Here is a 41896-nt window from a genome sequence, read left to right on the forward strand (position 1 = left end):
CCCGGGCGGGGGCTTCGGGGGTGTGGTGAAGGGCGCGGCGGGCGCGTCCGGCGTGGAGGCGGCGGAGGCCGAGGGCGCGGTCGTGCGGTCGGCGCCCTGCGGATCGGCGCACGCGGTCAGGGGCAGCAGGAGGAGCGCGGCGAGGCCGGCCGTCGTGCGGGTGGCGCGTGGGGAGAGGGGCACGGTGGTGGGACGTTCCAGCAGGTCGCGCGGTTCCCGTCCCGACCCGGCAAAGGGCGACGCCCGGGCAGTTGACCTGCCCGGGCGTCGCTGGATGGTGCGGGATCACTGGTCAGCTGATCCGGATCTTCATCGAGGTGCCGTCCTGCTCCAGAACCTTGATCTTGACACCGGTCGCGGGGAGCTTGACGCCGTGGTTCGGCAGCTCCTCGTAGAAGTACTTCTTGGTGTCGTCGAACAGCGGCTGCGCAGCCTCGCCGCGGATGTACTGCGGCTGGCTGTTGAGGTGCAGGGTGAACGAGTCGGCCTTCTTGAGGCTGAACGGCGCGTCGTAGACCTGGACGCGGGCCCGCCACGGCTGACCGGTCAGGTTGTAGATCGGCTCCGGGTGCGCGTCGATGTACAGGTTGCGACCCTCACCCGGGTGACCACCCGGGTTGGACGGCGACGCCGGGGCGGTGTTGTTGTCCGACCAGCGGGTGTTCCAGTACGAGATGAGCAGACCCTCCTGGTACGCGTAGTGGTCCACCCAGTCCGGGCGGGTGTTCGCGTAGCCGAAGAAGTACGGGCCGGTCTTCAGGTACTTGTCGTACGAGACGTACGACCGGTTGCCGGCGATGTAGTAGTTGTCGAACAGCCGGGTGTAGGTCGCCCCGACCACCTGGAACTTGTCGAGGGTCCAACCGGCGTCGGTCTCGGCGCCGTCGCTGAACACCGTCTGACCGTCGGCGGTCACGGTGATCGCGTCACCGAAGAAGCCGCCCTCGGAGACACCACCGTCGGTCACGTAGTGCAGGCGAACCTGCGCCACCTTCCCGGCGACCGAGGTCAGCGGGATGTTGATGTCCGCCCAGGCACCGTTGCTGGTGCCGTCGAGGGCCGGGCGGCCCGCGCCGTCCACGCCGATCGGCTGGCCGTTGACCGTGCCGTTCAGGTCGGCCCAGGTCTTGCCGCCGTCCGTCGAGGCCTCGAAGTAGAGGAAGTCGTAGTTGTCCTCGATGCTGTACTTGCCCTTGAGCGACAGCGCCGCCGAGGACTTACCGGTGAGGTCGAACGTCCTCGTCATCTTGCTGTCGAGGTTGTCGTCGTTACCGGAGAAGTACTGCTTCGAACCCTCGAACGGTGCGCCGTAGTTGAAGGTGTACTCCCGCTGGGGCAGGACCACCACGGCGGCCTGTGCCTTCTCCGAGTTGTACTCCTGCGGCCCGAGGTCCACCTTCTTGTCCTGGCCCGCGACCACGACCTTGTAGTCGAGCCAGCCGAGCTGGAGCTTGTTCCAGGCGCCGAGGTCGCCGCCCCGGTCGCCGACGGCCGGGTCGTTCTTGGCGCCGAGCCGGCTCTGGGCCATCAGGGTCCAGTGCTCGTTGTTGTTGTCGGCGGGTCCGTAGTCGTCCGGCAGGCCCAGGTCGTGGCCGTACTCGTGGTAGAAGACGCTGCGGCCACCGTTTTCCGGCTGGATCGTGTAGTCGCGGATCCAGACGCCGGTGTTGCCGATCTGGGTGCCACCGTTGCGGTTGTTCGGCGGGCCCACGGGCGAGCTGTTGAACGCCGACCAGCGGTGACTCCAGATGGCGTCCTCACCCTGCTGAGGGTCACCGTCGGCCTGGTCGCCGCCGGAGTGGACGATCTGGAAGTGGTCGATGTAGCCGTCCGACTCGTTGAAGTCGCCGTCACCGTCGAAGTCGAACCGGTCCCACTGGTCGAACGACTTCATCTCGGTGGCGATCTGCGCGTCCGTCCGGCCCTTGGCCTTCTGGTCGGCGACCCACTGGTTGGCGGCGTCGGCGACCAGGTTCCAGGTGTTCGAGCAGACGTTGTCGGCGCAGACGGCCCGGTCGTCCCGCGGGTCCACCGGCTGGCCGGGCAGCGGGTCGGCGATCGGGTCGTCGGACCGACCGTAGCGAGCCTCGTTGTACTTGACCTTGACCCAGTCGGTCACCTCACCGTCGACCGTGTAGCGACCCGAGGACTGCGCCTCGTAGTACTGCTTCAGCGACTCGTCGCCCGGGTTGGTGCCGAAGTAGATCTGGCGGAAGTGCTCCGGGCTGAAGTCCGGCTGCCAGATCGTGGAGTTGTCCACGGCCCGGTTGGGCTCGGGGATCTTGTTGTGCAGCGGCCCCTGGAAGGTCGTCGGCCCGGCGATGTCCGGGTTCATGTCCTTGTCCGGGTAGGACGGGTGCCGCTCGTCGCCGAACTCCGCCAGGATCACGAAGATCTTGTCGGTCCGCTCGCGCTTGAGCTCGACGTACTGGTCCCGCGTCTCACCGCGGGCGAAGGTCCGGGCGTTGGTGCCCGTGCCGTTCGTCTCGCCGACCTTGACGACCGTGCTGCCGTTGCGCTCGATCGGCTTGCTGCGACCGCTCAGCACGTCGCTGAGGCCCTGTTCACGCAGCTCGCGACGCTTGTCCTCGAGCTTGTCGGGGAGCTCATCCTTCAGCGCCTGCGGTTCGGCAGCGGCCGGTGCCGCTGCCGGCAGTTTGGGCTGAGGAGCCGCCGAGGCGGACGGGCCGAAAGCCAGGCCCGTTGCCGTCAGTGAGAGCCCGATCAGACCCACTGCGACTTTGCGCACGTGGTACCTCCGGTGTGAGGGAACCGGCCCAACGAGGGTGCGGACCGGCGGGAGATCGATCCCACTAGTGGGACCAATGGTGAACATAGACACTGCTGGGACGGGTGGGAAGATGCACGCGTCGATTTGTTGCAAGATTTTGTTGGGGACGCCTTTCGCCGTCACACACCGGCGCTTCATCTGCCAGGCTGGCAAGCGCGGGTCGTACGGGCGCCTTTGCAGCGACCAATTTCGATCAATTTGATCGGGCATACGACAGTGGGGCCGGAGGCGTCTCCGCCACCGGCCCCACCGTTACCGCTGTTGTCAGTTGCCGAACCGCGAAACCGTCACTTCTTCGCCGGGGTGACGAAGATCGTGGCGGACGAGTTGTCCCGCGCGGCCTTCTTGATGGTCAGCGAGACGCCGTAGTTCACGCCCTGGTCGCCCGGATTGCCGGTGCCCAGCACGATCGCGCCGCCGCTGAGCGTCACGCCGTAGAACTCCGGCGCCGGGCTACCGTCCGGGTGGGTGACCCGGGTGGTGTACGGCGCGTTGTTGCGCGACGGCACCACCACGGACGCGTCGTTGTCGCGGGCGTAGGGAGCACCGTCGCGCATCTCGATGCCGGGGTACCAGCCCTTGGCGTCGGTGAAGGACTTCACCGGCGCCTGCGCCTTGAACTTCGTGCAGTACGAGCTGTACGGCTCGTCCGCCGCCTCCAGGCACTCCGTGAAGGGGTACGTCTTCTGCAGCGTGAAGGCCGCGTTCGACGACTGCGGACGGCTGGGCAGGTTGTCCGTCACCGACGGGTCCTTCTCGGCCGCCGTGCCGGTGCGCCGGTACGGGTCGAAGTGCGAGTCCACGATGAGCAACCCACCCTTCGCACCGTAGCTGGGCAGCGCGGTCATCTGCCCGGTGACGTGGTTGACGTCGCCCAACGCGCTGTCCCGGTACCAGACCAGCATGCCCGGCGCGTTGTACGACATCCGGTCGACCTTCCACGCCTCGTGGGAGTAGATCGTGTCGTACGTGTACTTCAGGCCCTTGTCGAAGCCGTCGAAGTTGCGCCACTCCGCCAGGTAGAAGTGCGCGTGGTTTTCGGTGCCGCTGGAAACCGTCCAGCCCGCGCCGGTGGTGTCGACGAACGTGTCGACGGAGGTCGTCCAGCCGTTGGCGCCACCCTCGACGTCATCGCTCCAGGTGGTGGCGCGCCGCCGGTGACCGAGAAGTCGTCGACGAACCAGTTGCGCTCCTGGAACGCCTCGTCGGTGGCCTGGCGCAGCCGCAGCTGCACGGTTGTGCCGGCGTACGCCGACAGGTCGACGTAGTCGTGCCGCCAGCCGTTGGTGCTGCCGGTCAGGCCGTACTTCTTGCCGCCGAAGTCGTTCATCCGGCCGTTCGGGTCCGGGTAGCCGTCGGGCGTGGTGACCACGGCGCCGCCCTCGTCGTACACCTTCTGCTCGGTCCAGGACGCGCCGCCGTCGGTCGACAGTTCGACGAAGCCGTAGTCCCAGTCCTCCTCGATGATGTAGTTGTTCCACATCCAGAACTTCGCGTCCGCGGCCGCCGGCACGTCGACCGAGCGGCTGAGCTTGACGTCGGCCCACTCCTGGTCGTTGTTGCTGTGCCACATCTTCGTGCCGCTGTGCGGCGTGGCCAGCACGGTGACCTTGTCCGGCAGGTCGACCTTGATGCCGTCCTCGGAGTCGATCGGCGTACGCGAGGTCTGCCCGAGCTTCACCTCACGCGGGTTCGACCCGGGGCGGATGGTCAGCGGGTCGGCCCAGCCGAGCACCCACTTGTCCCAGATGCCCATGTGGGTCGGCAGCGCCTGGAAGATCTCGCCCGAGTGCGAGCCCGAGGCCATCAGGTCCCAGAAGTCCACGTCGGAGTCGGCGTTGCCGGAGGTGTCGTAGAGGTCCGGCAGGCCGAGGTCGTGACCGAACTCGTGGGCGAAGACGCCGACGCCGGCGTCCTCCGGCTGCACGATGTAGTTCGACACCTTCAGGTTGGTGCCCGGGATGCTGTAGCCACCCGGGACCGAGGAGGAGTGCGCCCAGACGGCGTACACACCCTCGTCACCGCCGCCGCGCGACTTGCCCTGCCCGGCGTGCACCAGCACGAGGTGGTCGATCACGCCGTCCGGCTCGTAGAGGTTGCCGTCACCGTCGCGGTCGGCCTGGTCCTCGATGTCGTAGTCGGCCCAGGGGAAGCTGGGGTCCTTCGCGGCGAGCGAGTCGATCGCGTCGGTCGCCAGCCGGCCCGCGCCGGCCGGGTTGTCCGGGTGGCCGTTCATCGACTGCTCGCGGCCGGGGACCCAGTTGCCGTCCTCGTCCTGCGTGCAGCGGTTGGCGGCGTACCAGCCCTCCGAGTGCGGCACCGTGATCCACGGGCTGGCCTGCCCGTCCACGGTGTACGCGTTCTTGGACATCTCCAGGTACATGTTGTGCATGGTGCGACCGGAGATGTCGACACCCTTCCGGCCGTCCGGGCCCTTCAGGTCCGTACGGACCCGCTCGGTGATGCCCTTCTTGCTGTAGAGCATCTTGTTGTAGTGCGACGGCGAGAAGTCCGGCACCCACATCGAGTTGTTGTCCTCGTGCGGCAGCGTCGCCGGGTTCGGGATGTTGTTGTGCTTCGGTCCGTTCTGCACGGTGCCCGGCACGCAGGTGCGGTCCTCGAACACCGTCTTCGGGACCATCACGTCCGTGAAGTCGTCGTTCGCCTTGTCGTTGAACTCGACCAGCAGCGTCAACAGCTTCGCCGTCTGCGTGGTCGGCGCCTGCTTGATTTTGCGGGGGTTCTTGCCGGTCTGGATCGACTTGGCTTCGATCTTGGCCAGCTGCTTGGCGGTGACCGGGTTGCCCCGCGCGTGCTTCTGGTCGAACTCGCGCGCGGCGTCCACGGCGGGCGTGTAGACGCCGCCCTTGCCCTTCACCTCGCGGCCGGTGGTGTCCGGCTGCACCTCGGGCTCGGCGTAGTTGATGTAGTACTCGTCGGCGCCGATCACCGCCCGGGGGGTGCCGGATGCCGACTGGGCCGCCGCGCTGCCACTCACGGTCAGTGAGGTGGCCGCGAGGGCGATGGCGGGTAACGCGACGAGTAGTCGTCGACGCGACCCCGGATGGGAGCTTCTGTTCATGCCACTCCGTTCTCGGCATGGGCGGAGGAAGTCGGCCGGTCCCGACGCGCGGTGAGGGCGCGCCGACACCACCCGACGCGCGTGAAACTAAATGAGAAACAAGCCAAACGGCGGGATCGTGATCGATGCGTTATCTGCGCAGGCAGCACGGATAACCCATGTCCGAGATCGGGTGGGAGCGCTTCCGGTCGTACCTCCACAAAAGACGACGGTGGGTGGCGGTCCGTCCGGACCGCCACCCACCGACGGGGTACGCCTGCCGTCAGTCCTCGTCGGACTTCGCGCCGCTCATCCCGGAGGAGATCAGCTCCATCACCGACGAGTCCTGCAACGTGGTCACGTCGCCCAGCGACCGGTTCTCCGCCACGTCCCGCAGCAACCGGCGCATGATCTTGCCTGAGCGGGTCTTCGGCAGCTCCGGCACCAGCATGATCTGCCGCGGCTTGGCGATCGGACCGAGCGTCTTCGACACGTGGTTGCGCAGGTCCGCGATGAGCTGCTCACCCGCCTCGCCGGCGATGTCCGTGCTGCCCCGCGGAATGGCGAACGCGACGATCGCCTGCCCGGTCGTCGGGTCGGTCGCGCCCACCACCGCCGCCTCGGCCACCGACGGATGCGACACCAGCGCCGACTCCACCTCCGTGGTGGAGATGTTGTGCCCGGACACCAACATCACGTCGTCCACCCGGCCGAGCAGCCAGATGTGCCCGTCGTCGTCCTTCTTCGCCCCGTCACCGGCGAAGTACATCCCCTCGAACCGTGACCAGTACGTCTCGATGAACCGGTTGTCGTCACCCCAGATGGTGCGCAGCATCGACGGCCACGGCTCGCGCAGCACCAGGTAACCGCCACCGCCGTTCGGCACCGACTGACCCTGGTCGTCCACCACGTCGGCCACGATGCCCGGCAGCGGGGCCATCGCCGAACCCGGCTTCGCCGCGGTCACCCCGGGCAGCGGCGAGATCATGATGGAGCCCGTCTCGGTCTGCCACCAGGTGTCCACGACGGGCAGCTCACCCCGACCGACGTGCTGCCGATACCACATCCACGCCTCCGGGTTGATCGGCTCACCGACGCTGCCCAGCAGACGCAGCGACGACAGGTCGAAGCCGGCCGGAATGTCCTCGCCCCACTTCATCATTGTCCGGATCAGGGTGGGAGCGGTGTAGAGGATGCTCACCCCGTACCTGTCGACGATCTCCCAGAACCGACCCTTGTGGGGAGTGTCCGGGGTGCCCTCGTACATCACCTGGGTGGCGCCGTTGGAGAGCGGGCCGTACACGATGTAGGAGTGCCCGGTGACCCAGCCGATGTCGGCGGTGCACCAGTAGACGTCCGTCTCCGGCTTCAGGTCGAAGACCGCGTGCGTCGTGTACGACGCCTGCGTGAGGTAGCCGCCGGTGGTGTGCAGGATGCCCTTCGGCCGGGCCGTCGTGCCGCTGGTGTACAGGATGAACAGCGGGTGCTCGGCGTCGAACGGCTGCGCGGTGTGCTCCGCCGACGCGGTCTCCACCGTCTCGTGCCACCAGAGGTCCTTCTCCGACCAGGCAACCTCCTCACCGGTGCGGCGAACCACCAGCACGTGCTCCACGGACGGGCAGTTCGCCACCGCCTCGTCCACGGTCGGCTTCAACGCCGACGGCTTGCCCCGTCGGTAACCACCGTCCGCCGTGATCACGACCTTGGCGCTGGCGTCCTGGATCCGGTTGCTCAGCGAGTCGGCGGAGAACCCGCCGAAGACCACACTGTGCGCCGCGCCGATCCGGGCACACGCCAGCATCGCCACCGCCGCCTCGGGAATCATCGGCAGGTAGATCGCCACCCGGTCGCCTGCGGTGACCCCCAGGTCGGTCAACGCGTTCGCCGCCCGGCAGGTCAGCTCGTGCAGGTCCGCGTACGTGATGGTCCGGGTGTCACCCGGCTCGCCCTCCCAGTGGATCGCGACCTTGTCGCCGCGGCCCGCCTCGACGTGCCGGTCCAGGCAGTTGTACGCCACGTTGAGCTGCCCACCGACGAACCACTTCGCGAACGGCGGGTTCGACCAGTCGAGCACCTCGTCCCACTTCTTCGACCACGCCAGCCGGTCGGCCTGCTTCGCCCAGAACGCGAGCCGGTCGGCATCGGCCTCGGCGTACGCGTCGACGGTGACGTTCGCGTGCGCGGCGAGCTCGGCCGGCGGGGGGAACTGGCGCGTCTCGTTCAGCAGATTGGCCAATGCCTCGCTCATGCCGTGACTCCTCGTCCTCAGGGTGACCTGCGTCTCGTGGGCACGAGGGTAGTCGTGGGCTTCCCGGCCGGCGACCGCCGCCCACTCCGTCGCGCCGAGTGGCCACCGCCACGCGCTCGACGGCCCGTCCCGCCCCGATCGCCCGTCCCGCCCGCTGTGCCCCGATCGCCCGTCGCGCCTTGATCGCCCGTCGCGCCTTGATCGACGCGGGTTCGGCGAAATCGCGGTATCCGGGTCGGTGGGACACACCGACGTCGCCGAACTCGTGTTGACCTTGCCGCGACGGTGCCGGCTGACCGGGTCCCCGCCGAGCGGGACGCCGGGCCGGACCGGTGGTCCGGGTCGCGCTGCCGCCGGGTGCGGCCCATCACGCCGGATCGGGTCGCTAGCGTGGCGGGGTGACCACCGATCCGCTCGCCCCGCTGCTCGCGCTCGCCGACATCACCGCCGCCGTCGAGCAGGCCCGCGAGCGCTTCGACCGGGCGCTCGGGCACCGTGCGCTACGCCGCAACGGCGGCCAGGTCGCGGCCGAGGTCAGCCTGCGCTCCGCGGTGGCCAGCGCCGCTCTCGAAGGGGCCGTGCACGAGCGTGAGGAGGTCCGGGCGGGCACCGTCACCGATCCGGTGCTCCAGGGGGCGCTGCGGGTCGCCGGGGCGCTGCCCGGGCTGAGCGAACTGTGGCCCAAGGCCCCCCGGCAGGCCCTCGCCAAGCTGCACGTACTCGCCGCCCGCGACCTCGTGCCGGAGGCCGAGCTGGGCCGTCCGGTGGCCGACCCGGTGGTCGCCGCCCGGCTGGACGGGCTCGCCGGCCTGGTGGCCGGCGGCACGAAGGTCTCCCCGCTGGTGCTCGCCGCCGTCGTGCACGGGGAACTGCTGAACCTGCGCCCGTTCGCCGGCCCGTCCGGCGTGGTGGCCCGCGGTGCCGCCCGCCTGGTGCTGCTCTCCAGCGGCCTCGACCCGCGCGGCCTGCTCGGCGTCGACGTCGGTCACCGCGAGCGGGAACCGGAGTACGTCGGCTCCGCCGGCGCGTTCGCCACCGGCACCCCCGACGGGTTGCGCTCCTGGCTGCGCCATTACATGGCAGCCGTCGAGGTCGGCACCGACCAGCTAACCGCCATCGGCGAAGAAATCCTCGCCGCCTGAACGGTGCCCGCCGCCCGAGGCGGCGCCCGCCCGCCGCCGAAAGCGTCGATCATGGAGTTGTGGTGGCTGACAAAAGGCGCGAAACCGGTGAAGGTGCCCACCACAATTCCATGATCGACCCGAGGGGGTGTGGGGCGTCAGGCTGTTGTTGTGGTGGCGCGGGTGCGACGGTGGCGGCCGTACCAGGCGATACCGATTGCCACGCCCACACCGACGCCCAGTGCCGCTGCGGCCACCGGGACGGCGGGCCGCTCCCGCAGCCGGCGGCCCAGCGGGATCGGGTGCCGAAACTCCAGCACCGGCCACGCGTTCTCCGAGGCCAGCTTGCGTAGCTGCCGATCCGGGTTGACCACGCTCGGGTGCCCCACGCACTCCAGCAGCGGGCGATCACTGTACGAGTCGGAGTAGGCGTACGAGTCGGCCAGGTCGTAGTCCCGGGCGGCGGCCAACTCGGTGACCGCCTCGACCTTGCTCGGACCTGCCGCGTAGAACTCGACCTCGCCGCTGTACCGGCCGTCGCGCACCGTCATGCGCGTGGCGATCACGTCGGTCACCCCGAGCAGCTCGCCGATCGGCCGGACCATCTCCTCGCCGGACGCGGAGACCAGCACGACGTCCCGACCGGCAGCCTGGTGCTCCTCGATCAGGGCGGCGGCCTCGGCGTACACGTAAGGGTTGATCAGCTCGTGCAGTGTCTCCGCGACGATCTGGCGGACCTGCTCCACCTGCCAGCCCTTGCAGAGCGCAGCCAGGTAGTCCCGTGTTCGGGCCATGGTCTGCTCGTCGGTGCCGCCCAGCCGGAACATCAGCTGCGCGTACGCCGACTTGACCACGTCACGCCGGGTGATCAGCCCGTCCCGGTAGAACGGCCGACCGAACGCCAGGGCGCTCGACTTGGCGATGACGGTCTTGTCCAGATCGAAGAAAGCGGCACTTCGGCCCACGGCGCGAAAGTCTAGCCGGATGGTCTATCGTCGGCGGGTGCCCGGGGTCACGCCACCCCTCAGACCTGCGGGCCGGCACCGCCATCTCCGCTCCGCGTGATCACGCTCACACTGCGCGAGGATATTTTCGCAGTGAGTGGAGACGGCACCACTCGACGTGACGGGCCCGCTCAGGCAGACTTGTCGGTACGACGAGCTTTCACATCCTCGAAAACTGACAGACCCTCGGCGGTTGCACCCCCCGTGACCGCTGAGTGGTTCGGCTCGACCCCCCCGGAGCCGAACCTTCGACGACCCCCGTCTCCCCCCGACGGGGGTCGTCCCTTTTCCGTGGGAGCGCGCCACCGCAGGCCACAGCTCGCTGTTCCGCCCGTCGCCGCCGATGGTCCGCGCCCGGGGCCAGCGGAGCAGGCCGGGCGGTGGCCCGCTCGCCAGGGGGCGGGTCGACGGCGCGGGGTGTCGAGACGGCACGCGCCTGCGCTATTCAGCTTCCGGCTGTTGCCAGGTGATGCCGAATACGCACTCGGCATCACCTGGCGACTTTGCCGGGATCGTGGCCCACACCCCTCGACCTCTACCGGAGCATCGGGATGGTCGGCGGGATCCGGACTTCTGATCGGGCCTACTGATTGAGAACCGCCGACTGGCCTGGCCTAGACGTCCCGCACGAGCCGCACGCAGCTGTAGGCGACATACCCGAAACATCCCAGGCAGTCTGGGTGGACCTGGATCCACTTGTTGCCTCCACCGCAGGCCGTGTAGGAGCCGCCAGAGACATTGGAGCAGGCTGAGGGGGCCCAGGTGCCGGAGCGGAGGATCCCATCGGTCGGGTGGTTCGTGCCTGCGCCCAGGCGGATGTTGATGTTGCCCATGCCGGCCTTGGGCGTTACCGAACAGGACGCTGCGGCCTGTTGAGCGGATCCGCTCGGTGCGGCGGCGTGCCCCGGCGAGGCCATCGCCAACAGGATTGTTGCGATGACCAGGACGACGGTTGTCGACCGCTTGATCCCCGTTAGGACGTGCATGCCTTTCCCCTTCGAGTTGTGATCGCGAATTTTCCCGGATTGACATCGTCTCATCTCGATACAACGCGGCATTAGGTAAATGTCACATCCGCGACAAGGGGTAGTTTTTGGCAGATCAATTTATTGTCGATCATTAGCCTGGCGGGCCCCGACGGCGACTCCCGGATGTGTCATGAAAGATGCGCGTCTTATGGGCGCAGCGCGCAGGACGCACGAGCGGGGCCAGGCTGCCAGGCAACAAGAAGGCGGCGCGAGAGCGGTTCCGCGCGGTAATCCTCGGTCCCGTCTCGACACAAGCCAGGGTGAGAGTCGCCGAGGCAATGGGGGTTCGGGTGGGTCCACCGGAGAAGCGGGACGAGGACTGGTTCACCAGTCTCTACGCCGCCGAGTACGCGCACATCGTGAGGTACGGCCTGCGTCGACTCGCTGACGGCGATGCCTCGGCGGAGCTCGCCCAGGAGGTGTTCGTCGTCGCCTGGCGGCGCCGCCGCGAGGTGCCGGACCGCAGCCTGCCCTGGCTGTACGGGGTGGCCCGGCGCCTGCTGGCGAACCAGTGGCGGTCCCGACGTGCCGCCCCGGACGTCCTGCCGATCACCGACGCCGACCTGGCGCGGGTGGCGCACCCGTCCGGTGCCGACTCCACCGTGGGGGTCGCCGACGTCCGGGCGGCCCTGGCGACCCTCAACGACGTGGATCAGGAGATCCTCCGGCTGATCGGTTGGGAGGAGCTGACGGTCTCCGAGGCGGCCCAGGTACTCGGCTGTACCCGCGCGACGGCGGCGGTGCGTCTGCATCGTGCCCGCCGCCGCCTCACCGAAGCGATGTCAGACCAGCCTGTCCGGCCCCAGCGTCCGGTGTTGGCGAGCATGCGAGAGGACCTGTGATGTTCGGAGCAGAGCGAACCCGAACCCTCCTCGGCCCGGTCGACCCGGCCCGGGACACCGCCGTGGCGCCACCCCTGGTTTCTGCGCGCGACCTGATCGACCGTGCCGGCACCGCGGGGTTGGCCGCCGGTCGTCGCCGCGTACGCCCGACCCGTCGGCTGGTCCTGACGGCCGGGACGTTGGCGGTCGCGGCCGGCGCCGTGGCGGTCTTCCAGCCGATCGACGGGGTCAACCCGGAGACGGGGGACCTGCACGAGGCCGCGCAAGGATCGGTGCTCGTGCCGGTCGCGTACCAGTTCGGCTCGGACGCGCCGGCGGCCGGCCCGCACCTGCGCGCCCTCGCCGGCAAGCTCGTCGACGCGGAGTACGACAACCGGGGCGGTCGCTACATGTATCACCACACCAAGCTGTGGGGCGACCCGGTGATGACCTCCGACGACGGCCGCTTTCACGTCGCCTTCGCCGACGAGACCAGGACCTGGCGAGCCGCCGACGGGACCGGGAACCAGACCAGCGTTCAACTGGAACCGCAGTACCCGGACCAGGAGTCCCGGGACTACTGGCGACGCAATCTCAGGAAAGGCCCCGTGGTCGGCGGGACCCCCGCACCCGCCACCATTCCGCTGCCGCCCGTGGAACTCACGCCACCGCGTGCTGATCGGTCGCAGTTACGCGAACTGTTGAAGACCGGGTACGGCGCGGGCGCGGTGAGCAAGGAGGTCAGCAGGATCTACGGGGACTTCGTGGTGCCGCGGCGGACTCGCGGCGAGATCCTGCGGGTCCTCGCCGACGTTCCCGGCTTCCGCTGGCGAGGGCAGGTGACCGACCGCGTTGGACGCAAGGGTGTCGCGGTCACCTTCGACGACCGCGAGCACGACGCGCAGTCTCTGCTGATCTTCGATCCACAGACGGGTGGGCTGCTCGCCCACGAGCAGTTGACGCTCGCACCCGTGCGGATGAGCTCGTACCAGGTGATCCTCGATACCGCCTGGACCGACCGGCTCGGCTGACCGCCGACAGCGGGGCCGCTCCCTCGGGAGCGGCCCCGCTGCGTTCCAGGCCGGCCGGAGCGTCGTCCGACATGCTCCGCGCATAGCAGATCAACTGTCCCGGCGGGCGTTGTCCACAGCCCGCGAAGTTGTCCACAGGCGGGGCGGTCGGGGCGGTTCCCGGGGCGGATTCCGAGCAGGGTCGGCGGCACAACCGAGCCCGACCGCTGGAGGCCGCGATGCCACCCCGTACCTCCGTTCCACCGCCGATCCGCCGGCTTCCGCTGCTCGTCACCGGTGACGACGACCTGCTCGACGACCTGCTTAGGCTCGCCGCCGCGGGCGGCACCGAGGTGGAACTCGCCGCCGATCCGGCGGCTGCCCGTACCCGCTGGCTTCCCGCGCCGCTGGTCCTGCTCGGTGCCGATCAGGCACAGCCGTGTCTGCGGGCGCGGCTGCCACATCGGCCCCGGCTGGTGCTGGTCGGCCGGGCCGGTCAGCTCGACCCGGGCTGGCAGGTCGCCGAGCTGATCGGGGCCGAGCATGTCGCCACGCTGCCGACTGCGGAGCCGTGGCTGGTGGATCGGTTCGCCGAGCAGGACCCCGGCCGCTCGGACGGCTCCGGCGCCCGGATCGTCGCGCTGCTCGGTGGGCGCGGCGGTGCCGGCGCGAGTGTGCTCGCCGGTGGGCTGGCCGTGACCGCCGCGCGGGCGCGGCTGCGCACCCTGCTGGTCGACGCCGATCCGCTCGGCGGTGGCCTCGACCTCGTACTCGGTTGGGAGCAGCTGGAAGGGCTGCGCTGGCCGTCGCTCAGCGGTGCCGACGGACGGGTCGATGCCCCGGCGCTGGTCCGGGCACTGCCCAGCCGGGGTGACCTGGTGGTGCTCTCCTGGGATCGCGGTGACCTGCTGGCGTTGCCCGCGTCGGCGATGGCGGCGACCGTCGACGCCGCTCGACGGGGCCGGGACTTCGTGGTGATAGACCTGCCCCGGCAGTTGGACGACGCGGCCGTGGTCGCGTTGCAGGCAGCTGATCAGGCGTACGTCGTCGTACCGGCGGAGCTGCGCGCCACCGCGGCTGCCGCCCGGGTGGTGGCCGCCGCCGCACCGCACTGCGCCGCGCTCTCGGTGGTGGTGCGCGGGCCCGCCCCGGGCCGGTTACGCGCCACCGAGGTGGCGCGGGCGCTCGGGCTTCCCCTCGCCGGCGACGCTGCGCCCCGAGCCGGGGCTGTGCCGAGGGCTGGAACGGGGCGAGGCGCCGGCCGCCGCCGGGAAGGGCCGCTGGCGGCGCTCTGCCAGCGGATCGTCGCCGACCTCACCGGCGTACCCGCGACAGGTGCGGCATGACGGGCCGGCCGGAGGACGCGACCCTCGCCGCCCGGGTGCGGCAGCGCATCGCCGGTGCCACCACCCCGGTCACGTCCGCGGCGATCGTCTCCGCCGTACGCGCGGAACCCGCCGCCGCCGTGCTCGGCGACACCGCCGTGCTGCGCATCGCGGACCGGGTGCACGACGACCTCGTCGGCGCCGGGCCGCTGGCACCGCTGCTGGCCGACCCGGAGGTGACCGACGTACTGGTCAACGGCGTCCGGGTGTGGGTCGATCGGGGAGCGGGACTGCATCAGGTCCCGGTGCCGATGGGCACGGTGGAGGATGTCCGCCGGTTGGCGCAGCGGCTGATCGCCACCGCCGGACGGCGGCTCGACGACGGCTCCCCGTACGCGGACGCCCGGCTCGCCGACGGCACCCGGCTGCACGCCGTGCTGCCGCCGGTGGCGACCGAGGGGCCCTACCTGTCGCTGCGCACCTTCCGGCACCGGCCGTTCAGCCTCGACGAGTTGGTGCGTCAGGGGACGGTCCCGCGACCGGTGGCACCCGTGCTCGCCGCCGTCGTCGCCGCCCGGCTGGCGTACCTGGTCACCGGTGGCACCGGGTCAGGAAAGACGACCCTGCTCAACACGCTGCTCGGTCTGGTGCCGGCGACCGAACGGATCGTGCTGGTGGAGGATGCCGCCGAGCTGCGTCCGGGGCATCCGCACGTGGTGGGGCTCCAGGCGCGTACCGCCAATGTGGAGGGCTCGGGCGTGGTCAACCTCGCTGACCTGGTCCGACAGGCGCTGCGGATGCGCCCGGACCGGTTGGTGGTCGGTGAGTGCCGGGGCGGCGAGGTGGTCGACCTGCTGGCCGCGCTCAACACCGGCCATGACGGGGGCGCCGGCACGCTGCACGCCAACACGCCGTCCGACGTACCGGCGCGGCTGGAGGCGCTCGGCATGCTGGGCGGGCTGCCTCGCGCCGCGCTGCACGCCCAGGTGATCGCCGCGTTGCAGGTCCTCTTCCAGGTACGACGTGGCGACCGGGGACGGGTCCTCGAGTCGATCTGCCTGCTGCTTCCGGAGGGGCCGGATCGGCTGGTCACCGTGGTGCCCGCGTGGGTGCGTGGTCGTGGCCTGGGGCAGGCCGCGCGTGCGCTGGGGGCGCTGTTGCGCGAGCGTGGCGTGGCGGTGCCGCCGATCCTCGGTGAGCCGTGGCCCGGATCGGCGGGTCCGGCATGACGGGCGGATCGATGCTGGTGTCGGTGTTGCTCCTGGGTGCCGCGGTCCTGGTGGCGTGGCCCGTACGGACCATCCGGGCCCGCCGCCGTCGGGTGCTGGCCGCCGGCCGTGGCGCCGCCGGTGGTGATCCGGACGAGGCCCTGGTGCAGTGGGTCAGGGACCTGGGTCGCACACTCGACGGGCCCGCTGACCCGTCAACCTCGGGTCGCCCGGCCGCCGTTTCGCAGCGCCCGCCGTCGGCAGCGGATTCCGGTGGCGGCCAGGCGCTGGCCGCCCGGCCCAGCCGGGACATCGGCGCCCCGGGCTGGTTGGGGGCGGCGGGCGGATCGCTGGGTTCCACGCGTCCGGCAGGCCCGGCACGTCCGCCGACCCGCCGGGATCCGCGCCGCCCGGCCGGCACCACCGGACCCGGGGCGGTGACCCTGGTCGCAGAACCGGTTGCCGGCATCCCCGTCGCCGGGTCGACGTCCGCCGCCGATGGTCGCCGGGCCGTGGACGCGGACGGTCAGGGCCGCAGCGCGGGTGCCCGGGCAACGGATCCTCGCGCCGATGTGGATCGCCGCGACCAAGGGTTTGCCGGCCCCGATGACTGGCCGCATGGCAGGTCGAGGACGGGTGTCGCGGTGCGCGGTGCGCGGCCGGCGCGCGTACTGCTGCTGGTCGGCCTGGTGGGAGCCGGTGTCGGTGCCGTGATCGCCGGCCCGGTCGCCGGGGTCGCAATGGGTGGGTACGGCACGCTGGTCGTGCGGGGCCTGTTGCGCCAGCGAGCGAACCGGCGCGCCGAGCGGGTCCGGCGGCGTGGGTTGGACCACCTCTGCGGTCTCGCCGCTGATCTGCGGGCGGGCCTGCCCGTGCCGCCGGTCATCGAGATCGCCTCCACCAGCGGGTCGGATCGGCTCCGCCAGCTGACCTCGGCTGCGGTGCGGCTGGCGGACCGGACGGGCGCGCCGTTGGCGGAACTCGTCGAGCGGATCGAGGCGGACGCGCGGGCAACCGACCGAGGGCTGGCCGCCGCCGCGGCGCAGGCGGCCGGCGCGCGGGCCACCGCCTGGCTGTTGGCGGCCCTGCCGGTCGGCGGGATCGGGCTCGGGTACGGGATCGGCGTTGATCCCGTGGCGGTGCTCCTGCACAGCACGGTCGGCGGGGTGTGCGCTGTCCTCGCGATCGCCCTGCAGGTCGTCGGCCTGCTCTGGGCGGAGCGGCTGGGAGCGACGCAGGGGCGGGCCGCCTGATGTCCCCGGTGGTGCTCGTGGCCATCGGTCTGGTGGTCGCCGCCCTGTTCACCGCGCCGCTGCGGCTGCGCGTGCCGACGATCCGGCGCAGGCCGGAGACCCGGCGCAGCCCGGCGTCCGAGCGCGGTCCGGAAAGCCAGGACCGGCCCGCGATCCGGCGCGGATCGGCGAGCGAGCGTCGGCCGGCGATTCAGCGCGGTCCGGAGAGCGAGCGCCGGCCGGCGCTCGAGCGTGAACCGGAAAGCCAACGCGGACCAGCCCGCTTCCGTCGACCGGACGCGATCCGGCTCGCCGCAGGCCTGGGCGGGCTCGCCGTCGCCGTGGTCGTCGAAGGGTGGTTCGGGCTGCTCGGCGGGGTCCTGGCCGCGTTGCTGCTGGACGTGCTGCTGCGGCGGATCGAGGCGCCGGCCGTCCGCGAACGTCGGCTTCGGGAGGCCGCCGACCTGCCGCTCGCCGCCGACCTGTTGGCCGCGGCGATGCGGGCGGGCGCCCCGGTGGACCGTTCGGTGCTGGCCGTCGCGGAGGCGCTGGACGGGCCGCTCACAGGGCGGTTGGCCCGGGTCGGCCGCACCCGTGCTGGCTCGGCGGCGGCCGGCGGAGGCGGTGGGCCGCGCTGGACGGGGTGCCGGGTGCGGAGCGGTTAGCGGCGGCCGCCTTGCGCTCGGCCAACAGTGGTGCCGCCCTGGCCGGTGCGCTGACCCGACTCGCTGACGACCTGCGTGCCGACCGGGCCACCGCCGCCGAGGCGTCGGCCCGCCGGGCGGGCGTGCTCATCGTGCTGCCGCTGGGGCTCTGCTTCCTGCCGGCGTTCATTCTCGCCGGCCTGGTGCCGGTGATCGTCGCCGTTCTCGGCGACGTGCTCTGACCCATCGAGAAGGGAAACAGCCATGCGCAAACTCATCGCCCGCCTGCGCGGTGACGCCGGAATGAACACGGCCGAGTACGCCGTCGGCACGCTCGCCGCGGTCGCGTTCGCCGGGATCCTGTTGAAGGTGTTGACCTCCGGCAACGTCCAGTCGGCGCTGACCGCCGTCATCGACCGGGCGCTGAAGTGATCGGGCGCCGGCAGGCCGACCGTGATCGGAGGTCCGGCACTTCTGGGCGGGCGGCTCATGGTGGTGGGCGGAGCTTCCGCACTGCCGCACGGGTCGCCGGCGGGGACCGGGGGTCGTTCACCGCCGAACTGGCGGCCGGCCTGCCGGCGCTGCTCCTGCTCCTGCTGGCCGGCCTGACCGCGGTGAACGCCGTCAGCACCCAGGCGAGCTGCCTGCACGCGGCCCGGGAGGCGGCGCTCGCCGCTCCCGGGGCGCGGACGGCAGCGCGGAAGGTGGGCGCTCGGGACCGCCGGGGGCGGAGGTATCGGTCTCGGTCGACGGCGACCGGGTGCAGGCGACGGTACGCGCGCCCGTCCGGACGCTGGGCGGCCGGCTACCGCGGATCACCGTGTCCGCCACCGCTGTCGCGGCAGTGGAACCGGGCGTCGGCGGAGGAGTTGGTAGTGCGACGAACTGATGGATGGCCGGCTGGCTTGGGCCACCGGCCGAACGCCGAGCGACTCGATGATGGTCGGCTGGCGGCGGAGCGAGGGGGCGCGACTGTCCTGCTGCTGGCGATCGGGCTGGTTCTCGTGCTGTTCGGGACGTTCGGCGCCGCCATCGCCGCAGCCGGGATGGCAGGTCAGCGGGCGGCGGTGGCGGCCGATCTCAGCGCGCTGGCCGGGGCCGCCCGGGCGCTCGACGGCGAAGCGGTGGCCTGTACGTCCGCTGTCGACATCGCCGGCCGCAACGGTGGTCGTCTGGTCGGGTGTCGCCTCGACGGGCTGGACGTGTTGGTGACCGTCGAGGTGGCGTTCACGCCACTACCCGGACTGTCCCGGGTCGCGGCGTCGACGGCCCGCGCCGGCCCACTGCGTGGCTGAGCGGGCGGCCGATCCCGCCAGGTCACCATGCGCACCACCCCGTCGCGGCGAACTACCCGACTCGAAGGCCACCCGAAGGGCAGCTCCGCGCTTCCGAGCGCGCTCGGTCACCCGGCGTGATCTCGCGAACGCGGGCAAGAACTACCAGGCGATTCTGCGCTACTACTACAGCGACGTGGTCATTCCTGACCCCACGCGCCAACCGCGCCGCCCACCGCTGATCTGCGGCGGGCGGCGCGTTCGCGGCTGAACGAGGCGAACGCCGGGCGGGTCAGCGTGCCTGGAGCGCGTCGAGCGCGACGGCCATCGCGATGACGAGGCGGCGGTCGAACTGCGGGTTCTGCACCTCGACGACGTACTTGTCGCGCAGGCCCCACTTCTTCACCACCGTGAAGGCCGGCTGGCCGTTGGCGGTGAAGTCGAAGTGGTACGGCAGCCAGGACAGCGAGTCGACGAACCGACGCAGCAGCGCCACCGGCAGGCTGCGCTCCTGACCCGTCACCTGGGGCAGGCCGGTCTGCTCGACGTGCCAGGTGGATCGGAGCAGCGACTGGGCGAAGTCCTTGCGGAACAGGCCGATCGGGTTGCCGGCCGCGTCGGTGACGTCGTACGTGGCGCCGATGTCGAGGCGCTGCCGGGCCTTGAAGCCGAGCAGAGGCTGCTGCTTGGAGTCGTCCGTGTAGATCGTGACCTGCTCCTTGAAGGCGAGCCGCTTCTGCTGCGCGAACGCCAACAGTTCACCCTCGGTGCCGTCCGGGGAGACCGCCCGGACCTCGTACTGGTTGACCATCATCCGCAGCCGCTGGCGGACGTGGAACTGGTGCTGGCTCTGCAAGTTGTCGAGCTGCATCTGATCTCCTCAAGGGGGATGGTGCGCCGGAGTCTCGCACAGCCCGACAACTATCGCGGGCCCGCGCCCCGGGCGCTCCCATCCCCGATCACCCCGGCCTGTCCCGGTCGATCCTCGCAGAGGTCAGCGGCCCTCTGCGGTCGCGACGCGTAGTGCCCAGCTGTTGAGGACCTGGTGGATGCCGCGCAGCCGTTCGTTGATCTGTTCCAGTCGTTCGGCCTGGGCCAGTGCGGCCAACGCGGATCCGAGCGCGATCTGCTGGTCGAGGGTGAGTTTTTCCTGGTCGATGGTGTAGAGCAGGTCGACGGTCTCGGCGATGGTGTCGGCCACGGCTCCTCCTCGGGGCGCGGGGTGAACGGCAGGACAGGCATCGATGGAAGCGCTCCCACACCATTGTGCCCCGTGCCGCCCCGAATCATGCAAGGAGTCGATCAGGCGGGCAGGTTCGCGAGCACCACGTCGAGTACCCGGATGGCGTCCGGCTTGGAGAGCGGATTGTTGCCGTTGCCGCACTTGGGTGACTGCACACACGACGGGCAGCCGGTCTCGCAGCCGCACTCCGCTATCGCGTCCCGGGTGGCCCGCAGCCACGCCGACGCCGTCCCGTACGCCCGCTCCGCGAAGCCCGCGCCGCCCGGATGCCCGTCGTAGACGAAGACGGTCGGCGCCTCCGTGTCCGGGTGCACGGCCGTGGAGAGCCCGCCGATGTCCCACCGGTCGCAGGTGGCCATCAGCGGCAGCAGGCCGATCGCGGCGTGTTCGGCGGCGTGCAGCGCGCCCGGCACGTCGGCCGGCTGGACCCCGGCTAGAGCCAACGACTGCGGCGACAGGGTGAACCACACCGCCACCGTGCGCAGCTCGCGGGTGGGCAGGTCGAGCGGCCGGGTGTCGATCACCTCACCGGTGGCGATCCGCCGTCGCTGGTACGACACCACCTGGCTGGTCACGTCCACCTCGCCGAGGAACATGCCGACCGGACCGGCATCCACGTAGGAGCGCACCGACACCACGGACAGGTCCGTCACGTCCCGCGCGTGCGTGGACCAGTCCGGCTCCTCGACGTGCACCAGCGCGCAGCCGTCGGCGAGGTCCAGGTCGTCCACCACGTACGAGACGCCCTGGTGCAGGTAGACGGCCCCGGGGTGGAGCAGGAAGTGCGACGAGCCGCCGTCGACCGTGCCGAGCAGCCGGCCGGTGGCCGACTCCACCACGCAGACCGGTGCGCCGCCCTCGCCGCGCAGGTCCACCTCGGGGCGTTCCCGGTGCCGCCAGTACCAGCCGGTGGGCCGCTGCCGCAGCGCCCCGGCCGCCACCAACTCGTCGATCGCCTCCTTCGCCCCGTCACCGAAGAGCGCCAGGTCGGCCGGGGTGAGGGGAGCCTCGACCGCGGCGCAGGCCAGCTGTGGGGCCAGCACGTACGGGTTGGCCGGGTCGAGCACCGTCGCCTCGACCGGTGCCCCGAAAATGGCCTCCGGGTGGTGCACCAGGTAGGTGTCGAGCGGGTCGTCCCGGGCCACCAGCACGGCGAGGGCCTCCTGCCCGGAGCGCCCGGCACGGCCCGCCTGCTGCCAGAGCGACGCCCGGGTGCCCGGATAGCCGCAGATCAGCACCGCGTCGAGGCCGATCAGGTCGACGCCCAGCTCCAGCGCGTTGGTGGAGGCCAGGCCGAGCAGATCGCCGTGCAGCAGTGCCCGCTCCAGCTCCCGCCGCTCCTCGCGCAGGTAGCCGCCCCGGTAGGCGGCGACCCGGTCGCCGAGCCCCGGCACCGCGTCGTCCAGTGCCCGTCGCGCGCTGGCCGCCACCACCTCGGCGCCCTTGCGGGACCGGACGAACGCGAGTGTGCGTACCCCCTCGGCGACCGTGTCGGCGAGCAGGTCCGCGGTCTCGCGCAGCGCCGACCGGCGGACCTGGACGAGGTCGGTCATGGCGTCGTGGTCGCCCGCCGCCTGCGGGGGCACCGAGGACGAGGCCGCGGAGTCGGGTGGCAGCAGCGGTGGCTCCCAGAGCGCGAAGGTGACCCCGCCGCGCGGTGAGGCGTCCTCGGTGACGGCCGTCACCGGCAGGCCGGTCAGTCGTCCCGCCGCGGTCGCGGGGTCGCCGGAGGTCGCCGAGGCGAGCACGAACACCGGGGTGGCCCCGAACCGGGCGCACTGCCGCCGCAGCCGGCGCAGCACGTGCGCCACGTGCGAGCCGAAGACGCCCCGGTAGGTGTGGCACTCGTCGATCACCACGTACGCGAGCCGGCGCAGGAATCCGGACCACTGGGCGTGCCCGGGCAGGATGCCGTGGTGCAGCATGTCCGGGTTGGTCAGCACGAACCGGGAGTGCCGGCGGATCCACTCCCGCTCGGTGCGCGGAGTGTCCCCGTCGTAGCAGGCCGGGCGTACCCCCTCCAGCTCCAGTCCGGCGACGGCCCGCAGCTGGTCGGCGGCGAGCGCCTTGGTCGGCGCCAGGTAGAGCACGGTGGCCCGGGGGTCGGCGAGCAGGGTCGCCAGCGCCGGGAGCTGGTACGCCATCGATTTGCCGGACGCGGTGCCGGTGGCGACCACCACGTGACCGCCGTCGTACGCCAGGTTGGCCGCCTCGGCCTGGTGCCGCCAGGGCGCGCCCACGCCACGACGGGCGAACGCTTCGCGCAGCTCCGGCGGCGCCCACGGCGGCCACGGCGCGGGCGCCCCGACGCGGGCCGGTACCCGTTCGACGTGGGTGACCGGGTCGCCGGCGTCCCGGGCGCGCAGCCGACGCAGCAGGTCGGTCGGCGTTGGCCCAGGGCCGGGACCTGCGGATACGGTGGCGCTGGCCGACGGCTTCAGGTCGTGCCGCGGCGACAGACGCGCGGAGCTGAAGTCGTCGGAGGTCACGCCCTGCACTCTCGCACTGGTGTTCGGAGATGAAAAGTCGGGCCGGGGGGTAAAGGGAAGCCTCCGCCGGCGACCGCAGGGTGTCCCGGCGGTAGTGGTTAGATGCCCAGAAGAGTTTACGGCTCTGGCGAGGAGGACCGATGGAGCTGTCACTGGCGACCCGCACTGTGGGTGAGCACACGGTGCTTGAGGTCGGCGGTGAGGTGGACGTCTACACCGCGCCCCGGCTCCGCGAACGGCTCCTCGAACTGATCGACGGTGGCGCCCGGCACGTGGTGGTCGACCTCGGTCGGGTGGACTTCCTCGACTCCACCGGGCTGGGCGTGCTGGTCGGTGCGCTCAAGCGGCTGCGTACGGCCGGCGGCTCGTTCGCCCTGGTCTGCGACAAGGAGCCGCTGCTCAAGATCTTCCGGATCACCGCGTTGGACCAGGTGTTCCCGCTGCATCCCACGGTCGATGCCGCGGTGGGCGCGGAGCCGACCGGTGCCAACGCGTGATGGCGACAGTCCGGCTCTCCTTCTCCCCGGCACCGGTGCACGTGCGCACCGCCCGGCTGGTCGGCGTCGCCGTCGCCCGGCGCGCCGGGGTCCGTGAGGACCTGCTGGACGAGGTGCGGCTGGCCATCGGTGAGGCGTGCACCCGGGCGGTCGCCCTGCACCGCCAGTACGGCCTGCCCGATCCGGTGCTGGTGGAAATGTCCGACGCCGGCTCGTACGCGGTGCGCGTGGTTGACCGGGCGCCGATCGAGGCCGGCATCGGGCTGACCGCGTTGCCGCCGGACGAGCTGGCCAACGAGTCGCTCACCGACGAGGCGCTGACCACCGGCGTCGGCTTCGCGTTGCTCGCCGGCTTCGTCGAGGACCTGCAGGTGCGTCCCGTCGACGAAGGTGTCGGCACCGAGGTGCGGATGGTGTGGCCGGTCGGCCGCTGACCCCGCAACCGCTGCACGAAGGCCGCATCCCCGTCGGGATGCGGTCTTCTTGTCATGGACCGATTCCTATATCAGATTTCGTTTCATAACACAGCGACGAAGATCATCGAGACACGGTGCCACCTGCGTGTGACCTCCAACACTGCGGAGGGCTACAGTACCCGGGTTGTCAGCAAGTGATCCATCCCGCAGCCAGCGGGTATGGGTGGTCATCGCTGGTCCGCTGGGGTGGGTTGGCGCGCTTGCGATTCCGCATCCAGGCGCTGGTCGGTGCGTCTCCACCCACCGGCGCGAGTGTTCGGTAACAGGAGGACACAGATGTCCGAGACCTTGGCCGCCGACGGTGGCGGGCTTTCCCTTACCGGAAGCAATGTCACGTACGTCGTCATCGCCGCGGTGATCGCGCTGGTGGCGCTCGTCTTCGCCGCCGCCCTCACAAAGGCGGTGCTGGCAGCCGGCAAGGGCACCACCAACATGCAGGAGATCTCGGGGGCGGTCCAGGAGGGCGCCTCCGCCTACCTGCTCCGCCAATTCCGCACCCTGGCGATCTTCGTCGTGATCGCCGTGGTGCTGCTCTTCCTGCTGCCGGTGCACGACACCGACGGCAGCGAGACGGCCGTGAAGATCGGCCGTTCGCTCTTCTTCGTGGTGGGCGCGCTGTTCAGCGCGTTCATCGGCGGAGCCGGCATGTGGTTGGCCACCCGCGCCAACCTGCGCGTCGCCGCCGCCGCCCGCGAACGGGAAGGTGGCCGCGAGGCCGCCATGAAGATCGCCTTCCGGACCGGCGGCGTGGTCGGCTTCCTCACGGTCGGCCTCGGTCTCTTCGGCGCGGCGCTGGTCGTCCTGGTCTACCGGGGCGACGCACCGACCGTGCTGGAGGGCTTCGGCTTCGGCGCCGCGCTGCTCGCGATGTTCATGCGGGTCGGCGGCGGCATCTTCACCAAGGCCGCCGACGTCGGCGCCGACCTGGTCGGCAAGGTCGAGCAGGGCATCCCCGAGGACGACCCGCGCAACGCCGCCACCATCGCCGACAACGTGGGCGACAACGTCGGTGACTGCGCCGGCATGGCCGCCGACCTGTTCGAGTCGTACGCGGTGACACTGGTCGCCGCGCTGATCCTCGGCCGGGCCGCGTTCGGCGAGGACGGTCTGGTCTTCCCGCTGATCATCTCCACCATCGGTGTGCTGATCGCGATCGTGGGTGTCTTCATCACCCGACTGCGGTCGTCCGACCGCAGCGGTCTCACCGCGATCAACCGGGCCTTCTACATCTCGGCGGTCCTCTCCGCGGTGCTGGTGGCGGTCGCCGCGTACGCCTACCTGCCGGCGACGTTCGCCGAGCTGGAGGGTGGCCTCACCGACGTGGACCGCAACCCGCGGCTGGTGGCCATCGGCGCGGTGGTGATCGGCATCGTGCTGGCCGCCGCGATCCAGGCGCTGACCGGCTACTTCACCGAGACCAACCGTCGTCCGGTGCAGGACATCGGCAAGAGCTCGCAGACCGGCGCGGCCACCGTCATCCTGGCCGGTATCAGCATCGGTCTGGAGTCGGCGGTCTACTCCGCGCTGCTCATCGGCGCGGGCGTCTTCGGCGCGTTCCTGCTGGGCGGCAGCTCCATCACGCTGTCGCTGTTCGCGGTGGCGCTGGCCGGTACCGGCCTGCTCACCACTGTCGGCGTCATCGTGGCCATGGACACCTTCGGGCCGATCTCCGACAACGCGCAGGGCATCGCCGAGATGTCCGGCGACATCGACGAGCACGGCGCCCGGACGCTCACCGAGCTGGACGCGGTCGGTAACACCACCAAGGCGATCACCAAGGGCATCGCGATCGCCACGGCGGTCCTCGCCGCCACCGCGCTGTTCGGCTCGTACACCGACACGCTGGGCACCGCGTACGCGGACGCTGGCGTGGGCGATGTCGGGAACGAGATCCTCAACTCGTTGAACGTCGCCAACCCGCGCAACCTGGTCGGCCTGATCATCGGCGCGGCGGTGGTCTTCCTCTTCTCCGGGCTGGCCATCAACGCGGTGTCCCGCTCGGCCGGCGCCGTGGTGATGGAGGTCCGCCGGCAGTTCCGTGAACTGCCCGGCATCATGGACCGCACCCAGCGCCCGGAGTACGGCAAGGTCGTGGACATCTGCACCCGGGACGCGCAGCGCGAGCTGATGACCCCCGGTCTGCTCGCCATCCTGGCGCCGATCGCGGTCGGCTTCGGTCTCGGGCCCGGCGCGCTCGCCGCGTACCTGGCCGGTGCGATCGGGGCCGGCACCCTGATGGCGGTCTTCCTGGCCAACTCCGGTGGCGCGTGGGACAACGCCAAGAAGCTGGTCGAGGACGGCGCGTACGGCGGCAAGGGCTCCGAGGCGCACGCCGCGACGGTCATCGGCGACACCGTCGGCGACCCGTTCAAGGACACCGCCGGCCCGGCGATCAACCCGCTGATCAAGGTGATGAACCTGGTCTCGCTGCTGATCGCGCCCGCCGTGGTGGCGTACAGCGTCGGCGACGACCGCAACGTCGGCCTGCGGGTCGGCATCGCGCTGGTCGCAACGCTGATCATCGTGGCGTCGGTGGTGTTCAGCAAGCGCAAGGGCATCGCGATGTCCGACTCCGACGCCGGCGGCAACACCGGCGCGGGCAGCACCGACCACCGGCCGGAGACGGTCAGCGCCTGACCGTCAACGGCTCCGGGGTCCCCCGGTCGACGTACGCGTCGGCCGGGGACCCCGGCCATCCGGACCGGTGCCACACCTGGCCAAAGGCCGTACGCTGCAACGCATGCGTACGTGCCGGGCGTCTGCCGCCGGAAAGTTCACGGTGGTCCTGGCCACGATCGTCGTCGTGCTCGCCGGCTGCGGAGGGAACCCCAGCCCGCGGGCCTGGGCGGCCACGGTCTGCGGCGCGCTCACCCCGTGGCGCTCCGAGATCAGCAAGTTGACCAGCAGCACCGACGAGCAGATGACCGCGCAGACCACGCCGGCGCAGGCCAAGGAGAACCTGGTGCGGCTCTTCGCCGGGGCGGAGCAGGCCAGCGAGACCGCGCGCCGCAAGGTGGAGCAGGCCGGCGTGCCGGAGACCGACAACGGCGAGGCGATCTCCGCCGGCTTCCGTAGCTCCCTGGAGAGGATGCGGGACGCGTACGGTCGCGCCCGGGACACCATCGACAAGCTGAGCACCAACGAGCCGGCCGCCTTCTACGACGGCGTGCGGGCCGCCGTCGAGACGCTCAACAAGGAGTACGACGCCGGCGCACTGGACACCAGCCAGCTCAACTCGGAGGAGCTGAAACAGGCCTTCGACGAGGTGCCGGAGTGTCGCTGAGCGGGCTCGGTGACACGCCGAAGGCGCAGCCGCCCCCGGCGCTGTTTCCCGCGCCCGAGCCCGACGCGCCCGCACCCGCGCGACGCCGCGCCGCCCCGCCCCAGTCCGACCCGCCGCGGAGCGGCCCGGTCCAGGCCGACGAGACCGGCCGGCAACTGGTCTTCTTCGGCGCGGACGCGGCCGAGCCGGCGGTCGCCGACCTGGCCGGACTGCTCGCCGGGCCGGGTGAGGTGGTGCGGATGGGCGGCACCGCGCGCCTCTCGGTGCGGGTGGACGCCGCCTGGCGGGTGCACGTGCTCGTCGCCGAACTGGGGCAGCGCGGGTTGGCGGCGAGTTGGGAGCCGACCGGGGACGAGCGACACGCCGTCCGTACGTCGTACACCCGGATCTTGAAACCGCTCGCGGCGGCGTGGCTGCACGGGCCGGCGAAACGCCCGCCGGCCACCTTTCACCTCACCGGCCGGCGGCTGCGGCTCTGGCTCGCGGCCGCCGGGACGCCGGAGCCGCCCGGCGGCTTCCTGCTGCGGCTCGGGGAGAGCGACCAGGAATGTTGGGAACCGGTGGGCGGAGCGCTCGCCGCCGCCGGGCTGGCCGGCACGCTGATCGGCCCGGACGAGGGCGGACCGGCGTACCGGATCACCGGCCGCCGCCGGTTGGCCCGGCTCGCCGAACTGGTCGGCGGGCCGCCGCGCGCCGCGCCGGCCGACGCATGGCCGAACCGGTCCTGAACGGGCATTCCGCCCCGGCCGGAGGCGGCATCGACCCGGCGGCGGGGTGTCCGGTGCCGGACAGTCCGCCGGGTTCATCCGGGCGGAAAACGGGCGGGCCGGACCTCGGCCGACGGTCCGCCATCATCACAGTGACCCGCTTCGAGCCCTACCCACGGTGTACGGTGGCGCCGTCCGGCAGTGCTGAGCGCGGCGGGGCGGGAGTTGACCGCCGCGCGGTGGCGGTTTGCCGCCCGCGAAACCCGAAACGCGGACGGCGCGTTACGTTGGACATCCGGACCGCCGGTGCGACGGCGGGGTCGAGAGCGGTCGCTGTCCGGGCGCCGGCAGGCCACGAGCAGGAGTGAGGTCGGGGAGAGACGTGCCGAGCAACGCTGGAACCACCCGTCTGGTCATCGTCGAGTCACCGGCGAAGGCCAAGACGATCTCGGGCTACCTCGGCCCGGGGTACGTCGTGGAGGCCAGCTTCGGTCACGTCCGCGACCTGCCGCGCAACGCCGCCGACGTGCCGGCCAAGTACAAGGGCGAGTCCTGGGCGCGACTCGGGGTGGACGTGGACAACGGTTTCCACGCCCTCTACGTCGTCTCCGCCGACCGTAAGCAGCAGATCAGCAAGCTGGTGAAGCTGGCCAAGGAGGTCGACGAGATCTTCCTGGCGACGGATGAGGACCGCGAGGGCGAGGCCATCGCCTGGCACCTGGTCGAGACGCTCAAGCCCAAGGTGCCGGTCAAGCGGATGGTCTTCCACGAGATCACCAAGCCGGCGATCCAGGCGGCGGTGGCCAACCCCCGCGAGATCGACCGCGACCTGGTCGACGCCCAGGAGGCCCGGCGGATCCTCGACCGGCTCTACGGCTACGAGGTCTCCCCGGTGCTGTGGAAGAAGGTCATGCCGAGGCTCTCGGCCGGCCGCGTCCAGTCCGTGGCGACCCGGATCGTGGTCGAGCGGGAGCGGCAGCGGATGGCCTTCCGCACCGCCGAGTACTGGGACATCCTGGCCACCCTCGCCGTGGCCAACGCCGGCGAGGGGCCGCGCACCTTCAACGCCACCCTGATCGCGTTGAACGGCGACCGGATCGCCACCGGTAAGGACTTCGAGCCCACCACGGGCCGCGTCCGGGCCGGTGCGGGTGTCGTCCACCTCGACGAGAGCGGGGCCCGGGGCCTGGCGGCCCGGCTCGACGGACGGCCGTTCACGGTCACCCGGGTCGAGGAGAAGCCCTACCGCCGCCGCCCGTACGCGCCGTTCATCACCTCCACCCTCCAGCAGGAGGCGGCCCGCAAGCTGCGCCTGTCCTCGCAGCAGACGATGCGCACCGCGCAGCGGCTCTACGAGAACGGCTACATCACCTATATGCGTACCGACTCGGTGAACCTGTCGGAGACCGCCATCTCGGCGGCCCGCCGACAGATTGTCGAGCTGTACGGCGAGCGCAGCGTGCCGCCGGAGCCGCGCCGCTACACCGGCAAGGTGAAGAACGCGCAGGAGGCGCACGAAGCGATCCGCCCGGCGGGGGACAACTTCCGCACCCCGGGCGAGGTGGCCAAGGAGTTGTCCGCCGAGGAGTTCAAGCTCTACGAGCTGATCTGGCGGCGGACCATCGCCTCGCAGATGACCGACGCGGTCGGCTCCAGCGTCTCGGTGCGCATCCGCGCGGTCTCCACCTCCCAGGAGGAGGCGGACTTCGGCGCGACCGGCAAGACCATCACCGATCCGGGCTTCCTGCGCGCGTACGTCGAGTCCAGCGACGACGAGAACGCCGAGGCCGAGGACGCCGAGCGCCGGCTGCCCACCCTCGTCAAGGACCAGCCGCTGACCGCCGACGAGCTGGCCGCGCAGGGCCACCACACCCAGCCGCCGTCGCGCTACACGGAGGCGTCGCTGGTCAAGGCCCTGGAAGAGCTGGGCATCGGCCGCCCCTCCACGTACGCGTCGATCATGCAGACGATCCAGGACCGGGGGTACGTCACCAAGCGCGGCCAGGCGATGATCCCGACCTTCCTGGCCTTCGCGGTGATCGGGCTGATGGAGCGGCACTACCCCCGCCTGATCGACTACGACTTCACGGCCACCATGGAGAACGAGCTGGACGAGATCGCCGGCGGTGACCACGCCGCGGTCGACTTCCTCACGGCGTTCTACTTCGGCAGCTCCAACGGTGCCGGCGACCAGGACATCGCCCGTTCCGGCGGGCTGAAGAAGCTGGTCACCGAGAACCTCAGCGACATCGACGCCCGCAGCGTCAACTCGATCCCTCTCTTCACCGACGACGAGGGCCGCGAGGTCGTCGTCCGGGTCGGCCGGTACGGGCCGTACCTTCAGCGCGAGCTGCCCGGCGGCGAACAGCCGGCACCGGCCGCGTCGGGCGAGGGCGAGGAGGGCGGCGCCCAGGGCGACCGGGCGCCGATTCCCGAGGGCCTGGCCCCGGACGAGCTGACCCCGGAGAAGGTGCACGAGCTGTTCCTCGGCGGCGGCGGTGAGCGCAAGCTCGGCGACGACCCCGCCACCGGCGAGCCGATCGTGCTCAAGTCCGGCCGGTTCGGCCCGTACGTGTCCAGCGGCGAGCGCAAGTCGTCGCTGCTGCGTACGCAGACACCGGACTCGCTGACCCTGGAGGAGGCGCTCAAGCTGCTCAGCCTGCCCCGGCTGGTCGGCGTCGCCCCGGACGGCGTCGAGGTGTTCGCCAACAACGGCCGCTACGGCCCGTACGTGAAGCGGGGCGAGGAGTTCCGATCGCTGGACTCCGAGGAGAAGATGTTCACGGTCACCCTGGACGAGGCGCTGGCCCTCCTGGCCGCCCCGAAGACCCGGGGTCGGCGTGCCGCCGCACCGCCGCTGCGTGAGATGGGTGCCGACCCGGCGACCGAGAAGCCGCTGGTGATCAAGGATGGCCGGTTCGGCCCGTACGTCACCGACGGTGAGTTCAACGCCTCGCTACGGCGCGGGCAGACCCCGGAGGCGCTGACCCTGGAGGAAGCCTCCGAGATGCTCGCCGAGAAGCGGGCCAAGGGTCCGGCGCCACGGAAGAAGGCGGCGGCGAAGAAGGCTCCGGCGAAGAAGGCCACGGCCGCCAAGAAGACGGCCGCCGCCAGCAAGTCCACGGCCGCGAAGAAGGCCACCACGGCCAAGGCGACGACCGCGGCCAAGAAGGCCCCGGCCAAGAAGGCTGCCCCCCGTAAGGCCGCCAGCAGCACGGAGTAGCCGCGCTCTGCGAGATCGTCGAGGAAAAGCGGCCCTTCCGGGGCCGCTTTTGCTTTGGGTGGATCCCGTCAGCACCCGGCGGGCACGAGTTCCACGTCGCCCCGGTTGGCGTAAAACGGACCGAATCGGGGTGCTTCGCATCACACTAGAGGCGGAAGATTCCTCGTTTTAATCGGTACGGTCGTACCGTATGGTCGTGCCGACGGCCGGGCGGACCCCGGCGGCACTCGGCCGGTGGCCCGGGAGACGACGACCCTGCGGCCCGTATCCAGCGCTCTGACCAGACCATCGAGGAAGGCCCGACATGTTTCCCCCCGCACGAATCCCATCCGTGCTGGCCTCTGTTCGAGGACCTGTCCTGTTCGCGGACGACGACGGCTTCACCGACGAGGCGGCTGTCTTCAACACGACCGTCGCCCATCGTCCGTACGTGATCATCGGGGCTACCGACGTGGCGGACGTGCGATCGGCCGTTCGCTTCGCGGCGGAGGAGGGCCGCTCGGTTGCGGTCCTCAACACCGGCCACGGCCCCTCCCTGAACGTCTCCCAGGACGCGGTGATGATCACTACGCGTCGCATGACGGGCCTGGAGGTCGACGGGGAGCAGTGGACCGCTCGGGTCGAAGCGGGCGTCACCTGGGGACAGGTGGTCGAAGAGGCCGCCAAGGTCGGGCTCGCGCCGCTCGCGGGTTCCTCCCCGCAGGTCGGCGTCGTGGGTTACACGCTGGGCGGTGGCGTGAGCGTCGCGATCGGACGGGCCTTCGGTTATGCGGCCGACCACGTCCGTGAGATCGAGATCGTGACCGCGGACGGCGAACTCCGCCTCGTCACACCGGAATCCGCCCCGGATCTGTTCTTCGCCCTGCTCGGCGGGAAGGGCAACTTCGGTGTCGTCACGGCGATGCGGTTCAGCCTCTTCCCAGTCCCGGAACTGTACGCGGGATTCCTCCAGTTCCCGGGTGAGAACGCACGTGAGGTGCTGCAGGCCTACCGGTCGCTCGCGGCCGACGCGCCCGACAGGCTGACGTCCTCGATCGTGTTTCTGCGCGCACCGGACCTGCCCTTCGTTCCGGAATTCATGAGGGGGAAGCTCAGCGTCTTCGTACGGCTCGCCTACCTGGGCCCGTCGGCCGACGGTGAGGCACTGATCGCTCCACTGCGGACGGTCGCCCCGGTGCTCGTCGACACCGTGACCAAGATGCCCATCGGGCAGATCGCCACCATCGCCAATGATCCGACCGACCCCGGCGCCGCCGTCGAGCATTTCGCCATGCTGGACGAGTTGTCGCCGTCCGCGATGGAAACGATCCTCGAACTCGCAGGTCCGGATTCCGACGGGCACATCACCCTGGTCACCCTGACCCACCTCGACGGCGCCTACGGAGACTCCCCGGAGAGGCCGAACGCGGTGCGACGCGATGTCGCCTTCGCGCTGCTCGCGTTGACCGTGGTCCCGCCCGGCGCGTCGGCCGTCGACAAGGACCTGGGACGGGAGCTGACCCGCCGGCTCACCAAGCCCGACGGCCGGAAGCACCCCAGTTATCTGTCGCCGGCGGACGCGGCCGTCGACAGCGTACGGCTGGCGTACGACGAGGCCACCTATGAACGCCTCCGGACCGCGAAGACCACCTGGGACCCGCGGAACATGTTCCGCTGGAACTACAACATCCCTCCCCGGGCGTAACGGCATGGCGATTCGAACAAGGCGTGCGGGCGGGGCGAAGCGGACTGCCGTCCTCGGGGCCGTGGCGGAGGTGCTCGCGTCTCGCGGCTACGAGAACACGCGGTTCGCGGACGTGGCGGCGGCCGGCGGCGTCGCGATCAGCACCCTGCAAACCTACTTCGGTTCGCGCGAAGACATGATCATCGAGGCGATGCGGGTCTTCACCGACCAGGAGGTGGACGCCCTGCAGGCGGCGTCCGCCGCCGAACCCGATCCGTGGCGACGACTGGTCGCGCTGGTGGACCGAAGTCTGCACAACTCGGAGAGAACGCGACAGATCCTCGTCGAGTTCTGGCGATCCGCCATGCGCGACGACGAACTCCGCGACTACAGCATGGAAGTGCAGACGCGTTACCGGGCGCCGTTTCTGGCCGCCGTGCGGGAAGGCGCTGAGCGAGGGGAGTTCACGCTGGCGCACGACGCCGAGTCCGTAACGGACTTCCTGCTCTCGGCCCTGGCCGGGCTGATCATCTTTCGCGTTCAGCGTCAGCCGTCGACGTTGCCCACGGAGTTCCGTGACGTCCTGTTGACCCAACTCAGGCTGATGCTGGGCGCCAGGAACTGAATGCGCAGCATCCGAACGGATCGAGGAGCGATGACGACCACCGTCGAGATCACCCGTTTCCGCGCGCCCGCGGCGCGCGCAGACGCCCTGCTGGCCGCACGGCCGGCGATGTTGCGCGACTTCCAGACCGATCGCACCGGCTTTCTCGGCGCGCGACTGATCCGGCTGGCTGCCGACGAATGGCTGGACGTCGTCTTCTGGCGCTCGCCCGAGGACTTCGCCGAGTCCAGGCGCCGGGGCGGCGACCGGCCTGGCATCCAGGCGTTCTTCTCGCTGATCGACGAAGTCGTGAGCGTCGAGGAGGGCACCACCACCGAACCGGTAGGTGGGTGATGCGCGCGGCCTGGTATGACCGGCAGGGCCCGGCGCGTGAGGTGCTCCAGGTCGGCGAGTTGCCCGATCGGTGGCCGGGTGAGGGCGAGGTCCGGGTCCGGGTGTCGGTGTCCGGGATTCACGTCGGTGACCTGGGTAAACGGCAGGGCTGGTGGGGGTCCACCATGCAGTTCCCCCGGGTCGTCCCGCACGGTGACGGCGCCGGGGTGATCGACGCGGTGGGACCGGGCGTGGACCCGTCCCGGATCGGTGAACGGGTCTGGGTCTACCTCGCCCAGTCGTACCGCCCCTTCGGGACCGCCGCCGAGCACACGCTGGTGCCCGCCCGGCATGCCGTGACGCTGCCGGCCAGCGTGCCGTACGAGCAGGGGGCCGGACTCGGCATCCCGGGCATCACCGCCCACCGGGCGATCTTCGCCGACGGGCCGGTGAACGGTCAGCGGGTGCTCGTGACCGGAGCCCTCGGCGCGGTCGGCCGGGCCGCGTTGGCGGTGGCCCGTCGGGGCGGCGCCATCGTGATCGCGACGGTGCGCAACCCGGACCAGGTCGAGCACGCGCTGGCCGCGGGCGCGCACCACGCGGTCGACACCGCCGGGGGCGATCCGGCCACCCGGATCCTCGAATACACCGGTGGGCAGCCGATCGACCGGGTGGCCGAACTGGCTTTCGACGCGAACCTGGCGACCAACCTGGAAATCCTCCGCATCGGCGGCGTGATCGCCACGTACGCCACCGGTGCGGCCGAGCCCCGCATCCCCTACTGGCCGCTCGGCTTCAAGAACATCACCGTCCGGTTTCTCAGCAACGACGACTTCCCGGAGCCGGCGAACGAGGCCGCCGCGACCGAGCTGACAGCCGCGCTGGTCGCCGGTGACCTGCGCTACCCCATCGCCGCCCGCTTGCCGTTGGCGGAGATCGCACAGGCACACGAACTGGTCGAGCACGGTTCGGCCGGGGGCCGGATCGTCCTGGATATCTGAGGAAACGCCCATGATCTGGACAGCAGGTTTTCGGACCGCGGTGATCAGTCCCTACGAGCAGCTCCAGTTCAGCGAACCCCGTGGCTTCGCCGACCAGACCGTTCGTCAGGTGCTGCACATGGCCGGCGGCGGAGAAGCCTTCCGCGTGCGCCTGACGAACCGCTACGGTCGCACTCCGCTGACCATCGCCGCCGCGACGGTCGTCGTCGGTGACCGGCAGGCTGTCCTCACCGTCGGCGGCGCCGAACGGTGGGTCATCCCGGCGGGCGGGGAGGCCGTCGCCGACCCGGTCGACCTTCCGGTTGCCGCAGGCGCGGATCTGGTCGTGAGCCTCTATCTCCCGGAGCGGACCGGTCTCGCCACGCACTCCCACAAACCAGCCGAGGTCGCTCGGATAGCGCACGGGAACCACGTCACGTCCTCCGTGTTCCCGTGGACCGAGCAGGTCGAGGCCCGGTACTACATCTCCGGCGTCGACGTGCTCGCCCCGCCGGACACCGCGATCGCGGTGGCCTTCGGCGACTCCTGGTTCGAAGGAGTCGGCACGACCACCAGCGCGAACCATCGCTCCGTCGACGTGCTCAACCGGCGGCTCCGGCGGGGGTGGGTCGTCAACCAGGGCATCGCCGGGAACCGCCTCCTGCGCGACGGGGTCGGCGAACACGCGCTGGCACGCTTCGACCGGGACGTGCTCTCGATACCCGCCGTGACCCACGTTCTGGTCCACTTCGGCATCAACGACATCGGTCTCCCCGGCATGCTGGGCGAACCTCCCACCACCGCCGACGCCCTCGTCGAAGGCTTCGGCGCTCTGGCCGACCGTGCCCACGGCGCCGGCCTGAAGATCCTCGCCGCCACCATCGGTCCCTTCGCGGGCGCCGGCCCTGGAATCAGCACGCCGGAGGGCCTGGCCGTCCGGCGTGCGGTGAACGACTGGATCCGTACGACCGACGCCTTCGACGCTGTCGTCGATGTGGCCCGAGCCGTCGCCGACCCGCGAGCCCCCGACTACATCCTCCCGGCGCTGGACAGCGGCGACGGCATGCACCTCAACGACCGGGGCGCCGGGGCCATGGTCGACGCCGTCGACCTGGACGACCTCGCCCTCTAGCCGTCAGGCGCCGAGGACGTGGGTCAGGTGGGGGTTCGCGAAGACGCGGTGGGGGTCCAGGCGGTCGCGGAGGGCCTGGAAGTCGGTGAAGCGGGGGTACGCGGTGGCCAGCGAGCCGGCGTCGCGGTAGTGCAGTTTGCCCCAGTGCGGACGACCGCCCAACCCGGCGGCCACCTCCTCGAACGCCCGGAAGTACGGCTCGTACGGCATGCCGACGTACTGGTGCACGGCGATGTACGCGTTGTCCCGGCCGTAGCCGTGCGACAGCCAGATGTCGTCGGCGGCGGTGAAGCGCACCTCGACCGGGAAGAGCACCTTGAACGGCAGCCCGTTCACGATCCGTTGGAGCGCGGCGAGCGCCTCGGGCAGCGCCTCGCGGGGCAGGCCGTACTCCATCTCGACGAAGCGGACCCGGCGCGGGGTGCAGAAGACCCGGTCGGAGCGGCCGGTGTAGTGGCGTTCGGTGAGCGCGCGGGCGGACACCGCGCTGATCCCCGGGGCCAGCGCCGGCACGGCCCGGCCGAGGCGGCAGGCGCCGGCGAAGACGGTGTTGGACAGGAAGTCGTCGTCCAGCCAGCCGCGCCAGCGGGGCAGGGGCCGGTCGTTGGCGGGTACCCGGTCGTTGGTCTTGACCTGGACCCGGGACGTGTACGGGAACCAGTAGAACTCGACGTGGTCGTGGCCGCCGATCAGCGCGGGTAGGTCGCCGAGCACGTCGCCGAGGGCGGCGGGGCGTTCGTGGGCGCGCAGCACGAAGGCGTCCACGCAGCGCAGGGTCACCTCGACCAGGACGCCGAGCGCGCCCAGGGACACCCGGGCGGCGGCGAGGACGTCGGGGTGTTCGTCCGCCGGGCAGCGCAGCACCTCGCCGGTGCCGGTGACCAGGGTGACGGCCTCGACGAAGGTGGACAGGCAGCCGTAGCCGGCACCGGTGCCGTGGGTGCCGGTGGAGATTGCCCCGGCCACGGTCTGCGCGTCGATGTCACCGAGGTTGGGCAGCGCGAGGCCGTGTCGGGCGAGCAGGCCGTTGAGCGCGTGCAGGGTCATTCCCGCCGGTACGGTGACCAGCCGGCGTTCGACGTCGACGCTGATGGTGCTGGTCAGTTCGGACAGGTCCATCCGTCGGTCGTCGGCGAGCGCGACCGCGGTGAACGAGTGGCCGCTGCCGGCCACCCGGATCCGGTGACCGGTCGCCGCGGCGTCGCGGACGGCTTCAATGACGTCCTCCGGCGAGGCGGGGCGCAGGATCGCGGTGGCGCTGCCACGCTGGTTACCGGCCCAGTTCGACCAGGGGGCGGTGAGCGGTGCGGTGCCGACCATGCGCGCTCCTCATTCATGAATATGAACTGACTTCATATCAGGAACGTTGTACCTGGTAAATACCGCAATTGCGGCCCGCTCGTTGTACCGGTAGTCACGGACTCGTGACGTGTAGATATGTTCATCCGTCGAAGGGGGGTGGCACCGAGTGTCCACACCAGCCGCCACGACCGGGCCGCTGCGCCGCGTACCGGTGCAGGGTCGAAGTGTCGCGCGGGTACAGCGCATGTTGGACGCCTGCGCCGAACTCGTCGACGAGGTGGGGTACGAGGGGCTGACCACCACCCTGCTCGCCGAGCGCGCCGAGGTGGCGATCGGGTCGGTCTACCAGTTCTTCCCGGACAAGCGGGCGATCGTGCAGGCGTTGACCCTGCGCACGATGGAGTCCTACCTCCAGCGGCTCGACGAGCGGTTCGCCTCCGACGAGATGACCCACTGGTGGGACGGCGTCGACGCGGGCATCGACGAGTACATCACGATGCACCGCACCGTCCCCGGCTTCCGTACCCTGCACTTCGGCGACGTGGTCGACCTGCACCTGCTCGACGAGCAACGGGACAACAACGGCGTGATCGCCGACCAGTTGGCCCGGGTGCTCACCGAGCGTTTCGGGCTCACCGACGTGCCGAAGCTGCGCTTCGTGCTGGAGATCGCGGTGGAGGCGGCGGACGCGCTGATCAAGCTCGCTTTCCGCCGGAAGTCCAACGGCGACGAGCGGGTGCTGCTCGAGGCCAAGGCGCTGATCCGGGAGTACCTGCACCGGCAGGTCGACGGCCGGGACAGCGACCGGTCCGCCGACCAGCAGGCCGAGGCGGCCCAGCCCGCCTGACCCGGTGCCGAGGTGGCGGCCTCAGAGGAAGGCCCGCCCCTCGCCCCGGTAGGTGGGCACGGTCGCCACGACCGCGTCCCCCTCGACCAGGTGCAGCTCGTTGACCCGTTCGCACAGCTCGCCGGCCTTGGCGTGCCGGAACCACACCCGGTCGCCGATGCTCAGGGTGGCCGCCGCCGGGCCGGCCAGCGGCGTCTGCACCTCGCCGGCGCCCTCGGTGCCGACGAGCTTCAGGCCGGCCGGCAGCCAGGGTCGGGGCAGCCGACTGTCGGCGGCCTGACCGGAGGCGATCCATCCGCCACCGAGCACGGTCGCCAGCTCCGGCGTCGGCCGACGGACCACCGCGCACGCGAAGAACGCCGCCGGGGTGGGCCGCCAGGCGCGGTAGGCGTCGAACAGCGTCGGCCCGTACAGGCCCGATCCCGCGGTGACCTCGGTGACCGCGGGATCGGCGCTGGTCGCCGCCACGCTGCCGGTGCCGCCGCCGTTGACGAACTCCAGGTCGGCGTGCTCGCGTACCGCCGCCACCGCCGCGCCCCGGCGGGCCAGCAACTCGCGGTACGACCCGCGCTGGGCCAGCCTGATCGCGCCGGCCAGCAGCCGTCCGCCCCGGCGGCGCGTCGCCCAGGCCGGCGATCTGCGCCTCGTACGACATGAGCCCGACGAGCCGAAGCCGGCCCGGCCGGCCACGGTGGCGGCGAGCGCGCCGGCCGCCCGGGCGCTGTGCACCGGTGAGCGGCGGACGCCGACGTGCACCCCGCGCAGCGGTCGCCAGGACGCGTCCAGGTCCAGGCAGAGCCGCAGCTCCGCGCGCTGCCCGGGGGCCTGGACGGCGTCGATGAGGTCGAGCTGCCCGGTGCCGTCGATCATCAGGGTGATCGCGGCGGCCAGTGTCGGGTCGGCGGCCAGCTCGGCGAGTGCCACCCGGTCCGCGCTCGGGTACGCGACCAGCACCTCGTCGCTCATGCCGGCGCGGACCAGCCAGATCGCCTCGGGCAGGGTGAACGCCATCACGCCCCGCCAGCCGGGCCGGCCGAGCGCTCGACTGATCAACTCCCGGCTGCGGACCGACTTACTGGCCAGCCGGACCGGTTTGCCGGCGGCGCGGTCGGCCAGGGCGGCCGAGTTGGCGTCGAAGGCGGTGAGGTCGACCACGGCGTACGGCGGGTCGAGGTGGGCGGTTGCCCGGTCCAGACGCTCGCGAAGTTTGTCGCTTTCGATAGCCACGTGTGCACGCTAACTGTCCGACGATGAATGCGAAATACCCTCGCGTACGTCCGGGCTGCGGCCGGTGCCTCCGGCGGCCTAGGCTCAGCGAGCAGGAGAATGTCGCCGGTGGGGCGGCCCCCACCGGGACTAGAGTGTTCCACCGGGGATGCCCAGCGATGGGCCGGCACGTGGAGGTACGGCCATCGAAAGCCAGAACAGCGGCGAGTCGCCCGGCGTGTCGCGTGCGGGCGACCAGTCGGGCAACGCCGCCAACCAGTCCGGCACCGGCCAGGTCGATCCGTCCGGTTATGCCGCGATCCGCTCGGTGCTGCGCATCCGGCCGTTCCGCCGGCTCTGGATCGTGCTCGGCGCGGCCTCCTTCGGTGACTGGCTCGGCCTGCTGGCCACCTCGGTCTTCGCCGCCTCCCAGGTGCAGGGCAGCACCGCGAAGGGCGCGGCCTTCGGCACCGTCATCGCCATCCGGCTGCTTCCCGCGCTGGTGCTCGGCCCGGTCGCCGGTGTGCTCGCCGACCGGTTCGACCGCCGCTGGACGATGGTCATCTGCGACCTGCTCAGGTTCGTCCTGTTCGCCTCGATCCCGATGGTGGCCCTGGCCGGCGTCAGCGGCGGAATCGTGGTCCTGTGGGCGACCATCGCCACCTTCCTGATCGAATCGATCACCCTGATCTGGATTCCGGCCAAGGAGGCCGCGGTCCCCAACCTGATCCCGCGCGCCCGCCTGGAGGCGGCCAACCAGCTCACGCTGATCACCACGTACGGCCTGACCCCGATCCTCGCGGCGCTCGTCGCCGCGGTGCTCGACCGCAGCGTCCGGGCCGTCGCCGGCGGCGACCTCGGTTGGGCGGAGCCCGCCCAACTCGCACTCTGGGTCAACTCCTTCTCCCGGCTGGCCACCGCTCTCGTGGTGGCGTTCGGGATCAAGGAGATCAGCCAGGCGCAGACCGGCGAGCGGGAGCGCACCGAGCAGAGCATGCGGCGCCAGTTCGCCGAGGGCTGGAAGTACATCGGCCAGACCCCGCTCGTCCGCGGTCTGGTGCTCGGCATCTTCGGCGCGTTCGCCGGCGGCGGCATCGTGATCGGCACGGCGAAGTTCTTCGCCGCCTCTCTCGGCGCGGGTGACGCCGCCTTCTACCTGCTCTTCGGTGCCATCTTCATCGGCCTGGCCATCGGCATCGGCCTGGGCCCGATGATCGTCAAGGAGATGTCCCGACGCCGCTGGTTCGGCATGAGCATCGTGCTGGCCAGCGCCGCCGTGATGACCCTCGCCTTCGCCATCCACCTGTCCATGGCGATCGTCGGCGCGGTGCTGGTCGGCGCGGGCGCCGGCATGGCCTTCCTGGCCGGCACCACGCTGCTCGGCGGCGAGATCAGGGACGAGGTACGCGGACGGGTCTTCGCGGTGGTGCAGATCGGCACCCGGCTGGTGCTGATCCTGGCCATCGGGCTGAGCAGCCTCCTGGTCGGTGTCGGCGGCTCCCGCAAGCTGACCATCGCCGACCTCGGCATCTCCGTCTCCTCCACCCGGCTGCTGCTGCTCGCCGCCGGTGCCGCCGGCATCTTCGCCGGGATCAGCGCGTTCGGGCAGATGGACGACAAGAAGGGTGTGCCGGTCCTCGCCGACCTCTGGGGCTCCATCCGAGGTCGACCGCTGATGCCGGCCGAGCCGTTCGTCTCCGTCGGACTCTTCGTGGTCTTCGAGGGCGGCGAGGGTGCCGGGAAGTCCACCCAGCTCACCGCGCTCGCCGAGCGGCTGCGTGACCAGGGTCGCGACGTGGTGGTCACCCGCGAGCCGGGGGCCACCGGCGTCGGACAGCGGATCCGGTCGCTGGTGCTGGACACCTCCGGCGACGAGGCGCCGTCACCACGCGCCGAGGCGCTGCTCTACGCCGCCGACCGGGCGCACCACGTGGCCACGGTCGTCCGGCCCGCCCTGGTTCAGGGTGGTGTGGTGATCAGCGACCGGTACGTCGACTCCTCCCTGGCGTACCAGGGCGCGGGGCGGACGCTCCCGGTCGACGAGGTCTCCTGGCTCTCCTCCTGGGCCACCGGCGGCCTCAAGCCGGACCTGGTGGTGCTGCTCGACGTCGAGCCGCACACCGGCCTGTCCCGGGTGGCCTCGCGCTCAGCGGGCCCCGACCGGCTGGAGGCCGAGTCGATCGCCTTCCACGAGCGCGTCCGGTACGCCTTCCTCGACCTCGCCGCCGCCGACCCGAAGCGCTACCTGGTGCTCGACGCGTCCCGGCCGGCCGACGAGATCACCGGGCTGGTCGTCCGGCGTGTCGAGGAGATGCTCGGCAAGCCCGGCGGCATCGTGCATCCCCGCCCGGCGCAGGGCCCGGACACGTCGGTGCAGCCGGAGTTATCCGACGCGGAGCTGGTGACGATGGAGCACAAGACCTGATGCCGGACGTCTTCGCCGACCTCGTCGGTCAGGACGAGGCGGTGGCCGAGCTGCGCCGGGCCGCCGCCGCGGCAGCGGCCGTGCTGCGTGCCGGCGCCGCCGACCGGGAGCCCGCGCTGATCCCGGCCGGCGGTGCCGACGCCACGGTCGTGCCCGGCGATGCCGCGTCCGGTGGGGTGGACCCCTCGACCGGGATGACCCACGCCTGGATCTTCACCGGCCCGCCCGGCTCCGGCCGCTCCGTCGCCGCGCGGGCCTTCGCCGCCGCGCTCCAGTGCGCGTACGGCAGCGGCTGCGGCGAGTGCCCCGGCTGCCACACCACGATGGGCGGCACCCACGCCGACGTGCGGATGGTGGTGCCGGAAGGGCTCTCCATCGGTGTCGGCGAGATGCGTGCGCTGGTGCTCCGCGCGGCCAGCACCCCGTCCGGCGGGCGTTGGCAGGTGGTGGTCATCGAGGACGCCGACCGGCTCACCGAGGCGGCCGGCAACGCACTGCTCAAGGCGATCGAGGAGCCTCCGCCGCGTACGGTGTTCCTGCTCTGCGCCCCGTCCACCCACCCGGACGACGTCTCGGTGACCATCCGGTCCCGCTGTCGGGTCGTACCCCTGCGGCAGCCGCCGGCCGCGGCGGTGGCCGAGGTGCTGGTCCGTCGGGACGGCATCGCGCCCGACGTGGCGCGGTGGGCGGCGGCGGCCGCACAGGGGCACGTCGGTCGG

General features: G+C 71.3%; 30 protein-coding genes and 5 pseudogenes. 24 read left to right on the forward strand and 11 right to left on the reverse strand.

Going from position 1 to position 41896, the window contains the following annotated elements:
- The 5 genes and pseudogenes from JNW91_RS32110 to acs form a co-directional block, all read right to left on the reverse strand.
- Positions 1 to 183 (reverse strand): annotated as a pseudogene (locus JNW91_RS32110) (hypothetical protein); the annotation flags it as partial.
- A gap of 109 nt (positions 184 to 292) precedes the next feature.
- On the reverse strand, positions 293 to 2734 hold the full coding sequence (locus tag JNW91_RS10135) for an immune inhibitor A domain-containing protein (protein WP_203174648.1): 2442 nt from the start codon (positions 2732 to 2734) through the stop codon (positions 293 to 295).
- Positions 2735 to 3078: 344 nt separating this feature from the next.
- Complete coding sequence (locus tag JNW91_RS33110; protein ID WP_255545071.1) at positions 3079 to 3810, reverse strand: immune inhibitor A; 732 nt, start codon at positions 3808 to 3810, stop codon at positions 3079 to 3081.
- Positions 3768 to 5873 carry an immune inhibitor A domain-containing protein gene (locus JNW91_RS10140; RefSeq protein WP_255545068.1) on the reverse strand — a complete coding sequence of 702 codons (2106 nt, stop codon included), beginning with the start codon at positions 5871 to 5873 and terminating at the stop codon, positions 3768 to 3770. Before JNW91_RS10140 ends, JNW91_RS33110 begins: the two co-directional genes overlap by 43 nt.
- A gap of 262 nt (positions 5874 to 6135) precedes the next feature.
- Positions 6136 to 8100 (reverse strand): acetate--CoA ligase, encoded by a 1965-nt coding sequence (acs, locus tag JNW91_RS10145; protein ID WP_203174627.1) that lies wholly within the window; start codon positions 8098 to 8100, stop codon positions 6136 to 6138.
- A 398-nt stretch (positions 8101 to 8498) separates the two neighbouring features.
- On the opposite strand from acs, the gene JNW91_RS10150 reads away from it, so the two are divergent.
- Positions 8499 to 9242 carry a Fic family protein gene (locus tag JNW91_RS10150; RefSeq protein WP_203174628.1) on the forward strand — a complete coding sequence of 248 codons (744 nt, stop codon included), beginning with the start codon at positions 8499 to 8501 and terminating at the stop codon, positions 9240 to 9242.
- A 137-nt stretch (positions 9243 to 9379) separates the two neighbouring features.
- Here the strand turns inward: JNW91_RS10150 and JNW91_RS10155 are convergent, their stop codons facing one another.
- A complete protein-coding gene (locus JNW91_RS10155; protein WP_203174629.1) occupies positions 9380 to 10186 on the reverse strand; it encodes an HAD family hydrolase in 807 nt (268 codons plus the stop codon).
- A gap of 1357 nt (positions 10187 to 11543) precedes the next feature.
- Here JNW91_RS10155 and JNW91_RS10160 point away from each other — a divergent pair.
- From JNW91_RS10160 to JNW91_RS10195, 9 genes and pseudogenes are all read left to right on the forward strand, one after another.
- Positions 11544 to 12095 carry an RNA polymerase sigma factor gene (locus JNW91_RS10160; protein ID WP_309244308.1) on the forward strand — a complete coding sequence of 184 codons (552 nt, stop codon included), beginning with the start codon at positions 11544 to 11546 and terminating at the stop codon, positions 12093 to 12095.
- The gene (locus JNW91_RS10165) at positions 12095 to 13105 is read left to right on the forward strand and encodes a CU044_5270 family protein (RefSeq protein ID WP_203174630.1); all 1011 of its coding nucleotides are present in this window, start codon (positions 12095 to 12097) and stop codon (positions 13103 to 13105) included. The genes JNW91_RS10160 and JNW91_RS10165 overlap by 1 nt, the downstream gene beginning before the upstream one ends.
- Positions 13106 to 13323: 218 nt before the next feature.
- Positions 13324 to 14430: a septum site-determining protein Ssd gene (gene ssd, locus JNW91_RS10170; RefSeq protein ID WP_203174631.1), complete on the forward strand. Its 1107-nt coding sequence runs from the start codon at positions 13324 to 13326 to the stop codon at positions 14428 to 14430.
- Positions 14427 to 15638, forward strand: a complete 1212-nt coding sequence (locus JNW91_RS10175) for a TadA family conjugal transfer-associated ATPase (RefSeq protein ID WP_203174632.1) — start codon at positions 14427 to 14429, stop codon at positions 15636 to 15638. The genes ssd and JNW91_RS10175 overlap by 4 nt, the downstream gene beginning before the upstream one ends.
- A gap of 341 nt (positions 15639 to 15979) precedes the next feature.
- Positions 15980 to 16870 (forward strand): annotated as a pseudogene (locus tag JNW91_RS10180) (type II secretion system F family protein); the annotation flags it as partial.
- Between the two features lie 188 nt (positions 16871 to 17058).
- Positions 17059 to 17735 (forward strand): annotated as a pseudogene (locus tag JNW91_RS10185) (type II secretion system F family protein).
- 22 nt (positions 17736 to 17757) lie between these two features.
- Positions 17758 to 17925: a DUF4244 domain-containing protein gene (locus JNW91_RS10190; RefSeq protein WP_081883916.1), complete on the forward strand. Its 168-nt coding sequence runs from the start codon at positions 17758 to 17760 to the stop codon at positions 17923 to 17925.
- Between the two features lie 128 nt (positions 17926 to 18053).
- Positions 18054 to 18382 (forward strand): annotated as a pseudogene (locus tag JNW91_RS32115) (TadE family type IV pilus minor pilin).
- Positions 18383 to 18398: 16 nt separating this feature from the next.
- On the forward strand, positions 18399 to 18788 hold the full coding sequence (locus JNW91_RS10195; RefSeq protein WP_238424712.1) for an Rv3654c family TadE-like protein: 390 nt from the start codon (positions 18399 to 18401) through the stop codon (positions 18786 to 18788).
- Between the two features lie 271 nt (positions 18789 to 19059).
- Here JNW91_RS10195 and JNW91_RS10200 read toward each other — a convergent pair whose 3' ends face one another.
- From JNW91_RS10200 to JNW91_RS10210, 3 genes are all read right to left on the reverse strand, one after another.
- On the reverse strand, positions 19060 to 19638 hold the full coding sequence (locus JNW91_RS10200; RefSeq protein ID WP_203174633.1) for an LURP-one-related/scramblase family protein: 579 nt from the start codon (positions 19636 to 19638) through the stop codon (positions 19060 to 19062).
- 123 nt (positions 19639 to 19761) lie between these two features.
- On the reverse strand, positions 19762 to 19968 hold the full coding sequence (locus JNW91_RS10205; RefSeq protein WP_203174634.1) for a hypothetical protein: 207 nt from the start codon (positions 19966 to 19968) through the stop codon (positions 19762 to 19764).
- Positions 19969 to 20069: 101 nt separating this feature from the next.
- Positions 20070 to 22451 carry a DEAD/DEAH box helicase gene (locus JNW91_RS10210; protein WP_203174652.1) on the reverse strand — a complete coding sequence of 794 codons (2382 nt, stop codon included), beginning with the start codon at positions 22449 to 22451 and terminating at the stop codon, positions 20070 to 20072.
- Positions 22452 to 22639: 188 nt separating this feature from the next.
- On the opposite strand from JNW91_RS10210, the gene JNW91_RS10215 reads away from it, so the two are divergent.
- The 11 genes from JNW91_RS10215 (at position 22640) to JNW91_RS10265 (ending at position 35397) form a co-directional block, all read left to right on the forward strand.
- Complete coding sequence (locus JNW91_RS10215) at positions 22640 to 22996, forward strand: STAS domain-containing protein (RefSeq protein WP_203174635.1); 357 nt, start codon at positions 22640 to 22642, stop codon at positions 22994 to 22996.
- The gene (locus JNW91_RS10220) at positions 22993 to 23430 is read left to right on the forward strand and encodes an ATP-binding protein (RefSeq protein WP_203174636.1); all 438 of its coding nucleotides are present in this window, start codon (positions 22993 to 22995) and stop codon (positions 23428 to 23430) included. The genes JNW91_RS10215 and JNW91_RS10220 overlap by 4 nt, the downstream gene beginning before the upstream one ends.
- Positions 23431 to 23748: 318 nt before the next feature.
- On the forward strand, positions 23749 to 26109 hold the full coding sequence (locus tag JNW91_RS10225) for a sodium-translocating pyrophosphatase (protein WP_203174637.1): 2361 nt from the start codon (positions 23749 to 23751) through the stop codon (positions 26107 to 26109).
- Between the two features lie 103 nt (positions 26110 to 26212).
- Positions 26213 to 26755 carry a hypothetical protein gene (locus JNW91_RS10230; protein ID WP_203174638.1) on the forward strand — a complete coding sequence of 181 codons (543 nt, stop codon included), beginning with the start codon at positions 26213 to 26215 and terminating at the stop codon, positions 26753 to 26755.
- A 155-nt stretch (positions 26756 to 26910) separates the two neighbouring features.
- Positions 26911 to 27483: a hypothetical protein gene (locus JNW91_RS10235; RefSeq protein ID WP_407664303.1), complete on the forward strand. Its 573-nt coding sequence runs from the start codon at positions 26911 to 26913 to the stop codon at positions 27481 to 27483.
- Positions 27484 to 27844: 361 nt separating this feature from the next.
- The gene (gene topA, locus JNW91_RS10240; protein WP_203174640.1) at positions 27845 to 30685 is read left to right on the forward strand and encodes a type I DNA topoisomerase; all 2841 of its coding nucleotides are present in this window, start codon (positions 27845 to 27847) and stop codon (positions 30683 to 30685) included.
- A gap of 331 nt (positions 30686 to 31016) precedes the next feature.
- Complete coding sequence (locus JNW91_RS10245) at positions 31017 to 32369, forward strand: FAD-binding oxidoreductase (protein ID WP_203174641.1); 1353 nt, start codon at positions 31017 to 31019, stop codon at positions 32367 to 32369.
- Positions 32370 to 32430: 61 nt separating this feature from the next.
- The gene (locus tag JNW91_RS10250) at positions 32431 to 32973 is read left to right on the forward strand and encodes a TetR family transcriptional regulator C-terminal domain-containing protein (RefSeq protein ID WP_203174642.1); all 543 of its coding nucleotides are present in this window, start codon (positions 32431 to 32433) and stop codon (positions 32971 to 32973) included.
- A gap of 30 nt (positions 32974 to 33003) precedes the next feature.
- A complete protein-coding gene (locus tag JNW91_RS10255; RefSeq protein ID WP_203174643.1) occupies positions 33004 to 33306 on the forward strand; it encodes a hypothetical protein in 303 nt (100 codons plus the stop codon).
- A complete protein-coding gene (locus JNW91_RS10260) occupies positions 33306 to 34286 on the forward strand; it encodes an NADPH:quinone reductase (protein ID WP_238424715.1) in 981 nt (326 codons plus the stop codon). Before JNW91_RS10255 ends, JNW91_RS10260 begins: the two co-directional genes overlap by 1 nt.
- Before the next feature lie 10 nt (positions 34287 to 34296).
- The gene (locus JNW91_RS10265; protein ID WP_203174645.1) at positions 34297 to 35397 is read left to right on the forward strand and encodes a GDSL-type esterase/lipase family protein; all 1101 of its coding nucleotides are present in this window, start codon (positions 34297 to 34299) and stop codon (positions 35395 to 35397) included.
- A 3-nt stretch (positions 35398 to 35400) separates the two neighbouring features.
- Here the strand turns inward: JNW91_RS10265 and JNW91_RS10270 are convergent, their stop codons facing one another.
- Entirely contained in the window at positions 35401 to 36717 is a 1317-nt protein-coding gene (locus tag JNW91_RS10270) for a D-arabinono-1,4-lactone oxidase (protein ID WP_203174646.1), read from the reverse strand.
- A 226-nt stretch (positions 36718 to 36943) separates the two neighbouring features.
- Here JNW91_RS10270 and JNW91_RS10275 point away from each other — a divergent pair, with 226 nt between their 5' ends.
- Entirely contained in the window at positions 36944 to 37546 is a 603-nt protein-coding gene (locus tag JNW91_RS10275) for a TetR/AcrR family transcriptional regulator (protein WP_203174653.1), read from the forward strand.
- Between the two features lie 21 nt (positions 37547 to 37567).
- Here JNW91_RS10275 and JNW91_RS10280 read toward each other — a convergent pair.
- Positions 37568 to 38773 (reverse strand): annotated as a pseudogene (locus JNW91_RS10280) (amino acid deaminase/aldolase).
- A 148-nt stretch (positions 38774 to 38921) separates the two neighbouring features.
- Between JNW91_RS10280 and tmk the strand changes: the two are divergent.
- Positions 38922 to 41177 (forward strand): dTMP kinase, encoded by a 2256-nt coding sequence (gene tmk / locus JNW91_RS10285; protein WP_238424716.1) that lies wholly within the window; start codon positions 38922 to 38924, stop codon positions 41175 to 41177.
- On the forward strand, positions 41177 to 41896 hold a 720-nt coding region (locus tag JNW91_RS10290; protein WP_203174647.1), incomplete at its 3' end, for a DNA polymerase III subunit delta'. The genes tmk and JNW91_RS10290, both read left to right, overlap by 1 nt.

Source organism: Micromonospora parastrephiae, from assembly GCF_016802865.1.
Lineage (GTDB): Bacteria > Actinomycetota > Actinomycetes > Mycobacteriales > Micromonosporaceae > Micromonospora > Micromonospora parastrephiae.

Excerpts from the sequence above, each read along its gene's own strand:
- ssd (WP_203174631.1), top strand. The coding sequence starts at position 13,324 with ATGCCACCCCGTACCTCCGTTCCACCGCCGATCCGCCGGCTTCCGCTG.
- acs (WP_203174627.1), bottom strand. The coding sequence starts at position 8,100 with ATGAGCGAGGCATTGGCCAATCTGCTGAACGAGACGCGCCAGTTCCCC.
- JNW91_RS10215 (WP_203174635.1), top strand. The coding sequence starts at position 22,640 with ATGGAGCTGTCACTGGCGACCCGCACTGTGGGTGAGCACACGGTGCTT.
- JNW91_RS10200 (WP_203174633.1), bottom strand. The coding sequence starts at position 19,638 with ATGCAGCTCGACAACTTGCAGAGCCAGCACCAGTTCCACGTCCGCCAG.
- JNW91_RS10190 (WP_081883916.1), top strand. The coding sequence starts at position 17,758 with ATGCGCAAACTCATCGCCCGCCTGCGCGGTGACGCCGGAATGAACACG.
- JNW91_RS10270 (WP_203174646.1), bottom strand. The coding sequence starts at position 36,717 with ATGGTCGGCACCGCACCGCTCACCGCCCCCTGGTCGAACTGGGCCGGT.
- JNW91_RS10255 (WP_203174643.1), top strand. The coding sequence starts at position 33,004 with ATGACGACCACCGTCGAGATCACCCGTTTCCGCGCGCCCGCGGCGCGC.
- JNW91_RS10165 (WP_203174630.1), top strand. The coding sequence starts at position 12,095 with ATGTTCGGAGCAGAGCGAACCCGAACCCTCCTCGGCCCGGTCGACCCG.
- tmk (WP_238424716.1), top strand. The coding sequence starts at position 38,922 with ATGCCCAGCGATGGGCCGGCACGTGGAGGTACGGCCATCGAAAGCCAG.
- JNW91_RS10265 (WP_203174645.1), top strand. The coding sequence starts at position 34,297 with ATGATCTGGACAGCAGGTTTTCGGACCGCGGTGATCAGTCCCTACGAG.
- JNW91_RS10260 (WP_238424715.1), top strand. The coding sequence starts at position 33,306 with ATGCGCGCGGCCTGGTATGACCGGCAGGGCCCGGCGCGTGAGGTGCTC.
- JNW91_RS10225 (WP_203174637.1), top strand. The coding sequence starts at position 23,749 with ATGTCCGAGACCTTGGCCGCCGACGGTGGCGGGCTTTCCCTTACCGGA.
- JNW91_RS10275 (WP_203174653.1), top strand. The coding sequence starts at position 36,944 with ATGTTGGACGCCTGCGCCGAACTCGTCGACGAGGTGGGGTACGAGGGG.
- JNW91_RS10140 (WP_255545068.1), bottom strand. The coding sequence starts at position 5,873 with ATGAACAGAAGCTCCCATCCGGGGTCGCGTCGACGACTACTCGTCGCG.
- JNW91_RS10230 (WP_203174638.1), top strand. The coding sequence starts at position 26,213 with ATGCGTACGTGCCGGGCGTCTGCCGCCGGAAAGTTCACGGTGGTCCTG.
- JNW91_RS10175 (WP_203174632.1), top strand. The coding sequence starts at position 14,427 with ATGACGGGCCGGCCGGAGGACGCGACCCTCGCCGCCCGGGTGCGGCAG.